This window comes from Bradyrhizobium sp. OAE829 (genome assembly GCF_040546575.1).
Classification (GTDB): domain Bacteria; phylum Pseudomonadota; class Alphaproteobacteria; order Rhizobiales; family Xanthobacteraceae; genus Bradyrhizobium.
Genome location: NZ_JBEPOE010000001.1, coordinates 1340798 through 1396414, shown reverse-complemented (window position 1 = coordinate 1396414; position 55617 = coordinate 1340798). Strand labels below are relative to the sequence as shown.

At 62.8% G+C, this 55617-nt stretch carries 56 protein-coding genes (2 of these 56 only partly in view); 23 read left to right on the top strand and 33 right to left on the bottom strand.

All coding sequences use genetic code 11. The features are described from left to right. On the top strand, nucleotides 1-397 hold the 3' end of the coding sequence (locus tag ABIE49_RS06915; RefSeq protein ID WP_192734172.1) for a LysR family transcriptional regulator. The gene continues 509 nt to the left of window position 1, outside the view; 397 of the gene's 906 nt are visible here — the last part of the coding sequence; the start codon falls outside the window, past its left edge; its stop codon occupies nucleotides 395-397. Nucleotides 398-444: 47 nt separating this feature from the next. Here ABIE49_RS06915 and ABIE49_RS06910 read toward each other — a convergent pair whose 3' ends face one another. Then, the gene (locus tag ABIE49_RS06910) at nucleotides 445-768 is read right to left on the bottom strand and encodes a DUF1476 domain-containing protein (protein WP_192734171.1); all 324 of its coding nucleotides are present in this window, start codon (nucleotides 766-768) and stop codon (nucleotides 445-447) included. A gap of 319 nt (nucleotides 769-1087) precedes the next feature. Here ABIE49_RS06910 and purC point away from each other — a divergent pair, with 319 nt between their 5' ends. The 4 genes from purC to ABIE49_RS06890 are packed head-to-tail and all read left to right on the top strand — an operon-like array spanning nucleotide 1088 to nucleotide 3777. Then, the gene (gene purC / locus ABIE49_RS06905) at nucleotides 1088-1855 is read left to right on the top strand and encodes a phosphoribosylaminoimidazolesuccinocarboxamide synthase (RefSeq protein ID WP_171708996.1); all 768 of its coding nucleotides are present in this window, start codon (nucleotides 1088-1090) and stop codon (nucleotides 1853-1855) included. A gap of 9 nt (nucleotides 1856-1864) precedes the next feature. Beyond that, the gene (gene purS, locus ABIE49_RS06900; protein ID WP_028349990.1) at nucleotides 1865-2104 is read left to right on the top strand and encodes a phosphoribosylformylglycinamidine synthase subunit PurS; all 240 of its coding nucleotides are present in this window, start codon (nucleotides 1865-1867) and stop codon (nucleotides 2102-2104) included. A 9-nt stretch (nucleotides 2105-2113) separates the two neighbouring features. Beyond that, nucleotides 2114-2815 (top strand): phosphoribosylformylglycinamidine synthase subunit PurQ, encoded by a 702-nt coding sequence (purQ, locus tag ABIE49_RS06895; RefSeq protein WP_192734170.1) that lies wholly within the window; start codon nucleotides 2114-2116, stop codon nucleotides 2813-2815. Further along, complete coding sequence (locus ABIE49_RS06890) at nucleotides 2812-3777, top strand: tripartite tricarboxylate transporter substrate-binding protein (protein ID WP_192734169.1); 966 nt, start codon at nucleotides 2812-2814, stop codon at nucleotides 3775-3777. The genes purQ and ABIE49_RS06890 overlap by 4 nt, the downstream gene beginning before the upstream one ends. A 23-nt stretch (nucleotides 3778-3800) precedes the next feature. On the opposite strand, the gene ABIE49_RS06885 is transcribed toward ABIE49_RS06890, so the two are convergent. Then, nucleotides 3801-4751 carry a DMT family transporter gene (locus ABIE49_RS06885; protein WP_192734168.1) on the bottom strand — a complete coding sequence of 317 codons (951 nt, stop codon included), beginning with the start codon at nucleotides 4749-4751 and terminating at the stop codon, nucleotides 3801-3803. Then, nucleotides 4741-5229 carry a PaaI family thioesterase gene (locus ABIE49_RS06880; RefSeq protein WP_192734167.1) on the bottom strand — a complete coding sequence of 163 codons (489 nt, stop codon included), beginning with the start codon at nucleotides 5227-5229 and terminating at the stop codon, nucleotides 4741-4743. Before ABIE49_RS06880 ends, ABIE49_RS06885 begins: the two co-directional genes overlap by 11 nt. Before the next feature lie 159 nt (nucleotides 5230-5388). Between ABIE49_RS06880 and purL the strand changes: the two genes are divergently transcribed. Beyond that, nucleotides 5389-7596: a phosphoribosylformylglycinamidine synthase subunit PurL gene (gene purL / locus ABIE49_RS06875; protein WP_192734166.1), complete on the top strand. Its 2208-nt coding sequence runs from the start codon at nucleotides 5389-5391 to the stop codon at nucleotides 7594-7596. Nucleotides 7597-7729: 133 nt separating this feature from the next. On the opposite strand, the gene ABIE49_RS06870 is transcribed toward purL, so the two are convergent. Together ABIE49_RS06870 and ABIE49_RS06865 are read right to left on the bottom strand one after the other, a co-directional pair. Further along, entirely contained in the window at nucleotides 7730-8911 is a 1182-nt protein-coding gene (locus ABIE49_RS06870) for an acyltransferase family protein (protein ID WP_192734165.1), read from the bottom strand. 225 nt (nucleotides 8912-9136) lie between these two features. Next, on the bottom strand, nucleotides 9137-9496 hold the full coding sequence (locus tag ABIE49_RS06865; protein ID WP_192734164.1) for a DUF427 domain-containing protein: 360 nt from the start codon (nucleotides 9494-9496) through the stop codon (nucleotides 9137-9139). Between the two features lie 181 nt (nucleotides 9497-9677). On the opposite strand from ABIE49_RS06865, the gene ABIE49_RS06860 reads away from it, so the two are divergent. Both ABIE49_RS06860 and ABIE49_RS06855 read left to right on the top strand, forming a co-directional pair. Then, nucleotides 9678-9914 (top strand): BolA family protein, encoded by a 237-nt coding sequence (locus ABIE49_RS06860; RefSeq protein WP_057838868.1) that lies wholly within the window; start codon nucleotides 9678-9680, stop codon nucleotides 9912-9914. A gap of 21 nt (nucleotides 9915-9935) precedes the next feature. Continuing rightward, a complete protein-coding gene (locus ABIE49_RS06855; protein ID WP_192734163.1) occupies nucleotides 9936-11114 on the top strand; it encodes a low temperature requirement protein A in 1179 nt (392 codons plus the stop codon). Nucleotides 11115-11167: 53 nt separating this feature from the next. On the opposite strand, the gene ABIE49_RS06850 is transcribed toward ABIE49_RS06855, so the two are convergent. After that, nucleotides 11168-11365, bottom strand: coding sequence for a hypothetical protein (locus ABIE49_RS06850; RefSeq protein ID WP_192734162.1), 198 nt, complete (start codon nucleotides 11363-11365; stop codon nucleotides 11168-11170). 281 nt (nucleotides 11366-11646) lie between these two features. Between ABIE49_RS06850 and ABIE49_RS06845 the strand changes: the two genes are divergently transcribed. Beyond that, a complete protein-coding gene (locus ABIE49_RS06845) occupies nucleotides 11647-11946 on the top strand; it encodes a hypothetical protein (protein WP_192734161.1) in 300 nt (99 codons plus the stop codon). 4 nt (nucleotides 11947-11950) lie between these two features. On the opposite strand, the gene egtD is transcribed toward ABIE49_RS06845, so the two are convergent. Continuing rightward, nucleotides 11951-12922, bottom strand: a complete 972-nt coding sequence (gene egtD, locus ABIE49_RS06840; RefSeq protein ID WP_192734160.1) for an L-histidine N(alpha)-methyltransferase — start codon at nucleotides 12920-12922, stop codon at nucleotides 11951-11953. Nucleotides 12923-13025: 103 nt separating this feature from the next. Next, a complete protein-coding gene (gene egtB, locus ABIE49_RS06835) occupies nucleotides 13026-14276 on the bottom strand; it encodes an ergothioneine biosynthesis protein EgtB (RefSeq protein ID WP_192734159.1) in 1251 nt (416 codons plus the stop codon). A gap of 302 nt (nucleotides 14277-14578) precedes the next feature. On the opposite strand from egtB, the gene grxD reads away from it, so the two are divergent. The 4 genes from grxD to ABIE49_RS06815 are packed head-to-tail and all read left to right on the top strand — an operon-like array spanning nucleotide 14579 to nucleotide 18073. Next, nucleotides 14579-14917: a Grx4 family monothiol glutaredoxin gene (gene grxD / locus ABIE49_RS06830; protein ID WP_192734158.1), complete on the top strand. Its 339-nt coding sequence runs from the start codon at nucleotides 14579-14581 to the stop codon at nucleotides 14915-14917. Continuing rightward, nucleotides 14914-15465, top strand: a complete 552-nt coding sequence (locus tag ABIE49_RS06825; RefSeq protein ID WP_192734279.1) for an O-acetyl-ADP-ribose deacetylase — start codon at nucleotides 14914-14916, stop codon at nucleotides 15463-15465. The genes grxD and ABIE49_RS06825 overlap by 4 nt, the downstream gene beginning before the upstream one ends. A gap of 48 nt (nucleotides 15466-15513) precedes the next feature. After that, complete coding sequence (locus ABIE49_RS06820; protein WP_192734157.1) at nucleotides 15514-16797, top strand: serine hydrolase domain-containing protein; 1284 nt, start codon at nucleotides 15514-15516, stop codon at nucleotides 16795-16797. Continuing rightward, a complete protein-coding gene (locus ABIE49_RS06815; protein WP_502915987.1) occupies nucleotides 16793-18073 on the top strand; it encodes a serine hydrolase domain-containing protein in 1281 nt (426 codons plus the stop codon). Before ABIE49_RS06820 ends, ABIE49_RS06815 begins: the two co-directional genes overlap by 5 nt. 3 nt (nucleotides 18074-18076) lie before the next feature. On the opposite strand, the gene ABIE49_RS06810 is transcribed toward ABIE49_RS06815, so the two are convergent. The 5 genes from ABIE49_RS06810 to ABIE49_RS06790 form a co-directional block, all read right to left on the bottom strand. Further along, nucleotides 18077-19147, bottom strand: coding sequence for a threonine aldolase family protein (locus ABIE49_RS06810; protein ID WP_192734156.1), 1071 nt, complete (start codon nucleotides 19145-19147; stop codon nucleotides 18077-18079). A 44-nt stretch (nucleotides 19148-19191) separates the two neighbouring features. Further along, complete coding sequence (locus ABIE49_RS06805) at nucleotides 19192-20337, bottom strand: alpha-hydroxy acid oxidase (protein WP_192734155.1); 1146 nt, start codon at nucleotides 20335-20337, stop codon at nucleotides 19192-19194. 72 nt (nucleotides 20338-20409) lie between these two features. After that, nucleotides 20410-21027, bottom strand: coding sequence for a 30S ribosomal protein S4 (gene rpsD, locus ABIE49_RS06800; RefSeq protein ID WP_192734154.1), 618 nt, complete (start codon nucleotides 21025-21027; stop codon nucleotides 20410-20412). Between the two features lie 296 nt (nucleotides 21028-21323). Next, nucleotides 21324-22103 (bottom strand): acyltransferase, encoded by a 780-nt coding sequence (locus tag ABIE49_RS06795; RefSeq protein ID WP_192734153.1) that lies wholly within the window; start codon nucleotides 22101-22103, stop codon nucleotides 21324-21326. Between the two features lie 228 nt (nucleotides 22104-22331). Further along, a complete protein-coding gene (locus ABIE49_RS06790) occupies nucleotides 22332-22718 on the bottom strand; it encodes a cupin domain-containing protein (RefSeq protein WP_192734152.1) in 387 nt (128 codons plus the stop codon). Nucleotides 22719-23922: 1204 nt separating this feature from the next. Between ABIE49_RS06790 and ABIE49_RS06785 the strand changes: the two genes are divergently transcribed. Beyond that, entirely contained in the window at nucleotides 23923-24573 is a 651-nt protein-coding gene (locus tag ABIE49_RS06785; RefSeq protein WP_192734151.1) for a glutathione S-transferase family protein, read from the top strand. A 111-nt stretch (nucleotides 24574-24684) separates the two neighbouring features. Here the strand turns inward: ABIE49_RS06785 and murI are convergent, their stop codons facing one another. Further along, a complete protein-coding gene (gene murI / locus ABIE49_RS06780; RefSeq protein WP_192734150.1) occupies nucleotides 24685-25473 on the bottom strand; it encodes a glutamate racemase in 789 nt (262 codons plus the stop codon). Between the two features lie 184 nt (nucleotides 25474-25657). Here murI and ABIE49_RS06775 point away from each other — a divergent pair, with 184 nt between their 5' ends. Next, a complete protein-coding gene (locus tag ABIE49_RS06775; protein WP_192734149.1) occupies nucleotides 25658-26209 on the top strand; it encodes a cytochrome b in 552 nt (183 codons plus the stop codon). A 179-nt stretch (nucleotides 26210-26388) separates the two neighbouring features. Here ABIE49_RS06775 and ABIE49_RS06770 read toward each other — a convergent pair whose 3' ends face one another. Continuing rightward, complete coding sequence (locus ABIE49_RS06770) at nucleotides 26389-27561, bottom strand: M20 aminoacylase family protein (RefSeq protein WP_192734148.1); 1173 nt, start codon at nucleotides 27559-27561, stop codon at nucleotides 26389-26391. Between the two features lie 60 nt (nucleotides 27562-27621). Continuing rightward, nucleotides 27622-28929: an adenylosuccinate lyase gene (purB, locus tag ABIE49_RS06765; RefSeq protein ID WP_192734147.1), complete on the bottom strand. Its 1308-nt coding sequence runs from the start codon at nucleotides 28927-28929 to the stop codon at nucleotides 27622-27624. A 514-nt stretch (nucleotides 28930-29443) separates the two neighbouring features. Between purB and ABIE49_RS06760 the strand changes: the two genes are divergently transcribed. The 3 genes from ABIE49_RS06760 (at nucleotide 29444) to ABIE49_RS06750 (ending at nucleotide 32372) form a co-directional block, all read left to right on the top strand. Next, nucleotides 29444-30040: a TetR/AcrR family transcriptional regulator gene (locus tag ABIE49_RS06760; RefSeq protein ID WP_192734146.1), complete on the top strand. Its 597-nt coding sequence runs from the start codon at nucleotides 29444-29446 to the stop codon at nucleotides 30038-30040. Nucleotides 30041-30161: 121 nt separating this feature from the next. Then, nucleotides 30162-30914 carry a metallophosphoesterase family protein gene (locus ABIE49_RS06755; protein ID WP_192734277.1) on the top strand — a complete coding sequence of 251 codons (753 nt, stop codon included), beginning with the start codon at nucleotides 30162-30164 and terminating at the stop codon, nucleotides 30912-30914. 3 nt (nucleotides 30915-30917) lie between these two features. After that, entirely contained in the window at nucleotides 30918-32372 is a 1455-nt protein-coding gene (locus ABIE49_RS06750; protein ID WP_192734145.1) for a protein kinase domain-containing protein, read from the top strand. 4 nt (nucleotides 32373-32376) lie between these two features. Here ABIE49_RS06750 and ABIE49_RS06745 read toward each other — a convergent pair whose 3' ends face one another. Then, nucleotides 32377-33267 (bottom strand): LysR family transcriptional regulator, encoded by an 891-nt coding sequence (locus ABIE49_RS06745; protein ID WP_192734144.1) that lies wholly within the window; start codon nucleotides 33265-33267, stop codon nucleotides 32377-32379. A gap of 122 nt (nucleotides 33268-33389) precedes the next feature. Between ABIE49_RS06745 and ABIE49_RS06740 the strand changes: the two genes are divergently transcribed. Then, complete coding sequence (locus tag ABIE49_RS06740) at nucleotides 33390-34115, top strand: SDR family oxidoreductase (protein WP_192734143.1); 726 nt, start codon at nucleotides 33390-33392, stop codon at nucleotides 34113-34115. Nucleotides 34116-34237: 122 nt separating this feature from the next. Then, nucleotides 34238-34507, top strand: coding sequence for an Atu4866 domain-containing protein (locus ABIE49_RS06735; protein WP_354067414.1), 270 nt, complete (start codon nucleotides 34238-34240; stop codon nucleotides 34505-34507). A gap of 48 nt (nucleotides 34508-34555) precedes the next feature. On the opposite strand, the gene ABIE49_RS06730 is transcribed toward ABIE49_RS06735, so the two are convergent. The 5 genes from ABIE49_RS06730 to ABIE49_RS06710 all read right to left on the bottom strand — a co-directional run bounded on the left by ABIE49_RS06730 (nucleotide 34556) and on the right by ABIE49_RS06710 (nucleotide 37130). Next, on the bottom strand, nucleotides 34556-34732 hold the full coding sequence (locus tag ABIE49_RS06730) for a hypothetical protein (protein ID WP_192734142.1): 177 nt from the start codon (nucleotides 34730-34732) through the stop codon (nucleotides 34556-34558). Nucleotides 34733-34837: 105 nt separating this feature from the next. Next, nucleotides 34838-35023 (bottom strand): hypothetical protein, encoded by a 186-nt coding sequence (locus ABIE49_RS06725; protein WP_192734141.1) that lies wholly within the window; start codon nucleotides 35021-35023, stop codon nucleotides 34838-34840. 331 nt (nucleotides 35024-35354) lie between these two features. Then, nucleotides 35355-35807, bottom strand: coding sequence for a hypothetical protein (locus ABIE49_RS06720; RefSeq protein WP_192734140.1), 453 nt, complete (start codon nucleotides 35805-35807; stop codon nucleotides 35355-35357). Between the two features lie 116 nt (nucleotides 35808-35923). After that, nucleotides 35924-36508: a hypothetical protein gene (locus ABIE49_RS06715; RefSeq protein ID WP_192734139.1), complete on the bottom strand. Its 585-nt coding sequence runs from the start codon at nucleotides 36506-36508 to the stop codon at nucleotides 35924-35926. Nucleotides 36509-36578: 70 nt separating this feature from the next. Then, nucleotides 36579-37130, bottom strand: coding sequence for a hypothetical protein (locus ABIE49_RS06710; RefSeq protein ID WP_192734138.1), 552 nt, complete (start codon nucleotides 37128-37130; stop codon nucleotides 36579-36581). A gap of 124 nt (nucleotides 37131-37254) precedes the next feature. Here ABIE49_RS06710 and ABIE49_RS06705 point away from each other — a divergent pair, with 124 nt between their 5' ends. Next, a complete protein-coding gene (locus ABIE49_RS06705; protein WP_192734137.1) occupies nucleotides 37255-37548 on the top strand; it encodes an antibiotic biosynthesis monooxygenase in 294 nt (97 codons plus the stop codon). 138 nt (nucleotides 37549-37686) lie between these two features. On the opposite strand, the gene ABIE49_RS06700 is transcribed toward ABIE49_RS06705, so the two are convergent. The 7 genes from ABIE49_RS06700 to rpe form a co-directional block, all read right to left on the bottom strand. Next, a complete protein-coding gene (locus tag ABIE49_RS06700) occupies nucleotides 37687-37944 on the bottom strand; it encodes a hypothetical protein (RefSeq protein ID WP_192734136.1) in 258 nt (85 codons plus the stop codon). Nucleotides 37945-37978: 34 nt separating this feature from the next. Further along, nucleotides 37979-38380, bottom strand: coding sequence for a hypothetical protein (locus ABIE49_RS06695; RefSeq protein ID WP_192734135.1), 402 nt, complete (start codon nucleotides 38378-38380; stop codon nucleotides 37979-37981). Then, nucleotides 38377-40929 carry an arylsulfatase gene (locus ABIE49_RS06690; RefSeq protein ID WP_192734134.1) on the bottom strand — a complete coding sequence of 851 codons (2553 nt, stop codon included), beginning with the start codon at nucleotides 40927-40929 and terminating at the stop codon, nucleotides 38377-38379. The genes ABIE49_RS06695 and ABIE49_RS06690 overlap by 4 nt, the downstream gene beginning before the upstream one ends. 48 nt (nucleotides 40930-40977) lie before the next feature. Next, complete coding sequence (locus ABIE49_RS06685; protein WP_192734133.1) at nucleotides 40978-41988, bottom strand: HAD family hydrolase; 1011 nt, start codon at nucleotides 41986-41988, stop codon at nucleotides 40978-40980. Between the two features lie 215 nt (nucleotides 41989-42203). Further along, nucleotides 42204-44687 (bottom strand): arylsulfatase, encoded by a 2484-nt coding sequence (locus tag ABIE49_RS06680; RefSeq protein ID WP_192734275.1) that lies wholly within the window; start codon nucleotides 44685-44687, stop codon nucleotides 42204-42206. 101 nt (nucleotides 44688-44788) lie between these two features. Further along, a complete protein-coding gene (locus tag ABIE49_RS06675) occupies nucleotides 44789-45715 on the bottom strand; it encodes a formylglycine-generating enzyme family protein (protein ID WP_192734132.1) in 927 nt (308 codons plus the stop codon). A gap of 376 nt (nucleotides 45716-46091) precedes the next feature. Then, nucleotides 46092-46793, bottom strand: a complete 702-nt coding sequence (rpe, locus tag ABIE49_RS06670; RefSeq protein WP_192734131.1) for a ribulose-phosphate 3-epimerase — start codon at nucleotides 46791-46793, stop codon at nucleotides 46092-46094. Between the two features lie 259 nt (nucleotides 46794-47052). On the opposite strand from rpe, the gene ABIE49_RS06665 reads away from it, so the two are divergent. Next, entirely contained in the window at nucleotides 47053-47799 is a 747-nt protein-coding gene (locus tag ABIE49_RS06665; RefSeq protein WP_192734130.1) for an EF-hand domain-containing protein, read from the top strand. A gap of 34 nt (nucleotides 47800-47833) precedes the next feature. Here the strand turns inward: ABIE49_RS06665 and ABIE49_RS06660 are convergent, their stop codons facing one another. After that, nucleotides 47834-48829, bottom strand: coding sequence for a P1 family peptidase (locus tag ABIE49_RS06660; protein ID WP_192734129.1), 996 nt, complete (start codon nucleotides 48827-48829; stop codon nucleotides 47834-47836). Between the two features lie 83 nt (nucleotides 48830-48912). Next, nucleotides 48913-51693 carry a PAS domain S-box protein gene (locus ABIE49_RS06655; RefSeq protein WP_192734128.1) on the bottom strand — a complete coding sequence of 927 codons (2781 nt, stop codon included), beginning with the start codon at nucleotides 51691-51693 and terminating at the stop codon, nucleotides 48913-48915. A gap of 366 nt (nucleotides 51694-52059) precedes the next feature. Here ABIE49_RS06655 and ABIE49_RS06650 point away from each other — a divergent pair, with 366 nt between their 5' ends. Then, nucleotides 52060-52461, top strand: coding sequence for a response regulator (locus ABIE49_RS06650; RefSeq protein ID WP_192734127.1), 402 nt, complete (start codon nucleotides 52060-52062; stop codon nucleotides 52459-52461). Nucleotides 52462-52476: 15 nt separating this feature from the next. Here ABIE49_RS06650 and ABIE49_RS06645 read toward each other — a convergent pair whose 3' ends face one another. Continuing rightward, the gene (locus ABIE49_RS06645) at nucleotides 52477-53979 is read right to left on the bottom strand and encodes an HWE histidine kinase domain-containing protein (RefSeq protein ID WP_192734126.1); all 1503 of its coding nucleotides are present in this window, start codon (nucleotides 53977-53979) and stop codon (nucleotides 52477-52479) included. Nucleotides 53980-53993: 14 nt separating this feature from the next. Further along, nucleotides 53994-55617 carry the end of a HAMP domain-containing protein gene (locus ABIE49_RS06640; RefSeq protein WP_354067411.1) on the bottom strand. The gene runs 4580 nt beyond the window's last position, so only the last 1624 of its 6204 coding nucleotides appear in the window; its start codon lies off the right edge, out of view; the stop codon is at nucleotides 53994-53996.

The window sequence follows — 55617 nt, the reverse complement described above, 5'->3', positions numbered from 1 at the left end:
GACGGATCACCCGCGTGCTGGCCGGCGGGTCGCGAAACTGGCCGATTTGCGCGGCGAACGCTGGATCGCGTTTCCAGTACTGCCGAGGCGGCGCGAGATCACGGCGTCACATGTGTTTGCGCTGTTTCAAACCCATGGATTGGGGGAGGTCGGCTGGACGCCGGTCGACAGCCTCACCGCGCAGAAGCGTCTGGTCGAAGCCGGCCTTGGCATCGCATTGCTCTCGGAGAGCAACGCTGCAGAAGAACTGAAATACGGCTCGATCGCGACCATCCGCGTCGGCGATCTCAAGGCAAGCCAGGACGTCGTGACGGTGACCCGCCGCGGCGGCTTTCTCAGCGCGGCGTCGCGGCGGCTCCTGGAGATTGTCAAGGCGCGAATGGCGAATGGCGAGTAGCGAATGGAACTTGCTATTCGCTACTCGCCACTCCCTATTCGCAGGCTTTACGTTCCCGCCTTCACCTGGGCGACGGCAGTCGCCATCAGCTCATCCATCTTGGCGCGGAGTTCCTGCTCGGTGAGGGCGACGCCCTTGGCCTTGATATCGCCCATCACCTTGCGAATGACGTCGGAATCGCCGGCTTCCTCGAAATCGGCGGCGACCACTTCCTTGGCGTAGGCAGTGGCGGCGTCACCGGTAATTCCGAGCTTTTCTGCGATCCAGGTTCCGAGGAGCCGGTTGCGACGCGCCTCGGCCTTGAACTTCTGATCTGCATCGAGAGCGAATTTCTTCTCGAAACCTTCTTCGCGCTTGTCGAAAGTGCTCATATTTGAGTTCCAATCCCTGCCAGATGCACGCGGGGGCCGCGTTGTGGCGGCCCCGTCGCCTACCTAGATAGAGGGGGCGAATCGGCAAAACAACGGGCCGTTAAGCCGCAGTCTACAGGTATAAGTTGGCCCAATTGGGCCGTGTCGATTGTGCTGGATAGGCCAATCGGATAGGTTGCCAACAGGCTAGGTTCTTGTTCTGTTTCCAGTTGGTTAAGATCAGGTTCCTGGCCTTCACGGCAGCTCCGTCGTGGTCGTAAACCCTTGTCATCCGGAGCACACCAAATTCATGGATTTCAACAAAACACGGTACATCCCTATGAGCCGTCGACGCCGCATTTATGAAGGCAAGGCCAAGGTCCTGTATGAAGGTCCGGAGCCGGGAACCCTGATCCAGCACTTCAAGGACGATGCGACCGCGTTCAATGCCAAGAAACACCAGGTGATCGAGGGCAAGGGTGTCCTCAACAACCGGATTTCGGAGTACCTGTTTCAGCACCTCAACGACATCGGGGTGCCGACCCATTTCATCCGCCGCCTCAACATGCGCGAGCAGCTGATTCGCGAGGTCGAGATCGTGCCGCTGGAGGTGGTGGTGCGGAACGTGGCGGCGGGATCGCTGTCGCAGCGCCTCGGCATCGAGGAAGGCACCCAGCTGCCGCGCTCGATCATCGAGTTTTATTACAAGAACGACCAGCTCAACGATCCGATGGTGTCCGAAGAGCACATCACCGCGTTCGGCTGGGCGACGCCGCAGGAAATCGACGACATCATGGCGCTCGCCATCCGCGTCAACGACTTCCTGACCGGGCTGTTTCTGGGCATCGGCATCCGTCTGGTCGATTTCAAGATGGAATGTGGCCGCCTGTTCGAGAACGAAATGATGCGGATCATCGTCGCTGACGAGATCTCGCCCGACTCATGCCGGCTGTGGGACATCAAGTCGAACGAGAAGCTCGACAAGGATCGTTTCCGCAGGGATCTCGGTGGTCTCCTGGAGGCCTATACCGAGGTCGCAAAGCGTCTGGGCATCCTGATGGAGAACGAGCGTCCGGCCGGCACAGGCCCGGTGCTGGTGAAGAGCTGAGGCAATCCTGTGAAAGCACGTGTTACCGTTACCTTGAAGTCCGGCATTCTCGATCCGCAGGGCAAGGCCATCGAAGGCGCGCTGAAATCGCTCGGCGTCGACGGTGTCGCCAGCGTCCGTCAGGGCAAGGTGTTCGACATCGAACTGTCAGGCTCGGACAAGGCCAAGGCCGAGGCGGCGTTGAAGGACGCCGCCGACAAGCTGCTGGCGAACACCGTGATCGAGAATTACCGGGTCGAACTGCTCTAGGCGCCAGCAATGAAATCAGCCGTCCTCGTCTTCCCTGGCATCAATCGCGAGCGCGACATGGCGCGCGCACTTAAGCTCGCATCGGGCAACGAGGCCGCGATGGTCTGGCATGCCGAGACCGCGCTGCCCAAGGGTACCGATCTCGTAGTAGTGCCCGGCGGCTTTTCCTATGGCGACTATCTGCGCTGCGGGGCGATTGCGGCGCGTGCGCCTGTGATGGACGCGGTGCGGGATTTTGCGGCGGGTGGCGGCCTCGTGCTCGGCGTCTGCAACGGTTTCCAGATCCTCTGCGAAGCGGGCTTATTGCCCGGCGTGCTGATGCGCAACGCGCGACTGAAATTCATCTGCAAGGATGTGCACCTGCGGGTCGAACGTTCCGACACGCCGTTCACGCGCGGCTACAATGCCGGCCAGGTCATCCGGGTGCCGGTGGCGCATGGCGAAGGCAATTACGAGGCCGATGAAGAGACGGTCAAGCGCCTCGAAGGCGAGGGGCGGGTGCTGTACCGTTATTGCTCCGCCGATGGCGTGGTGGACGAAAGCTCCAACATCAACGGCGCCGCGGAATCGATCGCCGGCATCGTCAGCGAGCGCGGCAATGTGCTCGGCATGATGCCGCATCCGGAAAACCACGTCGAGGACATCATGGGCTGCACCGACGGTCGCGGCCTGTTCGCCGGCCTCGTCGCGCATCTGGAAAAAGCCGCGTGAGTTCTCTTGCGGTAAAACTGGCCGCGGCGCTTTTGACCCTGTCGTTCGCTACCGCCGCCCACGCGCAGGATTACCCAAAACGTCCCGTCACCATGATCGTGCCGTTCGCGGCCGGCGGCACTTCGGACGTGATTGCGCGCGTGGTCGCCGAGGAGATGGCGAAATCGCTCGGACAGCCGATCGTGATCGAGAATATCGTAGGCGCCGGCGGCTCGATCGCGCTGGCGCGGGCGGCGCGCGCTGAAGCCGATGGTTACGCCATCGCGATCGGCAATGCCGGCACTAGCGCGGCGACCTATACGATCTATCCGAAACTGTCGTTCACGCCGGACTCCTTCGTGCCGATCGCAATGGTGGCGAAGACCTTCGGCATCGTCGCGCTGCGCAAGGATTTCCCGGCCAGGAATCTTCAGGAATTCATCGCTCACGCGAAGAAAAATCCCGGCAAGATCAATCTCGGACATGCCGGCGTCGGCTCGTCGAATTTCCTGATCTGCAAGAGTTTTGTGCAGGCCGCCGGCATCGATGTCACGCTGGTCGGCTATCGTGGCGCGGCGCCCGCGCTGACGGACGCGATCGGCGGCCAGATCGATGGCGTCTGCGATGCCGCGGCGTCCGTGTCGCAGGCGATCGACGACAAGCTCGTCAAGGCAATGGTGGTCGGCTCGACGGTGCGGCTCGCGACCTTGCCGGAACTGCCGACCTCTGCGGAAGCGGGGCTTCCCGAATTCGAGGCGCAGGGCTGGAACGGCCTGTTCGCCCCAAAAGGCACGCCGCCGGCGGTCATTGCGAAACTGAATGCCGCGGCGAAGAGCGCGGTGGAGAGCGATGCCGTCAAAAAGCGCTTTCACGATCTGTCGACCGTTGCGCCCGACGCCAATGAGCATACCCCCGAAGTGCTGCAGCAACTCGTGACGCGCGACGTCGAGAAATACCGCAAGCTGCTGGAAGAGAAGAAATAGGCGGCAACCCCTTCGACGGATAGTCAAGGTTGCTGGGCCTTCGATCTGCCACGCAGCCGGTCGATCCACTTTCCGTACCGGTCACCGGGAATGGTCATCGCGGCGACGCCGGCCATGACGAGTACCAGTCCGAGCGCCAGGTTCGCCGGCACGGATTCACCGAGCAACAGCACCGAGAGACCGACGCCGATCGGGATGCGCAGATAGCCTTGCGCGTTGGTGGTAAGCGTGCCGAGCCGGCTCAGGCACATATAAAACAGCATCAGCCCGAACGCGCTTGAGAAGATGCCCATTGCGAGGGTCGCCGCCAAAGCTTCCGCCGTCGGCCGCAAGGTCCAGGGGTGATCGACGATCAGCGATGCCGGCAGCAGCACGAAGCCGCCGAATAGCAGTGAGCCCGCCGCCACCACCATCGGATCGTAGTCGGTCAACCGCAGCCCGAAGATGGTGGCGCAGGCAAAGGAGAGGGTGGCGACAAGGATGACGATTTCGGCGAACACGTCCTTGCTGAGACCGCCGAGCGCGTCGAGCCCGATGATCGCGGCCGTTCCGGCGAGGCCGAGGATGGCGCCAACCAGCTTCAACAGCGTCGCCGGCTCGTGCCGCGTGATGCCCCAGGTGATCAGGAAGGCGAAAATAGGCGTCGTCGAGGCCAGCACCACGGCGCTCGACGCCGGCACATATTGCTGCGCCCAGGTGATCATCAAAAACGGGATGGTCGAGTTGATGCTCTGCTGGAAGGCGAACAGCTTCCAGGCCTTGGCATCGATCGGGAGCCGCAATCCGCGCGCGTACAGGATGACGAGAAGGAATGCGGCCGCGATCAGCGAACGGGCCGAGATGAAGGTGATCGGCGGGATCGAGCCGAGGCCGATCTTGGTCAGCGGATAGGTCGAGCTCCAGCAGCACGCCAGCGCCAGCAGCAGCGCATAATCTCGCCAGCTGTGCTTCCCCGGGGGAATGCTAGGTGGCAACTGTGCCTGCGTCCGTCGGTGGCTTCCGCTTCACCCGCTTGATGGTGCCGGAAAAGGTGAACAGCGATCGCTCGCCCGATTTCAGCACCCCGCGCAGGAAGATCAGGGAGCCGCCGGCGCGGGTGATCTCACCCTCGCATTCGACCAGTTCGCCTTCGTGCGCCGCATCGAGGAATTCGCAGCCAAATGCCACCGTCACGCCCGACCCTTGCAGCACCGGCGAGGCCAGCGCGAACAGGCAGTAATCCGCAAAGGTCATGAAGCAGCCGCCATGGACGTTGCGCTGGCCGTTGAGGTGTTTTTTCTCGACCCGAAAGGCGCAGCGGACCCGGCCGTCTTCCTCCACCCGGTGCCAGAACGGCCCGCTATGGGTCTCGAAATTGTCACGGGTCCAGGTGCGCCACCCGGCGAATTCGCCCTCGGTTTCAACGTGCAGGTCGGGACGTTTGACGAATGCAGTATTGGAGAGGTCATTCACGAAATTGGGCCTTCCTTTGCAGGTTTAAGCCCTTAAATCCGATCCAGGCGTGATGTGCAAACGCCGATCCCGGCTGGCCTGCCGTAAAGCTCTGGACAGGGCGGAAATGCGCCCTAAAAGGCCTTTTCCCAGCCCGCCGATCTTCCTATTAAGGGACCCATGAACGAGCCCCAGATCACCCCCGAACTCGTCGCCAGCCATGGTCTCAAGCCGGACGAGTATGAGCGCATCCTCAAGCTGATCGGTCGGGTGCCGAGTTTCACCGAACTCGGGATTTTTTCCGCGATGTGGAACGAGCACTGCTCGTACAAATCCTCCCGGATCCATCTGCGCGGCCTGCCGACCAAGGCTCCCTGGGTGATGCAGGGCCCGGGCGAGAACGCAGGCGTCATCGACATCGGCGACGGCCAGGCGGTCGTGTTCAAGATGGAGAGCCACAACCACCCGAGCTATATCGAGCCCTATCAGGGCGCGACCACCGGGGTCGGCGGCATTTTGCGCGACGTGTTCACGATGGGGGCGCGCCCGATCGCGTGCCTCAATGCGCTTTCCTTTGGCGCGCCGGAACATCCCAAGACCCGCCATCTGGTGTCGGGCGTTGTCGCGGGCGTCGGCGGTTACGGCAATTCGTTCGGCGTGCCGACGGTTGGCGGGCAGGTGCGTTTCCACACCCGCTATGACGGCAACATCCTGGTCAACGCGATGGCCGTCGGCCTCGCCGACACCGACAAGATCTTCTATGCGGCGGCCTCCGGCGTAAACATGCCGATCGTCTATCTCGGATCCAAGACCGGCCGCGACGGCATTCACGGCGCCTCGATGGCGTCGGCCGAATTCGACGATGATTCCGCCGAGAAGCGCCCGACCGTGCAGGTCGGCGATCCCTTCGCCGAAAAATTGCTGCTGGAAGCCTGCCTCGAAATCATGGAAGCCGATTGCGTGATCGCGATCCAGGACATGGGCGCGGCCGGGCTGACCTGTTCGGCGGTCGAGATGGGCGCCAAGGGCGATCTCGGCGTCGACCTCAATCTCGACGCCGTGCCGACGCGCGAAACCGGCATGAGCGCCTATGAGATGATGCTCTCGGAAAGCCAGGAGCGCATGCTCATGGTGCTGAAGCCCGAGAAGGAACAAGAGGCCGAGGCGATCTTCCGCAAATGGGGGCTCGATTTCGCCGTCGTCGGCTACACCACGCCGAGCAAGCGTTTTGTGGTGAAGCATGGCGGCGACGTCATGGCCGATTTGCCGATCAAGGAACTGGGCGACGAGGCGCCGCTGTACGACCGGCCGCATGTCGCGTCCGCGTTGTTGCCAGTGGTGCGCGCGCAGGACGTGAAGCCGCCGATCGGCATTTCGGCGGCGCTGGAAAAGCTGATAGCGACGCCCGAGCTCTGCTCGCGGCGCTGGGTCTGGGAGCAGTACGACCACGTCATCCTCGGCAATACGGTGCAGCGCCCGGGTGGCGACGCCGCCGTCGTGCGGGTGCAGGACGGACCGAAGGGGCTTGCGCTCACCGTCGACGTGACGCCGCGTTATTGCGAAGCGGATCCGTTCGAAGGCGGCAAGCAGGCGGTGGCCGAGGCCTGGCGCAACATCACGGCGGTCGGCGGAAGGCCGCTCGCGATCACCGACAATCTGAATTTCGGCAATCCGGAACGGCCCGAAATCATGGGCCAGTTCGTCGGCTGCCTGAAGGGTATTGCGGAAGCCTGTCGTTCGCTCGACTTCCCCGTCGTGTCCGGCAACGTCTCGCTCTACAACGAAACCAACGGCCGCGGCATCCTGCCGACGCCCTCGATCGGCGGCGTCGGGCTGCTCGACGATTTCACCAAGTCCGCGTCGCTCGCCTTCAAGGCGGCGGGTGAGGCAATCCTCTTGATCGGCGACACCCAGGGCTGGCTCGGACAGTCCGTCTATCTGCGCGATGTCTGTGGCCGCGAAGAGGGCGCGCCGCCGCCGGTCGATCTGGCCGCCGAAAAGCGCAATGGCGACGTGGTGCGCGGCATGATCCACGCCGGCACCGCAACCGCGGTGCATGACGTTTCCGACGGCGGACTTCTGATCGCGCTCGCCGAGATGGCGATTGCAAGCGGCATCGGCGCACAGCTATTGGCGGCACCGGCCTCGATCGTGCCGCACGGCTACTGGTTCGGCGAAGACCAGGCACGCTACATCGTGACGGTGCCGGCGGCCGATGCCGGACTGGTGCTGGCGAAGATGAAGGGCGCCGGGGTGCCCTGCGTGCGGATCGGCGCCACCGGTGGTGATGCAATCGCGGTGGCCGGTGAAGCACCTGTTGCGGTGACGTCGCTCAATACGGCGTTCGAAAGCTGGCTGCCGGCCTATATGAGCGGCAAGGCGTCGTAGCTCCGCTCTTTCCACGTCATTGCGAGCGAAGCGAAGCAATCCATTTCGCTGCTCGCCGAGAGATGGATTGCTTCGTCGCTGCGCTCCCGTGCGCAAACGCTTTGCGTTTGTCGCAGGCAATGACGGCCGGATGTCACAACACCCGCTTCGCACCCGGAATCTGCCGCAGCGCGCGCGTCAGCGCCCAGCTGAACGCGACCGTTAATACGAATCCAATGGGGGCTTTCACGGTCGCCGGCATATTGAAATCGAACAGCCAATACTGCAGCCACAACGCGATCGGATAGTGCACCAGGAACATGCCGTAGGCATCAGCCTGCATCGGATCGAGTATGCTCTTGCCGGAGCTGGCGAACCTCAGGAAATAGGCCAGGATCAGGAACAGGATGGCCACGCTGAAGACAGTGAAGCAGACGGCATAGGCCCCTTCATACCAGTCGGGTAGGTCTGCTGGATTCCCCAGGTTCTCGCGCTTGATGGAGATCAGCACCCACATGAGGTAATACGGAACGATCGCCAGGATCATCCAATCCCAGCTGACCTTCGCCATCCGGCCGTCAGCCGCGAGCAGCCCGCGATCCATCATCGCAACGCCGATGCCGGCGCCGAAAAAGAAGTAGGTTGCGTAGAGCATCACGCGCCCGTGCTGGACGGAAAACGGCCCGAACTCGAACCAGCTGCCTGCTCCGTAGTAAATCCGCCCGGGAATGTAGAACGCAGCGGTGACGGCAAGCATGACCGCGAAGAATACCGCGGGCCGGCGGCGACCGTGCAGCGAGAGGCGATTGATCGGATCGAGAAGGTTGGGTGACAGCCGATACAGCAGGCAAGCAACCAGGTCGAAGCCGAGCAAGACCCAAAGGAACCAGATCGGTCCGCTCGGCCAAGGTCCGACGGTGACGGTTTTCCACCAGAATGAAGCGAAGCTGACCTCGGGATGCTGACGCAGGGAAATGGCGTAATAGGCGATCGGAATGACGGTCAGCGCGCAGATCGCGAAGGGCAGGGCAAGCCGAAACAGGCGATCCTGCAAATAATTCAGCGGTCCCTTTCGCGCAATGCCGGACCAAGCGAACAGGCCGGACAGGAAAAAGAACATCGCCATGAAGAAACTGTCGGTGGCGAGCACGATCATGTCGAAGCCGAAGAATGACTTCGGGTCGGTGTGACCGTAGTAAGTATACGGGATGACGGCGTGGTGCAGCAGCACCACCAGCGTCAGGAAGGTGCGGGCGCGATCAAGCGAAAGGTTTCGCGTTTTGGTTTTTGGCACCGTCTGAACGTCGGCATGGCCCACGGTGGAAATCGATGTCATGCGCCCCTCCCGGCCAGGCTGTTTGCTCGGAGTGTTGCAGCCTGGAACCCGATTCAGCAAGGGCTATCGTCAAACCTCGCAGCGCGGCATCGTCGCTCATTCGAAAAAAGTGTCGCGGACATGTGGCTGAACGGGATCAGGAATTTCGTCGCACGGCAGAAGCGCGAAACGCGTTTTCGCTCCAGATGACTCGGTCGGCCGCGCCTTGACCGGCGGATCAGGCCCTCAGACGACTTCCTCGATCTTCACCTTGTCCGGATAGAACGCCAGATGGCCGGCGATCTCTGCCATCGCCGGGAACGGTGTCTCATAGGTCCAGATCGAATTAGCCAGCGTCCTGCCGTCGGCGTTGATGCTGAAATAATTCGCGTCTCCCTTGTAGGGACAATGCGTGGTCCGCTCGGTGCGGGCCAACAGAGCCATGTTGACGTCGCTGCGCGGCACATATTGCACCGCCGGATAGCTCGCCTCCTTGAGGGTGAGGGCCTGGGTGGTGTCGGCGATGACCACGCCGCCGGCCGAAACCCGGACGCGCTTGGGATTGGCCGCAATCGTGATCGGATGGTCGGGACCGGGAAGTTTCATGCTTCTTTGCCTCTTTTTGGGTCAGCCGGATGTGACCGGACGCCTCAACCTGAATGGTTTAAAAGGTTTGAACCCGGGATATAGTGCCGGGCAGGATGACCTAGAAGAGCGTACGCGCTAGGTTTGGCCGTCACGGTCGCGAGAGCTGGCCGTGATTCGCAATTGACGGAGACATGCTGGAATGCCGATGGACGCCCACGATATCGAATCGATGATCAAGGCAGCCATACCCGATGCCGAGGTGACGATCCGCGATCTGGCCGGTGACGGTGACCACTACGCCGCGACCGTGATTTCTGAGTCCTTCCGCGGCAAGTCGAGGGTCCAGCAACACCAGATCGTCTACCAGTCGCTCAAGGGGCAGATGGGCGGCGTGCTGCACGCGCTGGCGCTGCAAACCGGGGTGCCCGAAGGCTGACCGAACCTCGGAGGCGCGCCGATGGCGGCGGATGCACACGGCGCGCTGTTCCGACCGATCGTGCCGCACCAGCACAGCCGGGTGACCTACGCCGAGCTGTTCTTCGACCTCGTCTTCGTCTTTGCGGTCACCCAGATCTCGCACAGCCTGCTCGGCCATTTCACGCCGTTGGGCGCGCTGCAGGTCACGATGCTGTTCCTCGCAGTCTGGTGGGTGTGGGTCTACACCTCCTGGATCACCAACTGGCTCAATCCCGAAAAGACCCCGGTCCGGCTGCTGCTGTTTGCGCTGACGCTCGGCGGGCTCATACTTTCGACCTCGATCCCGAAGGCGTTTGACGACCGCGGGTTGTGGTTCGCGTTGGCCTATGCCGCGATGCAGGTCGGCAAGACCGTGTTCCTGTGGGTCGCGACGCCACCGTCGCGTCCCCTGGCGCGGATGAATGCGATCCGCATCACGTCGTGGCTGGCGTTGTCGGCGGTGTTCTGGATCGCGGGTGGATTTGCGAAGGGCGAAACCCGGCTGGTGCTGTGGGGGATCGCGCTTGTCATCGAATACCTGTCGCCGGCGGTCCGGTTCTGGATACCCCGGTACGGCGCGTCTTCGGTCGCCGATTGGGTGATCGAGGGCGGCCACATGGCCGAACGCTGCGCGGGGTTCATCATCATCGCGCTCGGCGAATCCATCATCGTGACGGGTGCTACTTTTGCCGAGCTGACCTGGACGATCGAAAACGTCACGGCCTTCGTGTCAGCCTTTGTCGGCACCCTGGCGATGTGGTGGATCTACTTCAACAAGGGCGCCGAAGCCGGATCCGAGCAGATCTCAAAATCGAGCGAACCGGGGCGGCTGGCGCGGCTCGCCTATACTTACCTGCACATGCCGATCGTGGCCGGCATTATCGTCACGGCAGTGGCCGACGAACTCGTGCTGAAGCACCCGGGTGGGCATTCCGATCTCAGGACGGTCCTGAGCGCGACCGGCGGACCGCTGCTGTTCCTGGTCGGGACAATCCTGTTCAAGCACAGTTTTCGCGGTTTTCTGCAGCTCTCGCACGGTGTCGGTATCATCGTGCTGTGCGGCCTTGCCTGGTTCGCGCACGACCTGTCGCCGCTATGGCTCTCGTTGCTCACGACCGCGATCATGGTGGTGGTCGCGGTGTGGGAATCGATCTCGCTCAGGTCGGACACGCCCGAATAGCCAATTCGTGCGGGCCGGTCGCGTGACCGGCCCGCCGACGCGAACTGCAAGCACTACTTCTGGGCGACGAGGTTCTTCAGGACGAGGTCGGACAACTGGACCACAAGGGCACGAAGCCTGACATTTTCCTCGATCAGCGACGCCAGCGCGGCGCTCGCGTCGGAATCGGGTCCCTCGTCTTCATCGTCGAGCGCCGATGAAGGTCCGAAGCGGTGCTTCTGGTTCCCGGACGTCGGATACGCATTCCCCATAACTGGATCCCCTGGCACGAACTCACCCCAGCCAAGTCGTATGCGCAGGATTGGCTGAGTCGGCGTCAAAATTTGGACATTTCGAAGGGGAAACGACAGCGCTGCTGCAGCGAATTGCTGGCATAGATTGCCGAAATTGCAAATTTGTTAAGCATTTGCTTTCATACCGACTACGAAGGTGCAGGTAGCGCGGCGGCGCGGACACCTTTTTTGCAAGTTAAATCTGACCGGCGCGGTCAACTCAGTTCCCACGGCATGCCCGTGGCCGAGAACGCGCGCCGATGAAACAAAGCGAAGCACGTGCCCTCATACTCCAGCAGTGGGATGACTGGATACTGACGCAGGCGATTGATCCTGGCGGGCCCACCGGCAAGGACTCGCTGCGATTCTTCTACGAGTTGCAGGACGACGCCTCGCCGCTGTTGGATTTCCAATCTCGCGGGCAGGACAAATGGCGGATCATTCACGGCTGGCTGCTGGGCGCCGAGCGATTATCCGATCATTGGATGATGCCTTCGCCACGGATCATACCCACGCGCAAGCCGCGGTCGGCGCGCGGCAAGTCCGGGGCGAAAACGTGAGGGCTCAGTCCAAGGCCGCCAGCGCGTGCACCGAGAACATCCTGTTCTTGTCGGTCCAGGACTCCCGCACCTTCCAGCCCGCGCCACGCGCCAGCGCGGTGAAGCGCTCGAAGCTGTATTTGTAGCTATTCTCGGTGTGGATGCTCTCGCCGGGGCGGAACGAGAAATTGTGCCCGAGCACGCGCACGTTCTGCGCCTTGCGGCTGATCAGGTGCATCTCGATGCGATGGCGGTCGCGGTTGTAGATCGAGCGGTGGGTGAAGGCGGAGAGATCGAAATTGCCGCCGAGCTCGCGGTTGATGCGCACCAGCACATTGAGATTGAAGCGCGCGGTGACCCCAGCTGAATCATTGTACGCGTCGTAAAGCACGCGCTCATCCTTCTCGAGATCGACGCCGATGATCATCTGCGCGCCATCGCCGAGGATTTCGCGGGCGGTGCGCAGGAAGGCGCTGGCTTCATTCGGCTCGAAATTGCCGAGCGTCGATCCCGGAAAGAAGCCGAGCTTCGGCATATTGGCGATCTCGGCCGGCAGCGCAAACGGTGCAGTGAAATCCGCGGCCACCGGATAGACCTTGAGACCGGGGAAATCCTTGCGCAGGGCGTCGGCCTGCGCCTTGAGGAAGTCGCCGGATATATCAACCGGGACGTAGGCGCCGAAGTCGCTGCGTTCCAGCAGCAGGCGCACCTTCGTGGTGGCGCCGGCGCCGAATTCCACCAGCGCCGCCCCCTTCGCGATGATGGCGGCAATCGCATCGCCGCGGTCGCGCAGAATGCCGAGTTCGGTACGGGTCGGATAGTATTCCGGCAGCACCGTGATCTGTTCGAACAGCTCCGACCCCGTGACGTCGTAGAAATATTTCGGCGACAGCCGCTTGGGATGCTGCGCGAGGTTTCCGATCACGTCTTCCGCAAACGCCGTAGTCTGTTCATCGAACTCGTGCGTGTGGGCCAAAGCGGGGGCATGCACATTCATGATACTCTCCTGAACGCGCTTCCCGGCGCGCTTTTGATCATCGGTTGGCCATGATCTGGTTCGGAAAGGCGTCGTCGCCGTTCCGGATCATGCTTGAGAAAGGTCAGGCGTAGTCTGCAAGGCGCAATCCCGTGAATTGCCAGCGGTGATGCGGGTAAAAGAAGTTACGATAGGTGATGCGGCTGTGACCGGCCGGAGTTGCAAGCGACGACCCGCGCAGCACCAGCTGGTTGACCATGAACTTGCCGTTGTATTCGCCGAGCGCGCCTTCGATGGCGCGATAGCCGGGATAGGGTGAGTAGGAACTGCGGGTCCACTGCCAGACGATGCCGAACGCATCGTTCAGCTGGCCGGCACGTGCGGCGACTTCCCATTCCATCTCGGTCGGCAGATGCTTTCCGCTCCAGCGCGCGAACGCATCCGCCTCGTAATAACTGACATGGCTGACCGGAGCGGACGGATCGATCGGCTGCAATCCGCCGAACGTCATGATCTTCCATTCGCCGCCAACCTGGCGCCAATGGCCGGGCGCCTGCCATTGCTCGTTGTTCGCGGCGGCAAAACCGTCCATCAGCCACAGCGTCGCCGTCGCGTAACCCCCGTCCTTCATGAAGGCGAGCCATTCGGCGTTGGTGACGAGGTTGCGGGCGAGTTTCACCGGGCCGACCAGCGCGCGGTGCGCCGGCTTCTCATTGTCGAAATGAAAACTGTCGTCGGTATGCCCGACGGTATGGATGCCTTCGTTGAGGGCGATCCATTCGTCACCGCCTTGTGTCGGGGCAGGGAAACGCCACGCCGCATCATAGGCCGGTGGGATCGGGTTCTGGGCGAAGGCGTGCAGGATGTCGGTCAGCATCAACTCCTGATGCTGCTGCTCGTGGTTGAGGCCCACTTCGACCAGCGGCACCAGTCCGGTAAGGACGTCCTCGCGCGCGGTCTGGAAGAATTTGACGACGGCGGCATCGACATGGCGCCGATAGGCGGTGACTTCATCGGCGCTCGGGCGCGTGAGGTGACCGCGCTGATGGCGGGCATGGCGGGGGCCGGCACTGACATAATAGGAGTTGAACAGGAAGGCGTAGTCGGGATGAAAAACCCGATAGCCTTCGCAATGCTCGCCGAGCAGGAATTGCTCGAAAAACCAGGTGGTATGAGCGCGGTGCCACTTTGCCGGGCTGGCGTCCGGCATCGACTGGATCAGCTGATCCTCGGGGGACAGGGGGGCGGCCCGGCGCTCGGTCTCGTCTCGGACTGCGAGATAGGCGTCGACCAGTCGCTGGGCGAGGGTGCCGGAATCGGAAAAGAGTGACGGGGTGGGGGTGGCTAACGCGGCCGCGGCTACTGATTTCGTCACTGGTGGCTCCGGTTCGGGAGAGAACGTTTCTCTGGCAGACAGGTTCCTGACGGACAGTCCGTCCTAGATAGGGGTTCCCATCCGGGAAAAAAGCCTCCGGGCGCCATGATATTGATGCCGTCAGACTATGAGCCGCCCGGCCTTTTGGGCCCCCCGGCAAGGTTGCGCATGCCAGCTCCTCGCCATTTTACTTTGGATGCACAACGGTTTGGGCTACATATATGGGCAGGATCGGGTTGAATCGGACGAGCCGGCCCGCAAGGCTTTAGCCGCAGGGGGCCGTGCCCCAAAAGGAAGCGAATATGAGCATCGAGCAATTCATCGACAACGAAGTGAAGTCGAACGACGTCGTGCTGTTCATGAAGGGAACGCCGCAGTTTCCGCAGTGCGGTTTTTCGGGGCAGGTGGTCCAGATCCTCGATCACGTGGGCGTCGGCTACAAGGGCCTGAACGTTCTGGAGTCCGCCGATCTGCGCGACGGCATCAAAACCTACTCCAACTGGCCGACCATTCCGCAACTCTACGTCAAGGGCGAGTTCGTTGGCGGCTGCGACATCATCCGCGAGATGTTCCAGGCCGGTGAATTGCAGCAGCTGTTCGCCGACAAGGGTGTCGCCGTCAACACGGCGGCTTCAGCCTGAGTTCGACCGCGCGCCAGATCGGCAAGGCGCGGCTGGAAGTCATCGTTGCCGACATCACGACCTTGCGCGTTGACGCCATCGTCAACGCCGCGAATTCGTCCCTGCTCGGCGGGGGCGGCGTCGATGGGGCGATTCACGATGCAGCCGGGCCTGAGCTGTTGGCCGAGTGTCGTACGCTGAATGGATGCGCGACCGGCGACGCCAAGATCACCCGGGGCTACCGGCTCAAAGCCCAACATGTAATCCACACAGTTGGACCGGTTTGGAACGGCGGTAAGCTTGGCGAGGACGATTTGCTCGCCTCGTGCTATCGCCGCTCGATCGAACTTTGCCGGAAGCACGGTGTTGCCTCCGTGGCTTTTCCGGCGATTTCAACCGGCATTTATCGCTTCCCAGCCGAGCGCGCGGCCGGGATCGCGGTCGCAACCGTGGTCGATGCGCTGGCCACGGCACCTGAAATGACCGGTGTGATTTTTTGCTGCTTCTCCGAGGATAGCGCCCGCCTGCATGAATCGGCGCTGGCCGCGTTTGGTAGCCCTTGTGCCTGATGACACGCGACCGCTACACTCCCCGGGCGAATTCCGGGGAGGGGTCCAATGAATTCACGTCAAGTGCTGTGCGCGCTCGTTTGTGGCGCGCTGATGCTGGGGGCGCCGCCGCTCGCCCGCGCTCAAGGCACCTTCGACATGCCCGCCGGGGCGCGCTTCAATGAAGCAAAACTCGCCAAGATCAGCGAGTTCTTCGCCAACGAGGTGGCCACGGGCAAGATTGCGGGCGCGAACGTCCTGATCCAGCAGCGCGGCAAGCCGGTCTATCATCAGACCTTCGGCGTGCAGGACGTGGTCTCCAAGGCGCCAATCACGGACAAGACCATCTTCCGCCTGTCTTCGCTGACCAAGGCGATCACGTCAGTCGTGGCGATGCAACTGATCCAGGACGGCAAGATCAGGCTCGACGATCCCGTCTCGAAATACATTCCGTCCTTCGCAAACATGAAGGTCGGCGTGGAGAAAAAGGCCGAGGACGGCAACAGGACGCTCGAACTGGTGCCGATGACCCGGCCCATCACCATCCTCGACCTGTTGCGCCACACCTCCGGCATCACCTACGGCTTCTATGGCGACAGTCTGGTGCGCAAGGCCTACAAGGAAGCCAATCTCTATGCGGGCGAATTCGACCTCGCCGAGTTCGCCGAACGGATCGCCAAGCTGCCGCTGCACAACCAGCCGGGCGCGCTCTGGCAATATGGCCATTCCACCGACATTCTGGCGCGGGTCATGGAGATCGTATCCGGAAAGTCCCTGCTCGAGATCGAGAAGGAAAAGCTGCTCGACCCGCTTGGCATGACCGACACCGGCTTCTTCGTCACCGAACCGGAGAGGCTGCAACGGCTCGCCCAGCCGGTGCCGAACGACAGTGATTTCCGTGTCGGCCGCCAGTACCGGACCGAGGTTCGCCAGAAATGGGAATCCGCCAGCGGTGGCATGGTTTCGACCATGGCGGACTTTTCGCGCTTTGCGCAAATGCTGCTCAACGGCGGGACGTTCGAGGGCAAGACCTATCTCAACCCAAAGACGTTCGAATTGATGGCATCGGACCATACCAGCAAGAGCTCCGGCGTCGAGCGGGACTATTTCTATTTTCCCGGTGACGGCTTTGGCATGGGGCTTGGATTTGCCGTGCGCACCGATCCCGGCAACGCCAAGCCGCCGCCGCCGGGATCGCTCGGCGAATTGAAATGGGACGGCGCCTCGGGTTGCTACATGGTGATCGACCGCAAGCAGGAAATGTTCTTCGTGCTGCTGGAACAGACGCCCTCCGAACGGCAGCGCGTCCAGCGCACCCTCAAGCAGTTGGTCTACGAAGCGATGGAGAATTGACGGCGTGAGGCTCCGCGGTCTGTTCGTCGCGGCGCTGGCCGCATTCGTCGTCCTCGTCTCGTCGCATGTCGTGCGTGCCAGCGAGCCTGCGCCGGGCGCAGGAAGCTTTTCACGCGAAGGCCTGACGCGCGTCGGCGACTATATCCGCAACGAAATCGCGACCGGCAAAATACCCGGTGCGATCCTGCTGATCCAGCAGCACGGCACGCCGGTCTATTTCGAGAGCTTCGGCGTCCGCGACGTCGCGACCAAACTGCCGATGACCGCGGATACCATCTTCCGCCTCTACTCAATGTCGAAGCCGATCACCTCGGTGGCGGCGATGATGCTGGTCGAGGACGGAAAATTAAAACTCGACGATCCCGTCTCGAAATACATCCCGGCCTTTGCGGCGACAAAAGTCGGCGTCGAGAAGCGCGCTGACGACGGCACATTGACTCTAGTCGAGGAGCCGCTCGAACGGCCCGTTACGATCACCGATCTGCTGCGCCATACCTCCGGCCTGCCCTACGGTTACATGGGAGGAGGTCTCGTACGCGCCCGCTACGCCGAGGCTGGTCTCATGCGACGCAACCTGACCAATGCCGAATTTGCCGAGCAAGCCGCAAAACTGCCTTTGGTCGAGCAGCCAGGCACGCGATGGGACTACGGCTATTCCACCGACGTACTCGGTCGCGTGATCGAGGTGGCGTCGGGGAAATCCCTGCTTGAATTCGAAAGAGAACGGTTGCTCGCTCCGCTCGGCATGAGCGAGACGGCCTTCATCGTCACCGATCCCGCGATGCGGCCACGCATTGCCGAGCCGATGCCGACCGATCGCGCGATCAGCCCGGTCACCAACGTCCGAGATCCGATGGAGCCTAGGAGGATGGAGTCCGGCGGCGGCGGCATGGTGGGTACCATCAGCGACTACGCGCGCTTCGCGCAGATGCTGCTGAATGGCGGCACTTTCGAAGGCCGTCGCTACCTCAGGCCCGAGACGATCGCGCTCATGACGTCCGACCACATCGGCGCGGAAACGAAAATCGCGCGTGACTATGCCTACTATCCCGGCGAAACCAGCGGCTTCGGCCTTGGCTTTGCGGTGCGCACGTCGGTGCCGCCGAACACGTCGTGGCCGCTGGGCGAGTACCGTTGGGATGGCGTCGCGGGCACGTTCTTCTTCATCGATCCCAAGGACGACATGTTCGCGATCTTCATGGTGCAGACGCCATCGCAGCGCGGACGCATTCAGCTTGCATTGAAGACGCTGATCTATCAGGCGCTGGGAAGGTAAGCGTCAAGCCCCGCGCACGATCTCGCGCACGAAACCGACCGTCTCCTCGATCATCGCGGCCGTCACATCGAGATGGGTGCAGGCACGGATCCTGCCGTCCATCATCGCCAGCAGCACGCCGCGCTTGCGCAGAGCCTCGATCATCTTGTCGCCCGGGATGCCGGCGCCATCAGGTTTGAAGAACACGAGGTTGGTTTCCGGCTGCTGCACCTCGACGCCGTTGATCTGCGAGAGCCCGCGCGCCAGCGCCCGCGCGTTGGCATGATCGTCGGCGAGGCGGTCGACGTGGTGGTCGAGCGCGTAAACGCAGGCCGCTGCGCAAACGCCGGCCTGCCGCATCGAGCCGCCCAGCCGCTGCTTCCAGCGCCAGACATTGTCGATGAAATCGCGCGAGCCCGCGATGGCGCCGCCGACGGGCGCGCCGAGGCCCTTGGAGAAATCGATCCACGCCGAGTCCCAGCCTGCGGCCATGTCACGCGCGGAAATGCCCGACGCGACGCAGGCGTTCAAGAGTCGCGCACCGTCCATATGGGTGACGAGCCCGTTGGCCTTGGCGATTTCGACGACCTCGTCCAGCGCGGCCTTCTTCCAGATCGTGCCGCCGCCGATATTGGCGGTCTGTTCGACGCTGACGACGGTTTGCGGCGGCTGGTAGCGCGAGCGCGGATGAAGCGCGGCACGAAACGTCTCCGGCGAGAATTGCCCGTCGTCGCCCGGCAGCGGGGTGATCTGGAAGCCGCCGAGGGCGGCATGCGCGCCGCCTTCACGGGCGATGATGTGCGCGCTGGCATGCGCCAGAATTTCGTCGCCCGGCCGGCACCAGGCCAATGTCGCCGCGACGTTGCACATGGTACCCGACGGCATGAACACGGCCGCTTCCTTGCCGAGCAGTTCGGCGACGCGTTCGCAGAGCAGGTTGACGGTCGGATCGTCGCCGATCTGTTCGTCGCCGACCTCCGCCCGCGCCATCGCCTCGCGCATCGCCGGCGTGGGGCGGGTCTGGGTATCCGACAGCAGGTTGATACGGACCGGCGCTGCCTTGGGATCGCGCGGAGGAGGGGTGTAATAGGTCATTGGCTGGCTCTCGGTAGTTGCAAGACGGCGAGGAGAGGAAGGAATTATCTGAAGCGCAGATTTTCGCGGGACAACTGGTCGATCGATCTGCACCCCATCAGCTTCATGTCGCGTTCGATCTCGGTCCGCATCAGGCCGAGCGCGCGCTCAACGCCGGCCTGGCCGGCTGCGGCGAGAGGATAGAGATAGAAACGGCCGACGCCAACCGCTTTGGCCCCCAGCGACAATGCTTTCAGGACATGGGTGCCACGCTGGATTCCGCCGTCCATGATGACGTCGATCCGGTCACCGACGGCGTCGACGATTTCAGCCAGCTGATCGAACGCCGCCCGTGAACCGTCGAGCTGCCGGCCGCCATGGTTGGACAGGATGATGCCGGTGCAGCCGATCTCGACGGCGCGTTTGGCATCGGCCACCGACATGATGCCCTTCAGGCAAAATTGTCCGTTCCATAGTTTCACCATTTCGGCGACGTCGTCCCAGGTCATGGAAGGGTCGAGCATTTCGGTGAAATAGCGCCCGATCGACATGGCGCCGCCGCTCATATCGACGTGCTCGTCGAGCTGAGGCAGTTTGAAGCCCTCATGGGTGAGATAGTTGATGCCCCACATCGGCTTGATCGCGAACTGGGCCATGCCGGCAAGCGTCAGGCGGAACGGAATCGAGAATCCGGTACGCAGATCGCGTTCGCGGTTGCCGCCGGTGATGCTGTCCACGGTGAGCATCATGACGTTGACGCCGGCTTGCTTCGCCCGCTGCATCATGGCGCGGTTGAGGCCGCGATCGCGGTGAAAATAGAACTGATAGACCTGCGGCGTAGCGTGCGCCTTGCGCAATTCCTCGAGGCTGACGGTGCCGAGCGAGGAGACGCCGAACATCGTGCCGTACTTCGCGGCAGCTGCGGCCACCGCGCGCTCGCCGGCATGGTGGAACAGGCGTTGCAGCGCGGTCGGGGAGCAATAGACCGGCATCGCCAGTTTCTGGCCCATGACGGTCACCGACATGTCGATGGCCTCCACGCCGCGCAGGACGTTGGGCACGAGGTCGCAGCGCTCGAAGCTTTGGGTGTTCTGGCGCAGCGTCACCTCGTCGTCGGCGGCGCCGTCGATGTAGTTAAAGATCGGGCCGGGCAAGCGCTGTTGCGCCAGCTTGCGGAAATCGTGGAAGTTGTGGCAGTCGTTCAGGCGCATGGCGTTTCCCCGCGGGGCAGCAAAAAGGCCCCGGTTTTCCCGGGGCCTTAATAGCTCGAAAATGCGTTCCGATCAGCGCGAATAGAATTCGACGATCAGATGCGGCTCCATCTGCACCGCGAACGGCACGTCCGACAGCGCCGGGATGCGGGTGAACTTCGCCGTCATCTTGGAGTGATCGGCCTCGATGAAGTCGGGCACGTCGCGCTCGCCGAGCTGGACGGCTTCCAGCACCGGGGTGAGCTGCCTGGAGGATTCCTTGATCTCGACGACGTCGCCGGGCTTGACCTTGTAGCTCGAAATGTTGACGCGGCGGCCGTTCACCTTGATGTGGCCGTGGTTGATGAACTGGCGCGCGGCGAACATGGTGGCGACGAACTTGGCGCGATAGACCACCGTGTCGAGGCGGCGCTCGAGGAGGCCGATCAGGTTTTCACCGGTGTCGCCCTTCATCCGGCCGGCTTCGACATAGATGCCGTGGAACTGGCGCTCGGAAATGTTGGCGTAATAGCCCTTGAGCTTCTGCTTGGCGCGGAGCTGCACGCCGAAGTCGGACAGCTTGCCCTTGCGGCGCTGGCCGTGCTGGCCGGGGCCGTATTCACGGCGGTTCACGGGGCTCTTGGGGCGGCCCCAGATATTCTGGCCCATACGGCGATCGATCTTGTACTTCGCCTCACTGCGCTTAGTCATCGCGTCCTCTTGGATAGGTTTGAGTTTTGAGGAAACGCGCCCTCCTGTGCATCGGGAACTTCCCGGTGCCGACAGGTCCGCCTCGAAAGCTCGGGGAGGACCACGGGTCGCGAAACGCAACGCGGGCCGAAAACGGCCCGCGAGCAAGCGGGGTATTAGGGGGGAAGTGCCGTTCTGTCAACGATTTGGGCACGTCATTCCGGGGCAATGCGCAGTATTGAACTATGGTGCGCAATTGCGCACCTGAGAATCTCGAGATTCCGGGTCTGGTCCTCTGGACCATCCCGGAATGACAGCTACGTCGCGACCGCCCGGACTGCTTTTGGCTCGGTTTGCTGCCGATTCGCGCGCAATTCGCCTGATATTTCGGTGTTCAGCACCTGTTCCAGCCGATTCAGCACCTTGGCGATCAGGGCGGCATCGGTAATCCGGTGGTCCCAGCGCAGCACGACATCGATCGTCTGGTCCGGTTTCTCGACCCCGTAGCTCAGGACGAAGGGGCCCGGGCTCAGGGCGTGGAGCTGGCCGGCGCCATAGGCGGCTACCGACGTGACCCCGAAACTGCCGAAATAATTGGCGCGCTGGCGGCCGAAATTGAGCCCGATCGCCCAGAACAGCCGGCGCAGCGGCAGCGGCAGCCGCGTTGTGCGCAGGATTTTCCGGAACGCCGGCACCTGTTCGATCGGCGCCTCCTTGGCGTGCCGGATCATCGCGTCGACCTCCGCGAGCGACATTTCATCGGGCGCGGTGACCTTTTGCGGCAGCACGCAATCCTGGCCGTCTTCGACGCGCGCAATCGCCACCATCGCCACGCTGCGCGGCAGTTCGTAGAACGCGGGCAGGGGCCATTTGACGTAAAGCGTGCGCAGCACCGGTTGCTCCTTGGCGACCAGCGCGAACGCCTTGACGAAGATCGCCGCCCAGCCCGGCCGCACGGCGGCCTGCGCCCGCGCCTCCGAGAGGCCGCGGATATTGAGCGGCCGCGCCAGCGAGACAAACGGCACGCGGTTCGACGCATGCATGAGGTCAGCGATGAGACGGCGCGGCAATGTTATTTTTCGAACCGTTCCGCGCATGTTACAGCTCAACTTCCCGCAATCAACAAATCAGAAAAACCGGCGCGCCCAACGACCCGCCAGTGCCCTGATGTAGCACGAACCGGCCGGTTTGACGCCAGAGCCTTTCCGTTTCGATTGCATCGAAACGGGTCTCTGGGCCCTTATTTTGACGCGTTTTCTTGACGCGAACCGGGGCCACCCACGGATCAAGCCCGAGGGCATGCCTCGCTTGAAAACGCTCCAGCCCTATGGCGCCGGTTTGGCCAATGGTTCGCCCGCCTTGACGACATAAACCCCAAGCACTTTGAAGGGCTTGTCGCCGGCCTTGGCGTCGTGAACGGCGCCTTCCGGGATCTGGTAGGATTCGCCGGCCTTGATCTTCACGGGCGGCTTGCCGTCGATGATGAGCTCAAGCTCGCCCTCGAGCACATAGCCAGTCTCGGCACCGGGATGGGTATGGCGGCCGGCCGCGCCGCCGGCAGGCACTTCCGCAATCGCGGTGACGGTGTTGTAGCCGGGCGGGAAGTCGAGTTTTTGCAGCGGGGTGCGCTTGATGCCGCTTTGCTGGGCAATCGCGACCCCGGCGCCGGCGAACGCAATGACGGTCAGTCCGAGCAGAATTTTCCTGATCATGATGTTTGTTCTCCCTGTGGGTAAAGACTAGCAGCGCGACCGTCGCGGGCAATGGGAGGGGCGGAGGTCAAATGAACAATTCCGTTTGTCGGAGCGGGCGGATGCGCGCGCAGGATAGCACGACCATCTCTCTCGTCGTCCCTGCGAATGCAGGGATCCATACCGCGTGATATCTCCATGAGGCTCGGTAGCAGAGACCATCCGCAAAACTTCTTCCTGTGGTTATGGGTCCCCCGATGCGCAATTGCGCATCTGAGCTCAAGGCCGGGACGACAGCGGTGTTTGCTGTTGCACCGTCACCCAAACGCAATCTTGCATTCTCGCGGCGCAAATGCGCCCGAGCTTTGCCAGAAATTTCCTTGCCCTCGAAATAAGAGGGCGCAGGGAAGACCGGGTGCGCGCTGCACCCGCGGTCCCGTGTGCGGTTAGCACTAGAAATGCTGCACACGAGCATACAGGGCAGCGGAGAACACCCGGCCTTCCCTGCGCAATGGCTTTACGGCTTATGCCGTGATCTCCCCGGAGACGAGTTCTTGGTTGACTCCGTCGCTGCCGTTCCCGCTTGCGCTTCTCCGACAGCTTGACGCCTGCAACGGGCGCCAGGACCACACGGTTTTGCCGTACGCTCGATCCACGCCGTCGTCTCAGCGTAAACAAGCGTCCATCGCAACCCGCCCAACGTCCGTGACGACGGCCGACGCCCTTCTGACCAGGGCGGGATGGCCAAACACATACCTCTGTTTTTCCTTCTGGTAAACAGAAATATTTTTGATTCTGAGGCTTGACACGATTTACGTAAATCGTAAGTGATTTGCCCGTCGGGTTGATTTGTCGCATGCGGGTTGCAAGATTGCGGTTGCGTGGGGAGCGAAGCAGCAAATTCGGCAGGGCGGTGACTCAATCCGATCGCGCGAGCTCTGGCTTGATACTCGTCGTGTCCCGGACGCGGTGCAGCGTGTAACGCTGCTCCGCAGAACCGGGACCCATGCATCCAGCCGTTGGGTGGACTCCGGATCAGCAGCGCATCACCATAGCGCGTCAAAGACGCGCGTAATCGCGCTTCCGGCTGCGCTGCATCCGGGGAACGCCGAGAGCAACTGGCCCTAGCCAAAAGAAAACGAGGTACGTTGTCGGGAGCCGCGCTGCTCGTTCGTCCTCCGGACACAAATCCCGACGGCGTCACGCAATTAACCGGAGTCCTCCAATGATCCCCACCATCACGGCCTTTGAAAATTCGCCCGACCGCGGCAAGGGGCTGGCACGTGACATGCGTGTTCGCTGGGCGCTCGAAGAAGTGGGCCAGCCTTACGACGTCCGTCTTGTTTCGTTCAGCGAGATGAAGCAACCCGCGCATCGAGCGCTTCATCCCTTCGGGCAGATTCCGACCTATGAAGAAGGCGATCTGGCCTTGTTCGAGTCGGGGGCGATCGTATTTCATATCGCGCAGCGCCACGCGGGACTGCTGCCTGATGATGCGAACGCCCGGGCGCGCGCGATAACATGGATGTTCGCCGCGCTCAGCACGGTGGAGCCGCCGATTGTTGATCTGCAAAACGCTGTTCTCCTGGAACGCGACAAGGGCTGGTACGAGCAGCGACTGCCTATCGTCAAGGATCGCATCCGCGACCGGCTGGGCGAGCTTTCCCGTCGCCTCGGCAATGCCGACTGGCTCGATGGAGCGTTCAGCGCCGGTGACCTTCTGATGGTAACCGTGCTGCGCCGGTTGAATGCATCAGGTATATTGAACGAGTATCCGAACCTGTCCGCCTATGTTGCCCGCGGCGAAGCGCGGCCGGCCTACAAGCGTGCTTTCGATGCTCAGTTGGCGGTTTTTACGGCGGCGTCCATAGGCTGAGCCGTATTCGGTAGGATGGGTGGAGCGCAGCGATACCCATCATTTTTCGTCAGAAGGAAGGTGATGGGTTTCGCTTCGCTCTACCCATCCTACAAGATCATCCACTATCCGCTACGCCGGCACCCGCCCGCCGAAAAACGGCATCAAGGCGTGGCTCAGCGTGTGCGGCCGCTTCGAGGTAAACACCATCTCGGCGCCGGCGGTGTCGGATTCGTGGCCGGGGCCGCCGAGCAGATCGGACACGCGCCGCGCGATGGCGGGCGCGGGGTCGATCCAGTCGACCGGCCAGGGCGCCAACTTCACCAGGCGGTCCAGCAACAGCGGATAGTGGGTGCAGGCCAGCACGACGGTGTCGGTGCGGGCGTTGCCGTGATCGACGAAGCAGGGCGCGAGTTCGGCCGAGATGTCCCTGTCGCTGACGTAAAAGCCGTTGAGCGCGCGTTCGGCCAGCGAGGCCAGTTCACCCGAACCCACCAGCGTCACCTCGCAGCCCTGCGCGAAATCGTCGATCAGCTTTCTTGTGTATTCCCGCTTGACGGTGCCCTTGGTGCCGAGCACCGACACGCGTTTTGTTCTTGAGCTGGCGCAGGCCGGCTTGATCGCGGGCACGGTGCCGACGAACGGCACCGAATAGGCGCTGCGCAGATGCGACATGACCAGCGTGGAGGCGGTGTTGCAGGCGATCACCACCAGATCGGGGGCGTGGGCCGCGATCAGTTCGCCGACCAGCGGCACCACGCGGGCAATGATCTGCTCTTCGGTATGGTGGCCATAGGGGAAGAACGCATCGTCGGCGACATAGACGTAATGGGCGTCGGGCCGCGCGCCCACGATCTCGCGCAAGACCGTGAGGCCGCCAAGGCCGGAATCGAAGACGAGAATCGTTGGAGGAGCTGCCACGCTGCGACTTTAGCCGATCCGCGGTTACCGTTCAGTTGTTTTGGCGTTTCGGGGGCCGCAATTTGCACAAATCGGTGATTTGCAACGATTCAGGTCGCGTTGATTATCGCCGCTGGCTATCAGGATAAGCCATTGCCGCTACGAGCGAAATCGTCGACCCCTGAAGTCAGAGGCTGCGCAGGAAATGATCCGGAATACACAAGCGAGTTGGGGCAGTGTTGCCCGCGGTTTCCACTGGCTGCTCGGCATCGCCATCCTCGGCATGATTGCCTTTGGCTGGTGGATGAACCATTTTCCGGCGCGGCCCGACCGCTTCTTCTATCGCTCAATCCACGCCGATATCGGCTATGCCGTGCTGCTCTTGATGGTGCTGCGCCTGATCTGGCGCGGCCTCAATCCGACGCCAGCCTTGCCCGATGCCTCACCACGCTGGGAACGGATTTTGGGGCGCGTCAGCCATGGCGCGCTCTATGCCGTCACCATCCTGGTCGCCATGCTGGGCTGGGCGCATTCCGGCGCACGCGCCCAGAACTATTCGGACTGGTTCGGGCTGTTTCATGTCCCGCAGTTTACCGCGCCCGACCGCGCCGCGGCGCAGGCCTGGGAAGACCGCCACATTCTCTTTGCCTATGTGCTGCTGGCGCTGATCGTGATCCATGCCGCGGCCGCGCTGTGGCATCATTTTGTCAGGCGCGATCGCGTCGCCGCGCGCATGATCAACGGTGAGGCGGGGTGATGGCCAATGGCTGAAGCAGCGCAGCCGTCATACCCACACAATGGCTTAGCCATGATCGCTAGGGGAGCGAGCCTTGCGGTGCACTTGCACCGCGGGGCGAGTCTCGAAGGATGGGCCACGGGTCGTACTCAAAAGCTTGTCGACGTTGCCGCCGAGACGCCGAACGCCGTGGCGCGTCCTCAACCCGCCGGCATCGACTTCTCGATCAGCCGCACCCAGTACGATGCGCCGTGGCCGAGGATATTGTCGTTGAACGTGTAGCCGGGGTGGTGGCATTCGTTGCCGTCGCCCATGCCGAGAAAGATGAAAGCGCCGGGGCGCGCTTCCAGCATGAATGCGAAATCTTCCGAGCCCATCAGTGGCAATGCGCGCTCGTTGACGCGGTCGGCGCCGACGACATCGCGGGCCACTTCTGCAGCGATGCCGGCCTCCCGCGCGTGATTGACCGTCACCGGATACGAACGTGTGTATTTGACCTCCGCCGATCCGCCGTAAGCCCGCGCCACGCTGTCGGCCACCTCGCCGATGCGGCGCTCGACGAGATCGCGGATGGCAGGATCGAGCGTGCGCACCGTTCCACCGAGCTTGGCGGTCTCCGGGATGATGTTGAAGGCGGTGCCGGCCTGGAACATGGTGATCGAGATCACGGCCGATTTGAGCGGATCGACGTTGCGCGATACGATCGACTGCAACGCGTTGACGATCTGCGAGCCGACCAACACGCTGTCGACCGCGTTGTGCGGACCGGAGCCCGCATGGCCGCCTTTGCCGTGCACCGTGATCTCGATCTTGTCCGCTGAAGCGAGCATTGCGCCCGGCGTGGTGTGGAAGTGCCCTTCGGGCAAGCCCGGCATGTTGTGCAGGCCATAGACCTCCTGAATGCCCCAGCGGGTCATCAAGCCATCGTCGAGCATCGCCTTGCCGCCGGCGCCGCCTTCTTCGGCCGGCTGGAAGATGACGACAGCCGTGCCGTCGAAATTGCGCGTTTCGGCGAGATATTTGGCCGCGCCAAGCAGCATCGCGGTGTGCCCGTCATGGCCGCAGGCGTGCATCTTGCCGGGAATCTTGGAGGCGTAGGATACGCCCGAAGTCTCCTCGATCGGCAGCGCATCCATGTCGGCGCGCAGGCCGATGGTCTTGCCGGACGTGCTCTTGCGGCCGCGGATCACGCCGACGACGCCCGTGCGGCCGATGCCCGTCACCACCTCGTCGCAGCCGAATTCGCGCAAGCGGTCGGCTACGATGCCGGCGGTACGGTGGACTTCGTAAAGCAATTCCGGATTCTCGTGGAAGTCATGGCGCCAGGCGGCCATTTCATCTGACAAGGCGGCGATGCGGTTGACGATGGGCATGGGAGATCCGTTTCTTGTGTAGTTCGTTTGTGGCTTGAAAGCGCTCTAACCCTTGTAATTCTACGCTGCCCCGAACACGCGCCTGAAAATCGTGTCGACGTGCTTGAAGTGATAGCCGAGGTCGAACTGGTCCTCGATCTCGGCGTCGCTCAGATGCTTTTTCACATCGGGGTCTTTTTTCAGCAGCGTCAGGAAGTCGCCTTCGCCGCGCCATACCGGCATCGCGTTGCGCTGAACGAGTTTGTAGGCGTCCTCGCGGCTGGCGCCCTTTTGCGTCAGCGCGAGCAGGATTCGCTGCGAATGCACGAGGCCGCCGAGGCGGTCGAGGTTCTTCTGCATGTTCTCGGGGTAGATCAAGAGCTTCTCGACCAGGCCGGCGAGGCGCATCAGCGCGAAATCGAGCGTCACGGTGGCATCGGGGCCGATCATGCGTTCGGCGGACGAGTGCGAGATGTCGCGCTCGTGCCAGAGCACGATGTTCTCCATCGCCGGTATCGCATAGGCGCGTACCATGCGCGACAGACCGGTAAGATTTTCCGACAGTACCGGGTTGCGCTTGTGCGGCATCGCCGAAGAACCCTTCTGGCCCTCGGAGAAGAACTCTTCGGCTTCCAGTACTTCGGTGCGCTGCAGGTGGCGGATTTCGGTGGCGAGACGTTCGACCGAGGAGGCGATCACGCCGAGCGTTGCGAAATACATCGCGTGGCGGTCGCGCGGGATCACTTGCGTCGAGATCGGCTCCGGCGTCAGTCCCATCGCCTTGGCGACATGTTCTTCGACGCGCGGATCGATCTGGGCGAAGGTGCCGACGGCGCCCGAGATCGCGCAGGTCGAAACTTCCTTGCGGGCGGCGACCAGGCGCTCGCGGGCGCGGGAAAATTCCGCATAGGCATAAGCGAGCTTGAGGCCGAACGTCACGGGCTCGGCATGGATGCCGTGGGAGCGGCCGATGGTTGGCGTCATCTTGTGTTCGAAGGCGCGCTTCTTCAGCGCGGCCAGAACCTTGTCGATGTCGGCGAGCAAAAGGTCGGCGGCGCGGGTGAGCTGGACGTTGAAGCAGGTGTCGAGCACGTCAGAGGAGGTCATGCCCTGGTGAATGAAGCGCGCCTCGGGGCCGACGATCTCGGCCAGATGGGTCGTGAAGGCGAGGACGTCGTGCTTGGTCTCGCGTTCGATCTCGTCGATGCGGGCGATGTCGAAGGTGACGTTACGCGCCTTGGCCCAGACGGTTTTGGCGGCTTCCTTGGGGATGACGCCGAGTTCCGCCTGCGCGTCGGCTGCATGCGCCTCGATCTCGAACCAGATCTTGAAGCGGGTCTGCGGCTCCCAGATGGAGGCCATTTCCGGGCGGGTGTAGCGGGGGATCATCGACGACTCCGGCGAATTGTTTTTTACGCCGTGCTTTAGCAGGGCCGCCCAAATGAGACAAACAAAGCCAGACAAACGCCCGGGAAAAACGGCTGGGATAACGCCGGGCAGGCTTGGGCCGGGTGCCCAGCGGACGGGGGCCGGAAAAGGGCTTCGTTCACGAAAAGCTGAATGACAGATATTGAAATCTGTCAGCGAGACATGCTATATCCTTTTTCGACGCCACGGATAGGGGCGTCATCCGGGTTCGCTGGCACTGAGCCCGGGTACTTGAGAGGACTTAAGCCATGACAATCGAAATCATTAATCTGACGACACAAATCAGCCGTTGGCTGAACGCCCAGGTGGCCCGCCATCTGGAAGCCCAGGCCACCCGTTTGGGACCGCTGAAAAGCTGAACCTAACAGGGGCTGGAGCATTGATGCTCTAGCTTCTTGTTTTGACGCGTTTTCTTCGAAATCGCGCTAAAGGGGATCAAAATGACCACCCGTTCCATCATTCCGCAGGTGCGCGCATGAACGAAGTCGTGGTTTTGACCCCTGAGCGAATTTTGGAGGTTACCGAGGACGTATTGCGCCGCTACGGGCTGGCCAAGGCCACGGTTGTGGACGTTGCCCGTGCGCTGGATGTCAGCCACGGCAGCGTCTACCGCCATTTCCCCAGCAAGGCGTCACTGCGCCAGGCGGTTGCCAAACGCTGGCTCGACCGCGCCAACGCGCCGCTGCAGAAGATCGCGGAATCCTCGGGACCCGCGCCTGCCAGGCTCGAGAAGTGGCTGCGCACGATGTTCGAAATCAAATACAAGAAGGTTTCCGAAGATCCCGAGATGTTCCAGACCTACCTGACGCTGGCGCAGGAGGCCTGCGAGGTCGTGCACGCGCACAAGGAACGCCTGGTCGGCCAGGTCGCGGATATTCTGTCCGACGGCGTGAAACAGGGGGTATTTCAGGTCACCGACGTCAAGGTTTCAGCGCGCGCGGTGTTCGACGCCACCATCCGCTACCATCACCCCGCGCATTCGGACGAATGGAGCAATCCGGAAACGGCTGCTCGGATCGACGCGCTGCTGGCGCTGGTCATCAAGGGCCTGGAAGCGCCAAAGAAGCGCTGATCGCGCGCGGGCCCCTGCATATCCCAGTCTTCCGCATCATTGAGGGCCGCATGCGTCCCGTAGTTTGATATCCATCAAGACGCGTGCCGGCAGCGGCGCGATCATGGACGCGGAGGAAGATGTGCGTCTTGCGGTGTTTGCGGATATCCATGCCAACCGGCAGGCGTTCAGCGCCTGCCTTGCGGCGGCGCGCGAGCGGGGCGCCGAGCGGATCATCTGCCTCGGCGACATCGTCGGCTATGGCGCCGACCCCGAATGGGCGGTCGAGACCGTGATGGACCTTGTCCATGACGGCGCCATCGCCGTGCGCGGCAACCACGACAACGCCATCGGCACGCCGTCCGAGAGCATGAATGCAGCGGCCCAGGCCGCGATCGAATGGACGCGCAGCCGGCTGAGCGCGCCGCAGCGGCGGTTCCTCGCCGAATTGCCTCTGACCCGGCAGGAGGACGATCGCCTCTACGTGCATTCCGAAGCAAGTCATCCGGCGCGATGGCGCTACGTCGAGGGCACGACGGATGCCGCCCGCAGCATCGCGGCGACGGACGCCCAGCCCCATGTCCACGTCACCTTCTGCGGGCACATCCATCAGCCCGCGCTCTATTCGATGTCATCGGCGGCGAAGATGACGAGCTTCGTGCCGACGTCGGATGTCCCGGTGCAGTTGCTCGGTGGCCGGCGCTGGCTGGCGGTTGTCGGCTCGGTCGGGCAGCCGCGCGACGGCAATCCGGCGGCGGCGTTTGCGATGCTCGATACCGCGACGCGCGAGATCACCTATTGCCGCGTGCCGTACGACGTCGAGACCGCGGCGGAACGGATCCGCGCCAACGGCCTGCCGCGCTGGCTGGCCGATCGCCTGCGCGAGGGGCGCTGAGCGATGCCTAAGCCTTCGATTGAGCCGGGCGCCGAACTCGACGGGTTTGCGATCGGCGAGCGCGTCCATCAAGGCGGCATGGCGACGCTGTGGAGCGTGACCCATCCCGGCATCACTGTGCCGCTGCTGATGAAGATCCCGAGGATTTCCGAGGGCGAGGATCCGGCGGCGATCGTCTCTTTCGAGATGGAGCAGATGATCGTGCCGCGGCTCGCCGGCCCGCACGTGCCGCTTTGTTTCGGCTCCGGCGATTTCGACCGGCAGCCTTATGTGGTGATCGAGCGCATCCCCGGCAAAACGCTCTATGACCGGCTCGGCGATCTGCCGATCCCGTATGAAGAGGCGAGGGTGATCGCCGGCAAGATCGCCACCGCGCTGGCCGACCTGCACCGGCAGAACGTCATCCATCACGACATCAAGCCAAGCAGCGTCATGTTTCGCGAGAGCGGCGAAGCGGTGCTGATCGATTTCGGACTGTCGCATCACACTCAATTGCCTGATCTCTTGCAGGAAGAATTCCGTCTGCCCTATGGCACCGCGCCCTACATGGCGCCGGAGCGCCTGCTCGGCGTGCGCGACGATCCGCGCAGCGATCTGTTTTCACTCGGCGTGCTCCTGTATTTCTTCACGACGGGCGTGCGGCCGTTCGGCGAAAGCGAGACCCTGCGCGGCATGAAGCGGCGGCTGTGGCGCGATCCCTATCCGCCGCGGCAATTGCGGCCGGATTATCCGCTTTGGCTGCAGGAAATCGTGCTGCGTTGCCTGGAAATCGAACCGGTCTGGCGTCATCCGACGGCCTCGCAACTGGCGTTCGAACTGGCGTATCCGGATCAGGTCACACTCACTGCGCGGTCGGAGCGCCTCCAGCGCGATCCGATCACCACGGTGTGGCGCCGCCGCTTCAATCGCGGGCTGACGCTGCCGAAACCCAAATCGGATGTCGCAGCGCAACTGGCGTCGGGGCCGATCGTGGCGGTCGCCATCGATACCGAAGAAGGTTCGGGACCGCTCAACGCGTGCCTGCGCATCACTGTCGAACAGTTGCTGGCGACGCTGCCGTCGGCGCGGCTCGCCTGCATCAACGTGCTGAAACTCGGCCGCATCACCATCGACCGGACGCTCGACGAGCAAGGCAACAACAAGCACATCGACCGGCTGGTCGCGCTCCGGCACTGGGCCTCGCCATTAAAACTCGACGAGAGCCGGCTCACGGTGCATGTGCTGGAAGCGATCGATCCGGCATCCGCGATCCTGGAATTCACAGTGGTCAATCAGGTCGACCATATCGTGATCGGCGCGCGGCAGAATTCGATGATGCGGACGTTTCTGGGCAGCGTCTCGGCCAAGGTCGCGATCGAGGCGGCCTGCACGGTGACCGTGGTGCGGCCGCCGCGCTCGGCCGTGGCGGCGGAGCGGCAAGATAGAAGCGGCGGCAAGCCGAAGGCGATCGAGGCTTAAGGGTTCATCTGAAGCGCTGGACGTGATCGATCAGCGCGCGCAGCTTCGGGGCCGTGTTGCGGCGGCTTGGATAATACAAATAGAAGCCGGCGAAGCGCGGGCAATACTCTTCCAGGACGGACACGAGCTCGCCGCGCTCGATCGGGGCGCGAAAGCTCGCTTCCATGCCAAAGGTGATGCCATAGCCGGCGACGGCGAGCTTGATCATCAGCGCCATGTCGTTGGTCGTGATCTCGGGTGCGACGGCAACGCTGAACTCCTTGCCGTGCTCGGCGAACTCCCAGCGATAGGGCGCGACCTTGGGCGCGGGGCGCCAGCCGATGCAGCGATGGCCTGCAAGCTCGCTCGGATGCGAAGGCAGCCCGAACCGGTCGCGGTACGCCGGCGCGCAAACCGCAAGCTGGCGCTCGTCACCCGCGACGGACACCGCGATCATGTCCTGCTCGATCACTTCGCCGAGCCTGACGCCGGCATCGTATCCCTCGGCGACGATATCGAATTCCTCGTCGGTCACGGTGATGTCGATCTGGAGCTGCGGATTGGCCTCGGCAAAGGCGGCAAGGAACGGGCCTGCGAGAAAGCGCTCCGCGATCGATGAGACGGCGAGCCGCAGCTGCCCGCGCGGCAGCCCGCGCAGGTTCCCGGTGGTCTCGATCGCCGCGCGCATCTCCGCAATCGCGGGCGCGGTCTCAGCAAAGAGGCGTTCGCCGGCCTCGGTCAGGCTGACGCTGCGCGTCGTGCGCTGCACCAGTGCAATCCCGAGGGTCTCCTCCAGCCGCCGGATGGTCTGGCTGACCGCCGAGCGCGTGACCCCCAGGCGGTCGGCCGCCGCGCGAAAACTCCGCTCCTCGGCCACGAGGGCGAAGACGGCCAGCGCGTTGAGGTCCGGTTCCATTGGTTAGATTTTCTTTCCATGTTGGGAAGAAATGGTCGTCTTTTCACGACAGTGGAGCAGATCTAGCTTCCTGGCAACCGCTCAATGGCGGCTCGCAGACTCAACCAGGAAGAAGACAAAACATGTCGCTCAACAAAGTCATCCTCGTCACGGGCGCTTCGAGCGGCATCGGCGCCGCCATCGCCCGGGAGCTCGGCGCCGCCGGCGCGAAGGTCATGCTCGGTGCACGTCGCACCGACCGGCTGGACGCGCTCGCGGAGGAAATCAGGGCCAGCGGCGGGGAGGCCATGCCGCGCCGCGTCGACGTCACTGACCGCGCCGATGTCGCGGCGTTTGCGGAAGGCGCGCGCGAGGCCTGGGGCCGCGTCGACGTCATCGTCAACAATGCCGGCGTCATGCCGCTTTCGCTGATGGCCTCGATGAAGGTCGATGAGTGGGATCGCATGGTCGACGTCAACATCAAGGGCGTGCTGCACGGCATAGCCGCGGTGCTGCCGGAGATGACGTCCCGGGGCTCCGGCCATGTCATCAACATCGCATCGATCGGCGCGCTCTCGGTATCGCCGACGGCCGCGGTCTATTGCGCGACCAAATATGCGGTGCGCGCGATCTCGGACGGGTTGAGGCAGGAACACGACAACATTCGCGTCACCTGCATTCATCCCGGTGTGGTCGAGAGCGAGTTGGCCGACACGATCACCGATCCGGTAGCGGCGGAAGCGATGAAGACCTATCGGGCCATTGCGCTGCAGCCCGACGCGATCGGTCGCGCCGTCCGCTTCGCCATCGAACAGCCCGACGATGTCGACGTGAACGAGATCGTCATCCGGCCCACAGCCTGCAAATAAGGAGGGAGGCAAAAATGGGTTTTCGTTTTCACAGGCAACCGCCAATGCGCAGTTGCGTGCTTGCCGCTATCGCGCTGTTTGCCGGCGCGCTCGTGTTCCCCCTCGAGAAAGGTCTTGCTCAGATGAACTCACAGAAATCTGCTGCCCAGCTGGCACAAAACCATACCTATGCCGGCATGTGGATCACGGCCGACGGGAACATCCGTCACAATCTGCTTCCGAACGGCCGCTACGACGAAGCCCGCGGCAATCGCGAGAGCGCCTACCAGGGGCGCTATGAGATCAGGGGAAACCACATCGATTACTGGGACGACACCGGTTTCACCGCCGATGGCGAATTCATCGACGGCGTGCTGCATCACGGCGGCATGATCTTGCATCGCAGGAAATAGCGAGTTCCGTATCAGCGCCGACGGCACAGCAGCTTGGGCCGTCTGGCGTCAGGCGGCGCGAACCTGATCGATTGGGCGCTTCTCGTCGCGTGGCGGCTTGGTGTCGCGATCCTGCCAGACGTCGAAGAACTGGATGATTTCGCGGCAGGGTTCGCAACGGAACATGTTGCGCGACGACGCCGTCTTCGACATCTCGTTCAAACAGCTTGGGCAAAGCGGATTCATGGCTCTCTCGAAATTCTTTGGCTGTAATATTCTCAGGCTAAGCGAACAGTTCCCACGCACGGCGCAAAAAAAATGCGAACAGGCTTCGACTTGGGGGAACGGTGTTTAGCGGCGATCCTGTAACCGCGTCCGGCTTTCCAATTCGTAAAGATCGGACCGGGAACCGCTGTCGAGACGGTCCATCGCCGGCCGGCGCCGCTCATACCGGCTGAAGAAGAATTCGAGATCGGGACGCGGGCGCCGCGCGATCAGGCGCTTGCGCCTCACCAGTCGCCTGGCGACCGCGCCCATGGTTCACATCCAGCGGGGAGCGCGATTGTTTGTTCGCCGCTTGTTGCCGGGCTCTGCCGCTACCAGGCAAACGGTGACGGCTGCATTCAGGGCCAACCACAACGCCACGCCGGTCCAGACAAATGTCATCGTCATGATGCCGCCCTCCGCGAATTCGGAAGCGCGTTGTGCGTGATTTGCTTGAATCCGTGAAGACCGGACTTCTACGGTAGGCCGCACGAAGTTTGTGCATGCGGCGGCGCAATATGAATTGCTGCAGGTGCGGTGCGTAACCTACGCAACGGAATTGTTCGCGAGCCAGCGGATTGTCGACGTTAGCTACGCGCCGGACTCACTCGAGTGTCTGCACAGGCGGTAGTGACGTTGCCGCAGGCGCTGCTGTCGTCGCCGCAGGCGCCGATGTCATTGTCGCAGGCGGCGATGGCCTCGCGCTCGGCGCTGCATTGCTGGCTTCGTTCCTGGTCGTCGCGACACGCGCATCTTTTTCGACGCGCGCGGCGGCGGGCCTGGTTTCGCGAACAACTTCCGCTCGCGCGCCACGCACGCGCTCTTTCGAGGCTTGCCGGCGCGGACGCTGCGATCCGGATCGATCAATGCCCATGGACCGTGCGATCGACGGTCCCGCCGAATAGCCGATGAAGGCGCCGGCGACTGCGCCAATCGGCCCCAGCACCACGGCGCCCGACACCGCACCCAATGCGGCGTCGCCAGCCCGGTGCTGCGCAAAGGCTACGGAGGGCGCAAGCAGCAGGATCATGGCGGCCGCGGTGAGGGCTTTGGTCATGGCTGGGTCCGTCGAATGTCAGGGATCGACGGTGTTCCGGCTTTATGGCCAGACCATGAAGCTTCGTGGCCAGACGATGAAGCTTCATGGTCAAGACGATGACGCTTTGGGTTCCATCAGCCGCGAGCGGAACCCAGGGAGGTGCCAGCCGACCGGGCCGCGTCTTCGCGACGTAAACGCTCGAGGATATCGCGCACCGCTACGGCGTCTCGAATGCAGTGAAACCCGTAATGGCCGGTGTGATCGGTATCGGCAGCACGGGGCGAAATGCCGGACGCGAAATACAGGGCGCAGGGGCCGCGGCCAATGTCGAGGATCTCGAAGGTCGGGTCCATATCGCTGAACAAGGTGTCGGTCACGGTTGGCTTGCCGAAGGTACGCACGATCAGCGCGCGGCGATTTGTGATCACGTACAGCGTCTGCAGGTCGTGCAGCAGCACCAGCAGGGGTGCGCCCACCATCGCCAACCCGAGCACCAGGAGAAACATGGCCGATTCGGCGATCCAGCCCCTGGTGACCGCAATCGCGACGAGAGCCAGCCAGGGAATTCCGATCCACCACAGAAATCGCCAAAGCATCATGCGGGCAACGCCATCGGGCTGCCCCTGCCACAGCACGCGCTCGCCGCGTTGCAGCGCCTGGCCCAGCAGCCATCGCAGCTTCGCGGTAAACAACGTCGATCGGATTTCATCAATGCTCATGCCCATTGGTCGCTTGCGGGGCAGGAATGGTTCGGACCGTATTGTTCGCAAGCGGGATTGGGCGCAGACGCTAGTCGCGCTGTGTGTTTCCGCTACGTGCGTGCTCGAGAATGTCCCGCACGGCGGAGGGATTTCGAATGCAACGAAACCCATAGCGGCCGGTGTAGTCGGTATCGGGCGACCGGGTCGAAACACCGGACGCGAAATTCAGGTGGCCTGCGCCGCGGCCAATGTCGAGGATTTCGAATGTCGCGTCCATGTCCTCGAACGAGGTGCCCTTGACGGTCGGCTTGCCCCAGGCCGTGCGCAAAATCAGCGCCCGGCGATTGGTGATCACGCATAGCGTCTGCCAATCGTACAGCACCATCACCAGGGGTGCGGCGATCATCATGACGCCGGACAGCAGAAAGAACACCGCCGATTGATCGATCCAGCCTTTGGCGGTAGCGACGACGGCGAGCGTCAGCCATGGGAATCCGATCCACCACAGAAACCGCCACATCATCATGTCGGCGACAGCGTCGGGCTGGCCCTGCCAGAGCACGCGTTCGCCGCGTTGCAGTGCCTCGGCAAGCAGCCGCCGCAGCTTCGCGGAAAACAGCGTCGATCGAATTTCATCCATGCTCATGCCCGTTGGTCGCTTGCGGTACAAGGATGGTTCGGAACGCAACGTTGGATGGCGCGGTCGCCGGGGATGGCGTAATATGCGGCGTGGGGCGTCTGCTACCGGTGAAGGAGGGTCTCCCATGTATGCCGCCATTCGTCAGGGCAAGGCAAAGACCGGCATGGCCGAAGAACTGGCACGCAGGATCAAGGAAGGCGCCATCCCGATCATCAGTGATGTCGAAGGTTTCATGGCCTACTACGTGGTCTATGCGCCGGACGACACCGTGACCGCGATCAGCATCTTCAACAATTACGCAGGCGCCGAGGAGTCGAACCGGCGCGGGATCGCGTGGATCGAGCAGAACCTGACGCCTTTGCTCACCGGACCCGCGACGGCGGTTGCCGGACCGGTGATCGTCCATACGCTGGCCTAGGGCGTGAACCCATAAAGTTCGGGCGCGGACGTCCGCCTTGGTGCGCGGACTGAAGTCGGACACTGCAGCACTTCCGAAAAGTGCCCCAGAAGCGGACGTCGCCAGATCAAGCGATATTCGGGACGCGGCGCCTTTCTCTCAGCGCCGGCCGACACGGTTGACCGGACCGCCGCGATTGAGCGGTGTCCCGCGTCGTACTCCAACGCCAACGGCGCCGACGCCGGGAGTCACCACCGCCCGCGCGACCGGCCGCGGCCGCAGCACGACGCCGGGCCGTACGACGCAGCCGGCGGGATAGGCGACGTATTGGCAGTACACCACAGCGCTGGCTTGCTCCGTGCTTGCGGCCAGGAACCCGGTAACGAGTAGCCCTGATAACGCGATCGACAGCTTCATGTTCATCTCCTCAAGTTGGTAGGACAGGCTTCGTCTAGGATCGTTTTTCCTTGCTGGCGGCCGACAGTGTCACGACGCACCAGACCGCCAGTGCCGCGTGGGCCAGCACCACCGGCCACAAGGCGATGCCGGACATCCCCTGGTTGGCCCACGCCAGAACCAGGATCGCGACCACAGCCGCGTTGTAGAGCAGCATGGCCGCGATCAATCCTCGTGCGGCACGGCCGGCTGAATCTTGCCGCGCAAGCCAGCACGCTACACCGAGCGCAAGCAGCGCGACGCCGGCTACGCGGCTGACCGTGACGCCAGCAGCCGTGCCGGGCATTGCGCCCAGCAGTAATTCCACAAGCAAGGACGGCGCTGTCGCCAGCGCCAGGCCGGTCGCCGCCTCGGCCGCGCCCATCACTGAAAGGAGCGGCCTCGGCGTCCCATTCATTTTCGTGCCTTCGATACTGGCTGTTTGGTGTTGCCCGGTTGTTCAATCGGATCCGGCTCCGGCGCTTGCATAGGCCCCAATTCTGCTTTGGACTGCGCGACGGCCTGAACATGCGGTGCGAGCTTGAACGTGAGCTTGTTGATCTTGCCGGTGAACTTGAACGGGGGATCGTAGCGATATTGCAGCATCGCCACTCCCGTGCGGGTGTCCTGGCCGATGTCGAAGCTTTCATCCTCAGGGAACGTGACCGGTATGCTGTGCTCCATGGACTTCCGGTCCACTTCCTTGCCGTCCACGGAGAGCACACCGGTTCCTCCCTTGCCCAACTCCGGACTATCCGACTTGAAGTCGAAGACGATGGTGTGCTTGCCGGCGCTCAACTCCGGTCCCGACCATACCGTGCGCTTGAGGTTAAGCAGGTTGTAGATGAACACCGGTTTGCCCGATCGAATGCCCGCCACACCTTTGCTCAGGAACAGACCGTAGCCGCCGAAGCGCCCGCCTTCGGTGACGATCATGCCTTCCGCACCGCCTTGGGGAATATCGACATCGGCCGTGATGGTGTAGGATTTGTTGAGAATATTCGGCGAAGCGCTGGGGGGGACGCCGGTCAGTTCACCCGCATAGGTGAAGATCGTTCGCCCGGCCGTGAGGTTCGGGCGCGGCGTATTCCAGCGCAGCAGCGTCGAATTATCGAGCGGCAGCACGTTGTACTTCTTCGCTTCCGCATCGAACACCGCCTGCAACTCCTTGACCTTGTCCGGCATCTGCGTGGCGAGGTCGTTGAACTGGGTTGGGTCCTCCTTGACGTTGTAAAGCTCCCACTTGTAGGCGCTGACATCCGGCGGCGGGGCGGTACTGAGCACCCACGGCTGGGTCACCGGCGTCGTGGCCGCGACCCAATCGTCTTTGTAGATGGCGCGATTGCCGAGCATCTCGAAATACTGCGTCGTGTGCCGGGTCGCCGTGTCGGCGTTGGCCTTGTCCCATGAATACTTCAGGCTGATCCCCTCGATGGGACTTTGCTTGATGCCGTTGACCATTTCGGGTTGCGGGATGCCGGTCACCTCGAGGATGGTCGGGACGATGTCGATGACGTGGTGGAACTGGCGGCGGATGCCGCCCTTGTCGTTGATGTGGCCGGGCCAGGAGATGGCCATACCCTGCTTGGTCCCGCCGAAGTGCGACGGCACCTGTTTCACCCACTTGAACGGCGTGCTCATCGCCCACGCCCAAGGGGCTGCGAAGTGCGGGAACGTCTTGTCCGATCCCCAGAACGGGTACCAGAGGGACTGGGCTTTCACCGGCACAGGGATGCCGTTGAAGGTCGTGAACTCGTTCGGCGTGCCGTTGAGCATGCCTTCCGCGCTCGCGCCATTGTCGCCGCTGATGTAGATGATCAGCGTGTTGTCGGCCTGGCCGAGGTCTTCGACCGCCTGGATCACCCGGCCGATCTCATGGTCGGTGTAGGCGAGATAAGCTCCATAGATGTCGGCTTGCTTGATGAAGAGCTTCTTCTCCAGCGCACCGACGGAATCCCATTCCGGAAGTTCTTTCGGCCACGGCGTCAGCTTGGCGTAGTCGGGCATGATGCCGAGCCGCTTCTGGTTGGCGAAGATGGTTTCGCGCAGCTTGTTCCACCCTTCATCGAACAAGTGCATATCGCCGATCTTCTTGATCCACTCCGGCGTCGGATGATGCGGCGAATGCGTGCCGCCAGGCACGTAATAGACAAAGAACGGTTTCTCCGGCGCGAGCTCCTTGAGCTGCTTCATGTGCTGGATGGCCTCGTCGGCCATTGCCGTCGTCAGATTCCAGTCCGGATTGCCCTGGAATGGGTAGATGGCCGTCGTATTGCGGTATAGGTTGGGCTGCCACTGGCTGGCATCGCCGCCAACGAAGCCGTAAAAATATTCGAAGCCCATGCCGTTGGGCCATTGTTCGAACGGCCCGGCCTGGCTCGACTGGTAGGACGGCGTGTTGTGGTTCTTGCCGAACCAGGAGGTGGCGTACCCATTCGCCTTCAGGATCGTGCCGATGGTGCCTTTGTCAGCCGGGATGATCGAGTCGTAACCCGGGTAACCCGTCGATATTTCGCCCACCACCCCGGCGCCCACCGAGTGATGGTTGCGTCCCGTGATCAGCGCCGCCCGTGTCGGCGAGCAGAGCGCGGTGGAATGGAAATTGGTGTAACGCAGCCCCTGTGCGGCGATGCGGTCGAGGGCAGGGGTCGGAATCACGCCGCCGAACGTCCCCGGTGCACCGAAGCCGGCATCGTCGGTCATGATGAGCAAGACGTTGGGTGCGCCCTTCGGCGGCACCACGCGCGGCGCCCACCACGGTTTTGACTCCGATGCCTTCTCCTTGATCTCCCCGCCGAATGGGGACGGCGGCGGCGGAATTTGTTTTCCGTCGATGGTGGTGGTGGCGCCGGGCGTGCCCAGCTCTCCCGTCACCACTTGCGCGCTCGCGGGTCCGGAAAACGCGGTGAGACCCAGAAGGAGGACGACCACGCTGCTGGTTTGCAGGACATCACGACGAAAGCGCATGTGAAGTGCTCCTCTTCCCAGTTACGTCTTGGTCCTTGGCATGCGGACCTACTCGAAAGCGAAAATGCGCTTCCAATCCCTCTTCATGTCGACGACCGTCCATTTGTTGAGCGCGGCGGCGTCCAGCGCCCTGTCGAGCTTCCCGAAATGGGACTGGCGGTCATAGGCATATTCGCGATCCGCATCCGTGTGATGGACGATCAGGCCGAGGCGGACACCTCCGCTCAGCGTCGTCCATTGCAGCATTTCGAGGTCACCATCGGAATTGCCGAACGCGGCGATCGCGCGGCGGCCGATGTGCTCGTTGATCCCTACTGGCTTGCCTGGGCCATCGTCGATGAAGTTGACCTGCGGTAGGCGGAACAGCACCGGCGCGCTGTCGCGCATCTCGAACCTGGTCTTGATCGACGAGCCGACGACTTGTTCAGGGGGCACGCCATAGACCTTTTCGCTCCACGGACGCATGAACTCGATGCCGCCGCCCGAGACGATGAAGGTCTTGAAGCCGTTGGCGCGCAGATAGGCCAGCAACTCCAGCATCGGCTGGTAGACGATCTCGGTGTAGGGCCGCTTGAAACGCGGATGGCGCGCGGTTGCGAGCCAGTCGGAGACGATCTTTTCGAATTCTGCCGTCGTCATGCCGGCATGGGTCGCCATGCCGAGCTCCACCATCCCGCGTTCGCCGGATGCCGCCAACGCCCTCAGATCGCCCTCGAGCACCGCCTTGAACGGCTGGGTGTCCTTCCATTCCGGATGCAGCGGCACCATCGCCTTGACGCGGTCGAGGATGAAGGCGAGCTGGACGTACATCGGCTGCTCGCACCAAAGCGTGCCGTCATTGTCGAAGGCGGCGATACGCTGATCTACCGGCACGAAGTCCGGACCGCCTTGCGCGGTCACCCGGGCGACGAAATCCACAATGGATGCCTTGGCCGGACCGTCGTTCCATGAAGGCAAGGAATTCGTCTGCGCCCATCCGGACTGCGGGCGCAGCGGTCCCGCCAGGACCGCACTTGCAGCCAGGGTCGAGAGCAGCATCCGGCGGTTGAGCGTCAACATCGCGTTTCACTCCAGTGATGACGTGCCGCGAGGGCGTTCTCAAGAGGGCGGCTCTGACCGGTGCCCCAACCTAGGGGCACCAGCCTGATTGCCGCCTTCGCCTATTGATTGTGCGCTTGGGCAGCCTTCATCGCGACTTTGGTCTTCTCCTTCAGGTCGCCGACTTTCGCGGCAGCCGGGGGTATCCATCCATCGGCTGCGCGATGGCGTGCCAGCTACTTCGCGTCCTGCGCGGCGCGATTTGCATCGGCCAGCTTCTTCTCGTCCTCTGTCGTCAGTTTTGGTGGCTCCACAGCGATCGTCACCTTGTTGATCTTGCCTGTGAACTTGAACGGGACTTGATAGTCGCGGTCATCGATCGGCGTACCGGTCTTCGAGCCGACATCGAAGGTTTCGTCGACTGGCAAGATTAACGGCACGGTGCGTTCCATTTTCTGCGTCGCAACGACCTTGCCATCCACCGTCAACGTGCCGTTGCCGCTACGGCCGATGCCGCTCATGTTGTTGAAGGCAAGCGTAGCGAAGCCGAGACCGTCGTACTTGAAGTCAAACGCGATGGTATGCTTGCCGGGCGAAAGCGCTTGCTGGCCTTCCCAGCGGACACGGCCCATACCGAGCAGGTTCCAGGTGACCACGGGCTTGCCTTTCACAAGGTACATCCCATAACCGCCGAACCGCCCGCCTTGAGCAACGATTGACCCGTCGCCGCCGCCTTGGGGCACCTCGACATCCGCGGTGATGGTGTAGGACGTGTTGAGAAGTTGCGGCGCCACCGGGCCGGGCAGCCCGGTTATCGGCGTCGAGTAGGTAAACTCCTTCCGTCCCGCTGTTACCGAGGGACGCGCCGAAGCCAGCCGCGTCGCCGCCGAAGCATCCAGCGGCAGCACCTGGTACTTGGCGAACTCGCCGAACATCAGGTCCCTCATCTCCTGCACTTTGCGCGGATTGGCGGCGGCTACATCAGTGGTCTGCGACCAGTCCTTGCTCACGTCATACAGCTCGAATTTGAAGGCGCTGGCGGGGTCGTCGACCGCCTTGCCGGCCAGATCCCATGGTGCACGAATCGGAACCGCGCTCAGCATCCAGCCGTCGTTGTACAGACCCTGCACGCCCATCATCTCGAAGTATTGCGTGCGGTGCCGCGTCGGGGCATCGGCGTTCGCCTTGTCGAAGGTGTAGGCAAGACTGACGCCCTCGATCGGCTTTTGCGCGATGCCATCGACCATGACCGGTGCGGGAATGCCCGTTGCCTCCAGGATCGTCGGCACAACGTCGATCACGTGGTGGAATTGCCAGCGAACGCCGCCCTTGTCAGCGATACGCGCCGGCCAGGAGATCGCCATGCCGTTGCGCGTGCCGCCAAAGTACGACGGAATCTGCTTCGTCCACTTGAATGGCGTGTCAAATGCCCAGGCCCACGGAACCGCGTAGTGCGGGTATGTTTCGTTGCTTCCCCAGGCGTCGTAGAACTTCAGATTTTCGGCGACCGTCGGGTTGATGCCGTTAAACGGTACGAGTTCTGCGAACGTGCCGTTCACCGTTCCTTCCGCGCTCGCACCATTGTCGCCGCTGATGAAGATGATGAGCGTGTTATCGAGCTTGCCCATATCCTGCACCTTCTGGACCACGCGGCCGATTTCGTGGTCGGTGTACATCAGATACGCGGCGTAAACGTCGGCCTGGCGGATAAACAACTTCTTCTCGTCGGCCGACAGCACGTCCCATTTCTTCAGCAGGTCATCAGGCCAGGCCGTCAACTTGGTGTCCTGGGGCACCACGCCGAGCTTCTTCTGGTTTGCGAGGATCTGGTCGCGGAGCTCGTTGTAGCCTTTATCAAACAGGTGAAGATCGGTGGCCTTCTTGACCCATTCCGGCGTGGGATGATGCGGCGCATGCGTGCCACCCGGAACGTAGTACAGAAGGAACGGCATCGACGGATCGATCGAGTTCAATCTATCCACCCAACTGATGGCCTCATCGGCCATGGCGGTGATCAGGTTCCACTCCGGACGTCCCTCAAACGGCGCGATCAGCGTCGTATTGCGGTAGAGCATCGGCGTCCATTGGCTGCTGTCACCCCCCAAGAAGCCGTAGAAGTATTCGAATCCCATTCCGGTGGGCCATTGGTCGAACGGGCCGGCTTGGCTGGTCTGGTAGGTCGGCGTGTTGTGATCCTTTCCGAACCACGAGGTGCGGTAACCGTTCTCCAGCAAAATGCGGCCGATGGTGGCGGTGGTCTTCGGAAGGACGCTGTTGTAGCCGGGGAATCCGGTGGCCTGCTCCGAGATCACGCCAAACCCCGAGGAGTGGTGGTTGTGGCCGGTGATCAGGGCGGCGCGTGTCGGTGAGCACAGCGACGTGGTGTGGAAATTCGTGTAGCGCAGCCCGTTTGCCGCGATCCGATCCAGGGTCGGCGTCGGGATGACTCCGCCGAAGGTGGAGGGGGCGCTGAAGCCAACGTCGTCGGTCATGATCAAGAGGATGTTCGGCGCGTCCTTCGGCGGCACCACGCGCGCCGGCCAGGCCGCCTTCGATTGCAGGGCATTCAGGTTGATCTGGCCCTGGAATGGCGCCGGTGGGGGTGGCAGATAGCGACCATCGATCGTCGTGGTGGCTGCGGGCGAGCCGGGCACGCCGGTCGTCTGCTGTTGGGCGAAGGCCCCTACAGCCGTCGAGCTCAAGAACGCGGCCACCAGCATCGATGCGGCCAGCAACGAGCTGCCGCTCGCCAATGGATCGCTGCGGTTTAGTCCCGTGGAAGCGTCGCCATCGTCGCGCTTGTCGACCTTTTGGTCTTCACTCATGACATCTTCTCCTTCTTCCTGGTGACGCACCGAAATCCGACGTGGCTCGTGGACGTATCGATCGCCTCCGCATGGCGCGCGGCAGGCCGATAGCGGCGGCAATAATTCGGCGCACAGAGATGCGAGCCGCCTTTCAGGACTTTTCGCGGAATCAGGATTTGCGGCTGACGGGGATCGAAGCTTGCGTCCTCGCGGCCGCCGCGGGGATTTTCGGGAATGCAGCACGCCTTCGGGGCGTCCGCTTCATGCTTTTGCGAATACCAGTCGGACGTCCACTCCCAGACATTGCCGATCATGTCGTGGATGCCGTAGCCGTTCGGCGGAAAGGCCGTGACCGGCGAGGTGCGGTCGAATCCATCGTTGCGGAGATTTTGTGCGGGGAATTCGCCTTGCCAGGTGTTGGCATAATGCTGACCACCGGGGGTGAATTCGTCGCCCCAGGCGTATTCGGCCTCGTTCAATCCGCCGCGCGCGGCGAATTCCCATTCCGCCTCGGTCGGCAGGTCCTTGCCGGCCCAGCGCGCATAGGCCAGCGCATCGGAATAGGCGACGTGCACGACGGGATGATGATCGAGCACGTTGATATTGCTTTTGGGGCCATAGGGGTGCCGCCAGTCGGCGCCCTTCATGAACTGCCACCACTGGCTCCAGTCGCTCAGGTTGACGGCCCGCGCGGGCGGCGAGAACACCAGCGACCCCGCATAGAGCATGTGGGGCAGGGCGCCCGGATAGTCTTTCGGATCGGGCGGGATTTCGGCTGACGTGACATGGCCGGTCGCGCGTACGAATTCCTTGAATTGCCGGTTGGTGACCGGCGTACGGTCGATAAAGAATTCATCGACCGTCACGTGATGAGCCGGCGCTTCCTCCGGATAGTGCCGGTCCGATCCCATGCGGAATGTGCCGCCGGGAACGCGCAGCATGCCGTCAATCAAAGGATCGGAAGGGTCGCTTGCCGCGGAGCCGTGCATCGCCGTACGCCTCTCTAGCAACGCTACGTATTCGCAGAAGCGCCGTTACGTGAAAGGGACAGTTGATCGCCGTCAAAGGCCAATTTATCGAGTGTGGGCAAGGGAACGTTGATTTAAGTCAAGTTCGCTTCTTGAAGCCAAGGCAAGCACCCTTTTCTCGGATGCTTGGAGTCCTCAGCCTAATCGAGAAATCGTGGAGGATAAAGCCAACGGGCGCGCGAATGCGCGCCTGATGACAGGCTCCGCGCGCGACACGAAGGATGGTGGGCACGGCGAGCGCGCCTTTGCCCAGCCTACGAATTGGCAGCAGCAGAAACGGCGCCTGTTTCTAGATCGCTTCGCCGCGCGCCATCGCCGCTGCATTGCGGATCGCTGATATGTTGGTCTTGTAGGCCTCCACGGTGCCGCCCTTGAACACCGCGGAGCCCGCGACCAGCGCGTTGGCGCCGGCGGCGGCGAGTTCGCCCGCGACGTCAGGACCGACGCCGCCGTCGACCTCGATATCGATCGGACGGCCCGCGGTCATCGCCCTGATGTCGCGGACCTTGCCGAGCGCCGAGCGGATGAAGGCCTGGCCGCCGAAGCCGGGATTGACCGACATGACGAGCACGAGGTCGATCAGGTCGATGACGTATTCGATCGCGCTGACAGGCGTGCCCGGATTGAGCGAGACGCCGGCCTTCTTGCCGAGCGCGCGGATCGCCTGCAGCGAGCGGTGCAGATGCGGACCGGCCTCGGCGTGAACCGTGATCTGGTCGCAGCCCGCCTTGGCGAAGGCTTCGAGATAGGGATCGCAGGGGGCGATCATCAAATGCGCGTCGAAGATTTTCTTGGTATGCGGGCGCATCGCCTTGATGACGTCGGGCCCGTAGGAAATATTCGGCACGAAGTGCCCGTCCATCACGTCGAGATGGATCCAGTCGGCGCCGGCGGTGTCCACCGCGCGGACTTCCTCGCCCAGCCTGGAGAAATCCGAAGCCAGGATCGACGGGGCAATGATGAGCGGACGCGACGCAAATTGCTGGGACATGTGCGCTCCCGATGCACAAGGGACGGATTAGCCCCGCGTATCATGCAGCGCGGCCGGGGGCAATGCGGCTGCAATGACTCCGGCCAGGCGGAAAAATCTGCCGCGGCGGGCAGCTATTGCCGGGCAGGTTCCCACCTCTGCGGACCGGGCAGGATCAGGAAAACCGCTGATTTGTTGGGTTTCTCGCCGTGGCATGGCGCTTGCTGAGAAACCGGCATGAACGAGGGGCCGCGCTGAGCGGCGTTGTTGGGGTTCTGTCATGTTGCTTGCTCTTGGTGCCGCGTCATCGGCGATCGATGCCCTGCAGGCGCTTACTTCCTCGAAGTCGTCGTCCGCAAAAGCCACCGGAACTGCCAAGACAAGCCTGTTCGACTCTTTCGCGAGTGCCTCGGCCTCGACCGGCTCAAGCAGCAGCGCCGGAGGTAGCGGCGGCTCGCAGATCTCGCCGGCAACCATGAGCGCGCTGCTGGCTGCGCAAAGCCAGTCGTCGACCGGATCGACATCACAGGTGTCCTCGAGCCGCTCGGACTCGCTCAAGAGCCTGTTCTCGCAGATCGATGGCAATGGCGACGGCAAGATCACCAAATCGGAATTCAACGATGCGCTGGGCGCCGGCGGCACCAATTCGGATAATGCCGACAGCGTCTTCGGCAAGCTCGACAAGGACGGCGACGGCTCGGTCAGCCTCGGCGAACTGGCATCGGCGCTGAAGGGCGGCAAGGGCCGCCACCATCGCGCCGGCGGTTCCGGCGAGAACGGATCGAATTCCGATCCCCTGATGCAGGCGCTGCAGGGCGCATCCAGTACGTCCGTCACCAACAGCGACGGTTCGGTCACGACATCGCTGACCTATGCGGACGGTTCCAAGGTCACGATGACGTCGGCCGCATCGGCGAGCGCTTCGAGTGCCGCGACATCGTCGTATAATATCATCGAGAAGATGATCCAGCGTCAGGCACAGGCGATTTCAGCCTCGGCCACCGCATCGATCTCGCTCAGCGCCTAAACAAGAGACCCGGCGATGCTTCGGTAGTCGCGACCTAGCCGAAGCGATCCCCCCACGCCGGTAGCGCGCCCAGAAAGGGCAGCGCGGTCGCGCTATGCACGCCGCGTGCGATCGCGCGGGCCACGACATTGGCCGCAACCATCCCGAGTTCGGTGAGGCCGTGCCGCGGATCGACCGGCTTCCTGCCGGTCGCCGCCGCAAACACCACGTCGCCATCGGTCGGCGCATGCACCGGGTAGATCGCACGGGCCATGCCGGTTTGCGCGATCATCGCGAGGCGCTTGGCCTGCGCCTTCGTCAGCACCGCATCGGTGACGACGACGACCAGCGTGGTGTTTTCTCCGGAGATCGGTTCCGGGGCGCCCTTGAGCCGCGCCTTCAGCATGTCCTTTGTGAATGTCGGCGGCAGTCCGCGTCCGCCATATTCGCCGTCGATTTCGAACGGCGCCGCCCAGAACCACGGCCCGTCGCCGACCGTCACGCTGCCGACGGCGTTGACCACCGCAAGCGCCGCCACCATGACGCCATCTTCGGTTTGCGCGGAGGCCGAACCGAGGCCGCCCTTGAAATTGGCGGTGGTGGCGCCAAGCCCGGCGCCGACGCTGCCGAGCGCGAAATCGGTACCCGCCGCGCAGGCGGCGGCATAGCCGAGATCGCGATAGGGCGGGAAACGTCCCCACGCCTTGTTGCCGCCGTTGAGAAGATCGAAGCAGATCGCGCCGGGCACGATCGGGATAATCGCTTCACGGATCCGCAGGCCGCGCCCCTGTTCGGCGAGCCAGGCCTGCACGCCGCCCGCGGCATCCAGCCCAAGCGCGGAACCGCCGGAGAGCGTAATCGCGTCGACGGCCTCGACCGTGGCTTCGGGCTTGAGCAGGGCTTCATCGCGGGTGCCGGGGCCGCCGCCGCGCACATCGATCGACGCGGTCGCGGGGGTATCGAAAATGATCGCAGTCACGCCGGATGCGACGGAAGCGTCGTCGGCGTGGCCGACGCGAACGCCGGAAATGTCGGTGAGAAGGTTTTTCAAGATGCCGGTCCGTTCAAGTCCGCGCCGATTGCGGCCATCGATATCTGGTCATCCTCGCCGATATATCGGCCGTCAACAAGGCTTTAACTGCCAAGCGCCAATCTGAACATCCTGGCGAGTTCGGACTTGCGGTACGGCTTGGCGAGCAGCAGCACGCCGGAATCGAGGCGGCCGTGGTGAACGATGGCGTTCTCGGTATAGCCTGACGTGTACAGGGTCTTCAGCGAAGGGCGCCGTTTCAGCGCTTCGTCGACCAGCTGGCGGCCGTTCATCATGCCGGGCATGATGACGTCGGTGAAGAGCAAATGCAGCGTCGGGGCGGTATCGATGATCTGCAGGGCCTCGCTGGCATTGGCCGCCTCGAGCGTGGTGTAGCCGAGGCTTTCGATCTGCGTCACCACGTAACGGCGCACCAGCGAATCGTCTTCGACGACGAGAACGGTCTCGGTGCCGCCATCGACATTGGCTGATATCGCGGCTTCGGCGGCGGTCTGGTTCAATCCCGTGGCGCGCGGCAGGTACATCTTGACCGACGTGCCGTGGCCTTCCTCGCTGTAGATCTTGATATGGCCGCCCGACTGCTTGACGAAACCGAACACCATGCTGAGCCCGAGGCCGGTGCCCTTGCCGACTTCCTTGGTGGTGAAGAAGGGATCGAACACCCGCTCGATCAGCGCTGCGGGGATTCCGGTGCCGGTATCGCTCACCGCGACCATCACATAATGGCCGGGCACGACCTCGCTGTGCATGCCGGCGTAGTTCTCGTCCAGATAGATGTTGCCGGTCTCGAGCGCGAGCTTGCCGCCATTGGGCATGGCGTCGCGCGCGTTGAGCGCAAGGTTGAGCACCGCCGTCGATAGCTGGTTCGGATCGACCAGGGCCGTCCATGCATCCTCGGCCAGCAGCGGCGTGATCTCGACGTTCTCGCCGAGCGTCGGGTGCAGCAGTTTGGCGGCCTCCAGCACCAGCCCATTGACGTCGACCTCAACGGGCTGCAGCGGCTGCTTGCGGGCAAAGGCCAATAGATGCTTGGTCAGGTTGGCGCCGCGTTCGGCGGCTTCGTCGATCAATTTGGTAATGGCGACGAGTTCGGGCTTGTCGGCAACCGATTCCTCCAGGATTCCGATGGTCCCGGTGATCACGGTCAGGATGTTGTTGAAGTCGTGCGCGACGCCGCCGGTCAGCTGGCCGATCGCGTCCATCTTCTGGATGTGCCGCAACTGGGCTTCCGCCGCCTGCTTCTCGGTGAGGTCGCGGCCGATGAAGAAATGCCGTTTCACCGGTTCCGACCACGTGCCGGTCCAGTTCAAGGTGACGGACTGTCCGTCCTTGTGCACGTAGCGGGTCTCGAAGTTTCGCAGCTGGTTTCCGCGCCGCGCCGCGCGCATCTCGTTGCGCGTACTGTCGAGATCCTCGGGGTGGATGAAATGGATGGCGCTCCGGCCGATCATTTCGGCCGGATCGTAACCGAGGATGATCTTGGCGCTCGGACTGACCTGGATGAAATTTCCGCTGCTGTCGGTGACGAAGATCAGGTCGTGCGAGGTTTCGAAAATGCGTTGCCGTTCTTCGATCTCCTGGTTGAGCGCCTTTTGCGTTCGCTTGCTATCGGTAATGTCGCGCGCGATCTTCGATGCACCGACAATTTCGCCGGTAGCCGACCGGATCGGCGCGATGGTCAGCAAGACATCCACGGTTCGCCCGTCCTTGTGCGTACGCACCGTTTCGAAGTCTTCGATCCTCTCGCCACTGCGGACCTGTTGGAGGATGTTGCGAACCTCGGCGCGGCGGTCGGCCGGAACAATGAGGTCAACGTGCCGGCCCACGGCTTCGATCGAAACGAACCCGAACAGGCGCTCGGCGGCGCGGTTCCAGCCGGTGATGATGCCGTCAAGCGATTTGGTGATGATGGCGTCGCTGGAGGATTCGACGACCGCGCTGAAAAGACGTTCGCGCTCGGTGTGGAGGCTGCGCTCGGAAGCAGCCTGGCGGCGCAGCTTGTCGAGCAGCCGGGCCAACTGGGCTTGCAGGGCGACATTGTCGATCAGGAGCACTGCGAGGACGAAGCTGGCTGCACAAAGTCCGTAGATCCGGCCGGCGTAAAACCCGAGATCGAAGCGGGCCGCGTTGAGAATTCCGGACAGTGCGATGTCGTACATCCAGGCGCACATCACGACCATCAACCAGACGTCGAGCACGGAATGCGGTCGCCGGTGCCACAGGATCAGCAGCGCCGTGAAGCTGAGAAGCACTTCCGCCGACAGGGTACCGATCAGCGTGTAGGTGAAATGTCCGCCACGGATCATGACAGGCAGCAGGTCATGCCTGGCGGTGACGAACCAGGCGGCAAAGGATATGGCAGCCGCGACCGCGATGATGCTGCCCAGGATCGCCCGTACCTCGGATCCCGGGATCTTCGGGCCGCCGTCCTTGTCTTTCAGGAACGCATAGCCGAGCACGACAACCGGAAATCCGATGTGCCAGATCTGGTAAAGCCAGGCGGTTGTCTGCGGGCCTGCATTGAGCAGCCCGGTCGGAGCAAAGACACCTGGAAAGGTCAGGGCGTGAACGATCGCCGCGACCGCGGTGAACAAATATCCGCTCGCGAGCAGCAGCAGCGCCCGCGATCGCAAGATCGCGAACTGCGAGAACAGCAGGATCGCGGTGATGAGATCGTTGATCGCGAGCGCGGATTGATAACTTGGAATGAAGGCCGGAACGGGGGCTAGCGGCACCCTGGCGTAAACTGCGGCGAGGACGAACAGGACCGTCGAGACGCCGACCACTGCCAGCGCGGCCCTGCGGTCGCGGCTGGTTGCCGGCAGGGTCGATAGAAAGATGTTGCGTTCATCAGCCGTCTGCATCGTTGTCCCTGGCAAACTGGCATCGAACGCGTCACCGGGCCAGCACCAAATGGGCGAACTTTAACCTATCCACCGAAGGGGGCATCTAGCCGATAGGCGGATATCGATCCGGAGAACTAACAGACCTACAACAGGCAGGAGACGCGGAGCTGCTCAGGGGTCGAAATGGGCACGTCAAGTCTACAATGAGGTCGGGCCGGATGGAATCAACCCAGGGTTACATACTACCCATTCAATTCATGGCCGGAAAGACAGGTCCCGGGTAACCGGCCCTTTACCCAAACGCTGAATATTCCACGTGGCATTGCGCCTTCGTCGGGTACTTTTATCATAGGCTATCTGCACGGCCGTTCGGGAATTTTCTTCATGCCGCGTGTTCTTGTGATCGACGACCAGTCCGACGTGCGCACGATGATCTCGATCGTGCTGCGGATCAACCAATTCGAAATCGTCGAGGCCGCCACCGCCGAAGCGGGATTGACCGCATTCGAAGTTGCCGATTTCGACCTCGCGATCGTCGATATCTTCCTGCAGGGATCGAACGGCTCCGATGTTATCGCGACGATGCGCGAACGGATGCCCGACCTGCCTGTTGTCGCGATATCCGGCATGACGGCGCTCGACTTCCTGTCCAAATCACCTGAACTGGCTGACGTGGTCTGCCTGCAAAAGCCGTTTCGTCCGACCGACCTGATCCGCGCGATCGACGCGGCCCGGGAAGCGATGCGGCCATCGGCCGGCGCCGTTGCCGGGGCGGCCGCGCGGTAGTCCGCCTTTCAGCCGTCACGGCCGGGCCGACTGTCCAACGCGCCGGCTGCCGGCTTCACCCGCCACGGTTTCCCGAGGCGGAACCGGATCGGGCGCGGTCTGGCGCGCCAGCGGGACCAGGAGCCGGCAAACGAGACCTTCGGGGCGCCAATCGAATTCGGCCTTTCCGCCGAGTTGCGACTCAATGCTGGCGATGACGCTCCGTGTGCCAAATCCCCTTGATATCGGCTTTTCGACCACAGGCCCGCCGGTCTCCATCCAGACGAGTTCGAGAAGGCCCGACTCGAGCTCCCACTTCACCGATAGCCGTCCCGTCAATGCCGACAGGGCGCCATACTTGGCCGAATTGGTGACGAGCTCGTGCAGCGCCAAGGCCACCGTCTGCGCGGTCGCCGGTTGCAGCTGCACCTCGGCGCCGCGCAATGCGATCTGATCGCCCATCGAATATGGCGCCAGCTCTTCGTCGATCAGCTTGCCTATTTCAGCGCCCTGCCAGCTCGACAGCGAAAGCACGGTGTGCACCCGCGCGAGCGCGGTGATGCGTCCTTCGACCGAGCGGATGTAGCTCTTGACGTTTTCGCCGCGCGTCAGCCGAACGATCGATTGCGCCAGCGCCAGCGCGTTCTTGGCGCGGTGATCGACTTCGCGGGCGAGCAGGTTTTGGCGTTCTTCGGCCTGTTTGCGTTCGGTGATGTCGACCGTCACGCCGCTGACGCGGATGACGCGGCCGTCCCTGTCGGTGCTCGCCGCGGCCGTCCCCGCGCACCAGCGCACTTCGCCATCGGGGCGGATGATGCGAAATTCCGCTTCGTATGATTTCTCTCCTCGGGCGAAGCTCGCCCACGCATCGTGCAGTTCCGGGACGTCGTCCGGATGGATCAGGGCCTGAATATTGGCTGGCGTCAGCTCAATGCTGCCGGGATCGACGCCGAGAATTTGATACTGGCCCTCGTCCCACATCCAGTCGCCATTGACCCAGTCCCAGTCCCACGACCCCATCTTTCCCGCGGCGATCGCCAGACTCCGGCGCTGCTCGCTTTCCAAGAGCCGCGCATGGGATTCTTCCAGTTCGGCGGTGCGGGCGCGAACCCTGTCCTCGAGCTCGCCATTGAGCCGCTCCAGCTGACGGGTCTTGCGATAGAGTTCGGCGAACACCTTGATCTTGGCGCGCAACACTTCAGGCACCACCGGCACCGGAACGTAGTCGACCGCGCCCATCTCGTAGCCGCGCAGCCGGTCCAGATCGCTGACCTGGATCGCCGAGATGAAGATCATCGCCGTCTTCTGGAAACGGGGGTGTTCGCGGATCATCGCGGCGAGCTCGAAACCGTCCAGTTCCGGCATGCAAACGTCGACCAGGATGATGGCGACGTCGTTCTTCAGCAGGAACTCGAGCGCCTCGCGCCCCGAGGCCGCCGAGACCAGGTTCTCTCCAAGCTCCTTCAGTATGACCTCATAGGCGAGCAGCTTTGCCGGCTGATCGTCCACCAGAAGTATGTTTACTTTCTCTTGGTCCATCATCTGCGCGCCGATCAACGGTGGAGCCACATACGGATGGCAAGGAGCAACTGCTCGGTGTTGACTGGTTTTGCCAGATAGTCCGAGGCTCCGGCCTCGAGGCACTTCTCGCGGTCGCCCTTCATCGCTTTGGCGGTCAGTGCGATGATGGGCAGGCGGCCAAACGACGGGTTTTGCCTGATCACCCCGATGGTCTGGTAGCCGTCCATCTGCGGCATCATGATATCCATCAGCACGATCGCTATCTTGGGATTGGATTCGACCAGCGCAATGGCCTCGTGGCCGGTGGTCGCCGTCAGCACCTTCATGCCGCGCCGTTCCAGCACGCTCGACAGCGCGAAGATGTTGCGGGCGTCGTCGTCCACCAGAAGCGCAGTCTTGCCAACGAGATCCTCATCGGAACTATTGAGTTTCTCCAGCATCCTCTGCTTTTCGACCGGCAATTCCGTGATCACACGGTGCAAAAACAGCGACGTTTCGTCGAGCAGCCGTTCCGGCGATTCCACGCCCTTGACCACGATGCTGCGGGCCATGGTGTGGAGTTCCGCGTCTTCCTCGGCGGAAAGTTCCCGCCCGGTGAACACGACTACCGGCACGTTCGACAGCGTCTCGTCGTTGCGGATCTGGTCGAGTACCTCGAAACCGCTCATGTCCGGCAACCGCAGGTCCAGCACGACGCAGTCGCAGGGGTTGTCGCGCAGGGTCGAGAGGGCGCCGGCGCCGGTATCCGTGGTGAGGATCTCGATATCCACGTGATCGAGCAGCGCCTTGATGCTCATCTGCTCGGCGGCGTTGTCTTCCACGATCAGGAGACGCTTGCGCCGCGGCTTGGCGTATTCCTTGATCTGGGACAGCGCGGCGCTGACGCCTTCGGTCGTGGTCGGCTTGTTAACGAACGAGAACGCGCCGCGTGCCAGCGCGTGCTGGCGGTCCTCGTCGAGCGTGATGATCTGCACCGGAATGTGCCGGGTCAGCGGATTGTGCTTGAGCTGGCTCAATACGGTCCAGCCCAGCATGTCCGGCAGGAACACGTCGAGCGACACCGCCGTGGGCTGGAACTGCTTGGCAAGTTCCAGCGCTTCGGCGCCGCGATTGGCGACCAGGACCTTGAAGCCCTTGTCGCGGGCGAGATCGATCAGCACCCGCGCGTAATGCGGATCGTCCTCGACGATCAGGAGGATGGTGTCGCCGGCCTCGAGGTTGAGCCGGTCATCCGGCAGCTGCTCGATCACCCGCTCCTGGGTCGCGGCAACCTGCAGCGCCGGGGCGGTCAGATAGGACGACGGGGCAGGGGTGCGCGGCGCGACGGTGGGCCCGGAATATTTCAGCGGCAGATACAGGATGAAAGTACTGCCCTTGCCCGGGGCGCTGCGCAGATGAATCTCGCCGCCGAGCAGGCTTGCAAGTTCGCGGCTGATGGCGAGGCCGAGGCCGGTGCCGCCATATTTTCGGCTGGTGCCGGCATCCGCCTGCTGGAACGCTTCGAAGATCAGCTTCTGCTTTTCCGGCGGAATGCCGATGCCGGTGTCGGTGACCTCGAAGGCCACGACGGCGGGGGCATGGTTCAGGATCGGGTGCTCCGCGCTCCATCCGCCGAGGGCTGCGGACACGGTCAGCCGCACGCCGCCTTCGGCGGTG

What these genes read in the sequence shown, in the direction of transcription:
- ABIE49_RS06820 (WP_192734157.1), top strand. Translation starts at nt 15,514, where the DNA reads ATGAATTCACGTCAAGTGCTGTGCGCGCTCGTTTGTGGCGCGCTGATG.
- ABIE49_RS06845 (WP_192734161.1), top strand. Translation starts at nt 11,647, where the DNA reads ATGAAACAAAGCGAAGCACGTGCCCTCATACTCCAGCAGTGGGATGAC.
- ABIE49_RS06870 (WP_192734165.1), bottom strand. Translation starts at nt 8,911, where the DNA reads ATGACATCGATTTCCACCGTGGGCCATGCCGACGTTCAGACGGTGCCA.
- ABIE49_RS06680 (WP_192734275.1), bottom strand. Translation starts at nt 44,687, where the DNA reads ATGCTGGTGGCCGCGTTCTTGAGCTCGACGGCTGTAGGGGCCTTCGCC.
- ABIE49_RS06745 (WP_192734144.1), bottom strand. Translation starts at nt 33,267, where the DNA reads ATGGAACCGGACCTCAACGCGCTGGCCGTCTTCGCCCTCGTGGCCGAG.
- ABIE49_RS06725 (WP_192734141.1), bottom strand. Translation starts at nt 35,023, where the DNA reads ATGGGCGCGGTCGCCAGGCGACTGGTGAGGCGCAAGCGCCTGATCGCG.
- ABIE49_RS06855 (WP_192734163.1), top strand. Translation starts at nt 9,936, where the DNA reads ATGGCGGCGGATGCACACGGCGCGCTGTTCCGACCGATCGTGCCGCAC.
- purL (WP_192734166.1), top strand. Translation starts at nt 5,389, where the DNA reads ATGAACGAGCCCCAGATCACCCCCGAACTCGTCGCCAGCCATGGTCTC.
- grxD (WP_192734158.1), top strand. Translation starts at nt 14,579, where the DNA reads ATGAGCATCGAGCAATTCATCGACAACGAAGTGAAGTCGAACGACGTC.
- ABIE49_RS06760 (WP_192734146.1), top strand. Translation starts at nt 29,444, where the DNA reads ATGAACGAAGTCGTGGTTTTGACCCCTGAGCGAATTTTGGAGGTTACC.
- purB (WP_192734147.1), bottom strand. Translation starts at nt 28,929, where the DNA reads ATGATCCCCCGCTACACCCGCCCGGAAATGGCCTCCATCTGGGAGCCG.
- ABIE49_RS06710 (WP_192734138.1), bottom strand. Translation starts at nt 37,130, where the DNA reads ATGGATGAAATTCGATCGACGCTGTTTTCCGCGAAGCTGCGGCGGCTG.
- purQ (WP_192734170.1), top strand. Translation starts at nt 2,114, where the DNA reads ATGAAATCAGCCGTCCTCGTCTTCCCTGGCATCAATCGCGAGCGCGAC.
- rpsD (WP_192734154.1), bottom strand. Translation starts at nt 21,027, where the DNA reads ATGACTAAGCGCAGTGAGGCGAAGTACAAGATCGATCGCCGTATGGGC.
- ABIE49_RS06810 (WP_192734156.1), bottom strand. Translation starts at nt 19,147, where the DNA reads ATGACCTATTACACCCCTCCTCCGCGCGATCCCAAGGCAGCGCCGGTC.
- ABIE49_RS06735 (WP_354067414.1), top strand. Translation starts at nt 34,238, where the DNA reads ATGAACTCACAGAAATCTGCTGCCCAGCTGGCACAAAACCATACCTAT.
- ABIE49_RS06655 (WP_192734128.1), bottom strand. Translation starts at nt 51,693, where the DNA reads ATGCAGACGGCTGATGAACGCAACATCTTTCTATCGACCCTGCCGGCA.
- ABIE49_RS06910 (WP_192734171.1), bottom strand. Translation starts at nt 768, where the DNA reads ATGAGCACTTTCGACAAGCGCGAAGAAGGTTTCGAGAAGAAATTCGCT.
- egtD (WP_192734160.1), bottom strand. Translation starts at nt 12,922, where the DNA reads ATGAATGTGCATGCCCCCGCTTTGGCCCACACGCACGAGTTCGATGAA.
- ABIE49_RS06690 (WP_192734134.1), bottom strand. Translation starts at nt 40,929, where the DNA reads ATGCGCTTTCGTCGTGATGTCCTGCAAACCAGCAGCGTGGTCGTCCTC.
- ABIE49_RS06665 (WP_192734130.1), top strand. Translation starts at nt 47,053, where the DNA reads ATGTTGCTTGCTCTTGGTGCCGCGTCATCGGCGATCGATGCCCTGCAG.
- ABIE49_RS06645 (WP_192734126.1), bottom strand. Translation starts at nt 53,979, where the DNA reads ATGGACCAAGAGAAAGTAAACATACTTCTGGTGGACGATCAGCCGGCA.
- ABIE49_RS06740 (WP_192734143.1), top strand. Translation starts at nt 33,390, where the DNA reads ATGTCGCTCAACAAAGTCATCCTCGTCACGGGCGCTTCGAGCGGCATC.
- ABIE49_RS06715 (WP_192734139.1), bottom strand. Translation starts at nt 36,508, where the DNA reads ATGAGCATTGATGAAATCCGATCGACGTTGTTTACCGCGAAGCTGCGA.
- ABIE49_RS06775 (WP_192734149.1), top strand. Translation starts at nt 25,658, where the DNA reads ATGATCCGGAATACACAAGCGAGTTGGGGCAGTGTTGCCCGCGGTTTC.
- ABIE49_RS06865 (WP_192734164.1), bottom strand. Translation starts at nt 9,496, where the DNA reads ATGAAACTTCCCGGTCCCGACCATCCGATCACGATTGCGGCCAATCCC.
- ABIE49_RS06860 (WP_057838868.1), top strand. Translation starts at nt 9,678, where the DNA reads ATGCCGATGGACGCCCACGATATCGAATCGATGATCAAGGCAGCCATA.
- ABIE49_RS06730 (WP_192734142.1), bottom strand. Translation starts at nt 34,732, where the DNA reads ATGAATCCGCTTTGCCCAAGCTGTTTGAACGAGATGTCGAAGACGGCG.
- ABIE49_RS06705 (WP_192734137.1), top strand. Translation starts at nt 37,255, where the DNA reads ATGTATGCCGCCATTCGTCAGGGCAAGGCAAAGACCGGCATGGCCGAA.
- ABIE49_RS06685 (WP_192734133.1), bottom strand. Translation starts at nt 41,988, where the DNA reads ATGTTGACGCTCAACCGCCGGATGCTGCTCTCGACCCTGGCTGCAAGT.
- ABIE49_RS06675 (WP_192734132.1), bottom strand. Translation starts at nt 45,715, where the DNA reads ATGCTGCGCGTTCCCGGCGGCACATTCCGCATGGGATCGGACCGGCAC.
- rpe (WP_192734131.1), bottom strand. Translation starts at nt 46,793, where the DNA reads ATGTCCCAGCAATTTGCGTCGCGTCCGCTCATCATTGCCCCGTCGATC.
- ABIE49_RS06795 (WP_192734153.1), bottom strand. Translation starts at nt 22,103, where the DNA reads ATGCGCGGAACGGTTCGAAAAATAACATTGCCGCGCCGTCTCATCGCT.
- ABIE49_RS06750 (WP_192734145.1), top strand. Translation starts at nt 30,918, where the DNA reads ATGCCTAAGCCTTCGATTGAGCCGGGCGCCGAACTCGACGGGTTTGCG.
- ABIE49_RS06770 (WP_192734148.1), bottom strand. Translation starts at nt 27,561, where the DNA reads ATGCCCATCGTCAACCGCATCGCCGCCTTGTCAGATGAAATGGCCGCC.
- ABIE49_RS06850 (WP_192734162.1), bottom strand. Translation starts at nt 11,365, where the DNA reads ATGGGGAATGCGTATCCGACGTCCGGGAACCAGAAGCACCGCTTCGGA.
- purC (WP_171708996.1), top strand. Translation starts at nt 1,088, where the DNA reads ATGAGCCGTCGACGCCGCATTTATGAAGGCAAGGCCAAGGTCCTGTAT.
- ABIE49_RS06805 (WP_192734155.1), bottom strand. Translation starts at nt 20,337, where the DNA reads ATGCGCCTGAACGACTGCCACAACTTCCACGATTTCCGCAAGCTGGCG.
- ABIE49_RS06700 (WP_192734136.1), bottom strand. Translation starts at nt 37,944, where the DNA reads ATGAAGCTGTCGATCGCGTTATCAGGGCTACTCGTTACCGGGTTCCTG.
- ABIE49_RS06790 (WP_192734152.1), bottom strand. Translation starts at nt 22,718, where the DNA reads ATGATCAGGAAAATTCTGCTCGGACTGACCGTCATTGCGTTCGCCGGC.
- ABIE49_RS06650 (WP_192734127.1), top strand. Translation starts at nt 52,060, where the DNA reads ATGCCGCGTGTTCTTGTGATCGACGACCAGTCCGACGTGCGCACGATG.
- ABIE49_RS06695 (WP_192734135.1), bottom strand. Translation starts at nt 38,380, where the DNA reads ATGAATGGGACGCCGAGGCCGCTCCTTTCAGTGATGGGCGCGGCCGAG.
- ABIE49_RS06720 (WP_192734140.1), bottom strand. Translation starts at nt 35,807, where the DNA reads ATGACCAAAGCCCTCACCGCGGCCGCCATGATCCTGCTGCTTGCGCCC.
- ABIE49_RS06785 (WP_192734151.1), top strand. Translation starts at nt 23,923, where the DNA reads ATGATCCCCACCATCACGGCCTTTGAAAATTCGCCCGACCGCGGCAAG.